Raw genomic sequence first — 57671 nt, 5'->3', positions numbered from 1 at the left:
AGTGAAGCCCGCAAGGTATCGGCGTATTGGTCAAATTCTCGCCCTAGATCACTCCAGTCTAGGAGCGGTAAGTCGGCAAGCGATCGCCCCCGCAGGTGATGGTTTAAGAAGTTGGACAAAATCTGCAACTCCCGCTCCACCAGATCAGGATCGCTTGAGCGATTGGCTTGGTCTTGCTCAGCATTGACTTGCGGCAGCTCCATCAAAACCGATTGAGTTTCATAGGCATCTGTGACCACAATCAGCATCACTTGCCTCGGCTCAATCTGCACAATTTGTAAATGGCGCAGGCGAGCCATCGTCGTCTGAGGCATGGTAATCAAGGTCACATAGCCGCTAAGAGCTGCCAGGATCTGAGCTGCCCCCCGCAGCAATGCTTCAAAGCTCCAGCTATCCAAATTCAGGCGATCGCTCAGCAGTTGATCTACTCGTTGCGCTAGAGTTTCAGACGGAGTAATCAATTGATCGACATAAATGCGGTAGCCAGAATCTGAAGGCACTCGCCCTGCGGAAGTATGAGGTTGATACAACAATCCAGCTTTTTCCAGGTAACCCATCGCATTCCGGATGGTGGCTGGGCTCACACTCAGGTTGTACTCTTCTACCAAAGCTTTTGAACCCACTGGCTCCGCAGTTGCAATATAGTGGCGTACGGTGGCCCAAAGAACCCTTTGCTGTCGCTCGGTGAGATTCACTTGTACAGACATGAGATTGGTAGCTGAATTTAACTGAGCTTTATTAAAGATTGAAAGAAGATAAATGATTGTGAGGTCTATAAACTGAAAAGGTGCATTACTGACTCACTTTACTTATCCTGATTGAGGGGAATAGAACCAGTAATTGAACTCTCGATAAGAGTAGCGATCTGACTCTCACCAACCTGAATGCACCCCCGATTTAGAGGTAACTGGGATGCAACCAAGATAGCAGATGCCTTATGGTCTCTTTTGGGTTGCTTCGCCAGGAGTAACAAAAGTAACCATCTGCCTGAAGATCCCCAAAGTACTTAGTAGCTGCGATCCCTTTAAGCTTCTATTCAGTGACTATAGTCTATTAGTCTGCAATTCGGAATCTTAGGTTCCTTGGCAGGTAGTTGCGGGGTCATAGCTAGCACAAGTAATGAGGAGCAACAACGACTAATAACGAGGAATAGAAGGATCAACTACGACTGAATAAGCTTCGATCCCACCCTCAACATTTTTGATATTGGTGAAGCCCTGGCTGGCTAGCCACTGACACATTTGGGCTGACCGCATGCCGTGGTGACAGAGCACGATGGTTTCTGTGTGAGGGTCAAAGCGGGTTTGGATTTGCTCAGACCAGTTAGCATACTCACTCAGGGGCAAGTTCTCAAAGCCTGTAATGCTGGCGATCGCGACTTCTTGCGGCTCTCGTACATCCACTAATTGCAAGCCTTCTGAAGCTGCCAAACGGTTTGCCAGTTCCTCAACACTGATTGGAGTAAAAGCGAAATTGGTGGATTGGTTCGTCATGACGTTGCCTACTTGCTGTGATAGTCAGCTTAGAGATCTCCAAACTGATTTTATCTAGGTTTCAATCCCTCTCATCTGTTTATTCCCATCGCTCCCACCCAGGTGCCAATTTCGGTTTGGCCCCTAATGGGTAGAGCAGAGAAATTCCAAGCGACAGAAAGCTTGTCCCGCTTTTAGCAAGCAAGGTTCAGTGCCACGATTTGTCAACTTCACCATCACTTCAGGGGGTTCTAGCTCTCCAGATTCAGAGGTTGATGGTGGTGCTTCAAACCAACTGGCAGTGAGTTGATGTTGAGTGCGCAGAGATGCGACTAACTGAACTTGCACAGCAGAAGTTAGGCCTTTCAACTGAAAACCCAATCGGCAAACGATGGATTGTCCTGGATCTAAGGTCAGGCGATCGCAGCGTTTGATCAGTCCCCCCTGACCTGCTACATCGGGTGTTTGTACCAGAAAATTGCGAGTCAGCCAACAGGCAACCACTGCTGTAGCCAAATTGCCTGTAGCTGAAGTAGGAACCAAGGCAGGGATGACCCGAAGCACCGGAAAACGCATTAAATGTGGCAGTTTGACCAAATCAATGGCGGGAGTTCTGGCTGTGGGTACAGAATGGGCAGCGATCGCGGCTGAAGTTTTACGGGTTGCCTCTCTGGCAGGTCTAGCAAAAGGATGGGCTGCAACCTGAGTTGTAGTGGCCTCGCTCAGAATCGCGGGTTCACCTACTACTCGCCTTCTGGGAGTAACAACTTGAGCTGGTGACTCACCTTCTTCAAACACATCAATAATCACTAAGTTGTTGGTTTCCGCCGACTCAGCCACTTGAGGTTTGGCTAAGGTAGGACGAACCAAGCGAGGCGTCACATTAGACAGCTCACGCTCCAAATCCTCCGAGAAGGAGGTAATCATTGTTCCAGTTACTTCTTTGGCAACTTTTTCAGCGGCCCCATTAAAGGGAGATAGTTTACGGCTGGGTGCTGATCGATGCACAGAGGGGTGATTGAGCCTTGGATCCTGGCGTCGCCGTTCTTTCAGATATTGCTGGACAATAGTTTGGCGATTGCGCATATAGTCCGCCCAAAAGCCAGGTTGGATCTCATCCATCGTTTGAGCAAGAGACCAGATCTCCAACGTCATCATGTTGTAGAACGTCTGGTCAGCGCTTTGGAGCTCTTTAATCCAGCTGGCAACGTCGCGGCTCGAAGTGAGCGGGCTGCTGTCTAAAGTACTAACAGAACTCAACCCCATCATTGGCGATCGCCTCTAATACTTCGGATTATCCTACCCAACTATCCCAGCATAAAAAGACACAGGCATATTTGTTTTACCAAGCCTTTACATAATTTTTTTAGATTGTCTAATGTCAGGCTGTAGTTAAGAGGTGACATTAATCAACTTCATATGGCTCGTTTGGGGTCGAGCTGTTGGCTTACGATACAAAGCACTATGAGGTAAAACCCGCAGCACCTCGGTAATTGTTGTCACTCCTGTCGTTACCTTCTCGATCGCAGCCCCACGGAAGGAAGCAAAGTTAATTTCGCTTAAATGCCGATGCAACTGGGTCATCGTTCCTTCATAGATAATTTGGCGCACCGTATCATCCACATCTAATAATTCGATAATCGCTTCTCGGCCCATATAACCGGAGTTAAAGCATTTTGGGCAGCCTCGACCCTTCCGCCACAACTCTGGGGAGGCTTCATCGAGCTTTAAGCCGAGCACTTTTAAGTCTGCTTCTGTAGGGGTATAAGGTTCAGCACAGTGAGGACAGATTCGGCGTACCAAGCGCTGAGCGACAATGCCGAGCAAAGCATCACTGATCAAGCCTGGGTCAGGACCAATATCTTTTAAGCGGGGGATGGCACTGGCTGCGTCATTGGTGTGCAGCGTTGTCAGGACTAGGTGACCCGTCAAAGCCGCGCGAATTCCTGTCTCTGCCGTTTCACTATCCCGAATTTCTCCTAGCATAATGATGTCTGGGTCTTGGCGCAGAATTGCTCGCAGCCCAGCCGCAAAAGTCATGCCTGCGGGTTCATGCACCTGAGTTTGGGTAATGCGTGGCAACACATATTCAACGGGATCTTCGACCGTGATCACATTGACAAATTCTGTGGCTACCACTTGCAAACTGGTGTAGAGCGTACTCGTCTTGCCTGAACCCGTAGGCCCCGTAAAAATCACCATCCCTTGGGGTTGCTGTAGCCAGTTTTTGTAGATGGCCAAGGTTTTTTCAGTAAAACCCAGTTCGTCAATGCTGGAAAAGGGATTTTGGCGAGGTAGCAGACGAATAACGGCTTTTTCGCCACCAATACAAGGCAGAGTGCTGACTCGCATGTCTAAGCCCAAGTCAGAGTCTTGACCAGAGGCATACTTTTCCCCCATCCTGGCATCCTGAGGGCGACGACTTTCTGCAATGTCCATATCTGCCATGACTTTCAGCGCCACGATCGCCCGACGACTGATTTCTAAGGGCAAGGTGGTAATATCGCGCAGAATGCCATCAATGCGATAGCGCACTCGTAGCCCTTCCGGTGTGGGTTCTAGGTGAATGTCACTCGCCCGGTTGCGTAAGGCTCCAGAAATGATGGTACGAATCCGACTGATTTGGTCTACTGCTTTGGAAAGGTAGAGTTCGGTAACTTCTCCAATATTTTCTTGATCCTGTTCTCCGGTGAGGGGATTCACCAGAGGCGTTGAGCTGATACGGTTGTTGTCTAGGTTTTGGCTATGAAACCAGTTGCGATAGCTTTTATCAGAAATTGGAATGATTTTGATTTCGGTGAAGGTGCGATCGCTGAGCTTTCTAATTTCATCTAGCGGTAGGGCGATCGGACTACCTAAGAAATAGCAGTTACGCCATAACAACAGCGGAATCACGGGTGGTAAAGTCCCGCGATCGGGAAATTCGCGCAAAAAGCGATAGCTCACTTCTCGATCGAGTAATTCCAGCCTAACGACACCCTGAGCATCCACTAGTAGCTGTAGCGCTGCTTCGCAAGTGATTTCACGGTTCTTTAGCTGTTGCCAAGCGGACAGGGAAGCAAAAGGGGTCTGCATATTTTTTGTATGTTAAGCAGTTAAGAAAGGACGCGTCAAAGCAGCCAGCGATCGCTCATTCACTCTAGCGAATCAGCTTAGCCCAGTCGGTCAGCACTGAGGTGTTATCCCTGCAACAGGAGAAATAATTTATACAGACAACCTACTTAGCTCAAGGTTCTGATGTAGGCGGCGTTGATTCTGCGTCCGAGTGAGCATGCTTATGCTGAAGAAATTGTTTAAGTGCTGTTTGACGGTGACTCATGAAGCGGGTCCAGAATCCTGGCAATAACCCATCCATCGTTTTTGCAATTGACCACACTTCCATCGCCATCAGGTTGTAGAACGAGCGATCGGATTTTTGTAACAGATTTAGCCACTGCTCAAAATCCATTTGAGCCATTAATTCTGGGCTATCTTCCTGTGGCTCTTGCGGTGCGTCAAACTGCTGAAAATCAGGCTCTGACATGGCGATCGCCTCTGAATCATGCTCAACTTTGGCAAAGACTTTGACACCTAGGTGCCCTAGACTGATTCCTACCCTAGCAAGCATTTTCAGGAAAACAGCCGTCGCCAGATCAGTCTTTGGTCTCAGAATGCCCAGATTTGTGGCTTGATAGATAATGATCCTGGAATAATGATCCTGGATTGTTTTTCGCTCAATAGCCCTCAAGCAGCGTCTAAATTCACCATGAAGCTCCGCTCATTTTTCTCGGTTCTGGTCGCCAGTGTTCTGGTGCTGCTCTTGGTCGGTGCCAGCGGCTTTTACTGGCTCACAGCTCGCAGTCCCCTTACGCTCTTGCGAGGTGGATCTACAGATGGTCCCGCAGCAGCCATGTTTGTGCCCAAACAAGCTCCAGCCGTGGTGTCTTTGTTGGTGAATCCAGAACGCTTGGAGGCATTTCGCCAAGTCGTCGCCGCTCCGGGTAACCGCCGTCAGTCTAGAGCTGAAATTGAGCAACTAAAGCAAAGTTTGCTCGCGAATACGGGTCTTGATTACAAGCAAGACGTGGAGCCTTGGCTAGGAGATGAAATCACTCTCGCCTTAACTTCGCTTGATGTTGATCGAGATCAAAAAACCGGGCAACAACCGGGCTACCTGTTGGCGATCGCCACTCAAAATCCAGAACGTAGTCGCGAATTCTTACAGTTGTTTTGGCAGAAACGGGCAACAACTGGCACAGAGCTAGTGTTTGAGCAGTACAAAGGCGTCAAGCTGATTTACGGCCAATCCGAAACAGCGGTGCAGCCCCAAAAGTCAGAAACTAAGCGTAAAAAAAATAAGCAGCAAGAACCTGATTCAGTGCTCACGGCTCAGCCTGCAACCACTCTAGCAACGGCTGTGGTGGGCGATCGCTTTGTATTATTTGCGAATCAACCTAAGGTGTTGCGAGATGCGATCAATAACGTGCAAGCGGCTGAACTGGGTTTAGGAAGTTCTCAAGCCTATCAGCAAGCGTTGCAGAGCTTCAAGCAGCGGCAAATCGGCTTAGTGTTTCTCAATTTGCCTCAGTTGGCGGCTTGGTCAAGCCAGGGATTGGCGGCAGATGCGAGTACTGAAGCGAAAAATTTGTATGAAAGTGTCGCCCTCGGTCTAGGATTAAGCCGCCAAGGGCTCTTGGCTGAAACCGCTTTCTTGGCTGCACCAGGTCAAACCTTACCTGCCGCTACTCCTGCACTATCTAAGCCAACAGGAGCTTTGGCCTATATTCCTGCTAGCAGCCCCATCGTCGCAGCAGGCACTGACTTACAGCAGTTATGGACGCAAATTTCTAGTGGCGTATCGGGTTACGAAACGCTGGCTCAACTAATCAATCAGCCGCTCAACAATCTACGGAACGCTTGGCAGCTTGACCTCCCCCAAGACATTTTTAGTTGGGTGCAAGGAGAATATGCTTTGGCCTTACTGCCACGTCCAGAGCAACAACCCGACTGGGTTTTTGTCACTCAAAGAACTGAAGCCGCAACAACCGCGATCGCCAACCTAGATACCTTAGCCAAGGACAGAGGCTTCAGCGTCGGCCCCCTCACCTTAGCCGATCGCCCAGTTTCCGCTTGGACTAAGTTAGACTCCACCCCTCTCAAAACCACTGGGAGAGAGAATGGCAAAACTACTGGTAAAACTATTGGCATCCCAGTCGTGAACGTAGTTGCAGCTGAGGTGGAAGGCGTTCATGCCACCGTGGAAAACTACGAGATTTTCGCAACTTCTGTGGAGGCGATGGAACAAGCGCTGCAAGCTACCAAAACTTCTCTAATCGACAACCCTAGCTTTAAAGCGGCGATCGCAGCCCTCCCTAAAGACAACGATGGCTACCTGTACCTAGATTGGGCGAATAGTCGCTCGATTCTAGAACAACAGCTTCCTTTCTTGCGTCTCGTGGAGCTAGCGAGTCAGCCGTTCTGGAACCAGTTGCGATCGCTTACCGTTACCAGCCTAGGAGGAGAATCTGGAGTGCGACGGAGTGAAGTCTTCCTCAACTTGAGTGCGACTGACCAAGCTTAAGGTTTAGCTTAGATGCTGAGGATGCCATTGGCCTTGGGGATTGCTACGATCAAAGCAGGAGATAACTCTCCCCGCTACCTGAAGAAAGCGGACTTTACTCCTTCGGGAGGTTTGCATGGTCAAGTTTGTATTGCGATCGCTGGTAGGCATCCTCATATTTGTGATTGATACGTCCTACCGCGATCGCTCTTACCAGCGCTTCTACGTCCTAGAGACTGTTGCGCGTGTCCCCTACTTCTCTTACCTTTCGGTCCTACACCTTTACGAAACGCTTGGTTGGTGGCGCAAAGCCGATTGGCTCAAGGTGCATTTCGCAGAAGCCTGGAATGAACTCCACCACTTGCTGATTATGGAATCCTTGGGTGGCAACCGCTGGTGGATCGATCGCTTTTTTGCTCAGCACACCGCTCTAATGTACTACTGGGTGATGGTTGGCTTGTATATGGTCTCGCCGCGCTCAGCCTACTACATGATGGAGCAGATTGAAGGGCATGCCTTCCACACCTATGACCAGTTTGTAGAAACTCATCAAGCCGAATTGCAAGCTCAACCTGCTCCTGCCATTGCGATCGCCTACTACCGCGATGGCGACCTCTACATGTTTGATGAGTTCCAAACCTGTACGAAGCCAGAGTCTCGACGACCCTCGGTAGATAACCTCTACGATGTTTTCGTCAATATCCGCGACGACGAAGCCGAACATGTCAAGACAATGGTGGCTTGCCAACAGCCTGATGCCCAGAGCGCTTTAAGAAGTCCTCACACGCTAGTAGCCGAGCAGTTAGCTCTAGAAGTGGAACTGGTGCTACCAACTACCACTCCTACATCGGTTGCCGCTGTTGAAAGTTAAGATGCCCTCTCCCTAACCCTCTTCCTCAGGGAGAGGGAACTGGATGCTTATTTTGGTTTCGCCTTAGGCTTGGCTGGGCTTGGGGGCTTGAAGTAAACCTTATACATCTCGTGAGCGATCGGTACCGCAGATACGGCACCAAATCCGCCATTTTCTACCACAACTGCGATCGCAATTTGCGGATCTTTCACGGGGCCGTAACCCACATACACCGCATTATCTTCCTGTCCCGGCACTTCTGCGGTGCCAGTCTTTCCAGCAGTCGGGGGAATTGAGCCGTCGCTGAGCTGCTTCGCGGTTCCCTGTTGTACCACGGCAATTAAGCCATTGTGAACTGTGGCAATAGTACCGGGAGACATCCCCACTTTTTCAGGCTGAGTGGCTGGAGTGTTTGTTTGAGAAGCGAGCATGTGGGGCTTGACTCGCAATCCTCCATTGGCGATCGCTGAATACATCACCGCCATTTCCACGGGTGTTGCTTGGACTAAACCTTGCCCGATCGACATGCTCACCGTGTCGCCCGCGTACCAAGGCTCACCATAGAGCTTTTCTTTTTGGGCTGGAGTCGGAGCTGCGCCATAGCCTGCCTTCTCGAAACCCAACACCTCAGTTTCACCAATTCCCAAGCGGTGCGACCATTTAGAAATTTGCTCTGGCCCTGCCGCTAAGCCCATTTGGTAGAAAAAGGTATTACTGCTAACGGCGAAGGCATCTCGGAAGCCAATCACCCCATAGCCGCTGCCATGCTCATGGAATTGAAAGCCACCCACTGTAATGTAAGACGAAGTCGCTAAAGTGGAATCTGGCGAAAATTTACCCGATTCTAGACCCGCCACTGCTGTGACTAACTTAAACGTGCTACCCGGTGGGTACCCCTGAAAAGCGCGATTCAGAAATGGTTTATCTTCCCCTTGCAACCGTTCCCACTCCTTAGAAGCAACTCTCCGGGTGAAAATATTGGGATCAAAGGTAGGACCACTTGCCAGCGCTAAAACTGCCCCGGTTTTTACATTCAGTGCTACCACAGCACCCCGCCGCTTATTCAACGCCTTCTCTGCCGCTTTCTGCAACTCTAAATCCAGCGTTAACTTGACAGATGAGCCTGCCTGAGTCGGAGAATTGCCGAGCAAACGTAGTTCCTTCCCGCCTGCATCTACCTCAATCAAGCGCCCTCCCCAGACACCCTGCAACTGAGGTTGCAACAACCGCTCTAGTCCCATTTGTCCCACGATCATGCCCATTGGGTAGTCAGGGTTCGCCTTCAGGTCATCTGCGGTTGCCTCACCGATATATCCCAGCACATGAGCAGCTAAGTCACCATTTGGATAATTGCGGGCTGATTCTGGTCGAATTTCCAAGCCTGGTAAATCCCCAATTTGCTCTGCCAGCCTAGTGAAAGCGTCAGGGCTAAGGTTTTGGCTAATCCGAACGGGCATAGTTGAGTGATAGCCCACATCTTTCAATTTTTTTAGAATCTCAGTGGGTGGCACGTTCAAAATGGGTCCTAGCTGGGTCGCCCATTGTTGCCACTGAGCCTGGGTTTGGTATCTGGGCCAGAGGTATACAGCCCGCGAAACTCGGTTGGCCGCCAGCAGTTTGCCTTTGCGGTCTAGAAGATTGCCTCGGTCAGCAGGAATAGGGATTAAACGAATACGATTTTGTTCGGCCAGCTGGCGATTTTGCTGTCCTTGGATTAACTGAAGTTGGGCCACGCGAAACATACATCCTGAGATCAAGGATGTCATCACAAGGGTTAACACAATGCCGCGACTGGTTCGCTCTTGGATGTTGTTAACAAAGCGGGTTGCAGAGGATGAAGAAAAGGAGAGTCCGGTAGCCATCTTGCCTGAACTAAAGCGGTGGGTTGGGGGAGCTGATCAAAGACTGTTCGAGACTGCAACAAGTGACACAGGTCGGTTTGAGAGAGACAGCTAAAACTGATCCTGCTCCTGTTAACTTCCTAAATTCAGACCGCCTCATCCGGAATTTTGCTGACAAATCTAGAAAACTCAGGATATGTTCTGATCCACGGCTGAATCTCAGCAGTATTCTGCCTGCTAGGATAAGCTGAAAACATGGAATGAGAAGAAATTCGGGCTTGAGGTGTAGATAGGCCACAAGAATTTTGATTATCTTGAAGTCTACGTGGGAATACTAAAGATTACGAAGTCTATCTCACTGGGTAGGCTCCTCTTAAGTTGTACGAAAATTGCTAAACCGTAGTTGCATATTTGGATTTGGTTATGAGTCCTGTACTTAAAGTGGTTCAGCCTGTAGGCATTCTTGATGGCACTCAAGTCAATCATCTCCGGCAGGAAATCAATGATGCTGTAACAGCGGGTACCGATATTGTCTTGATTGACTTAGAAAATGTTACGTTTATGGACAGCTCTGGCTTAGGAGCTTTAGTGATCGCCCTAAAAACTATTCGGACTGCTGGGGGGAAACTGTTTCTTTGCTCGATTAATGACCAAGTTAAGATGCTGTTTCAATTAACTAGCATGGATCGAGTGTTCGAAGTTTTTCCCAGCCGAGCTGAGTTTAATCAGGCAGTTTTATTACCTAATTAGACAAGCTGCTCAATGCTTGTGGGCATTGCTGCGGTCAGCCAAAGTTGACTTGTAATAGCGATAAATCATCATCAAATGTTTCTTTAGTGCTGATTGCCCGCACTGATCCCAGCACTGAAGCTAGGTCGTCGTTATGGGCTTGATTCAAGTCGGTGAGTAAGCTGACGAAACCATCTAAGGTCCAAGTTTCGCCATCGGGTTGATTAATTTCGTAAATGCCATCGCTGAAGATGTAGAGAGTACTACCTGCTTCAATTTCACAGCGATCGCTGACATAGTGAGCGTCAGAAAACATCCCGATGGGTAAGCCTGGAGTTTTTAATTGTTGAGCTGGGGTAGTTGGGCTAGAGCCACCTGCAAGCAAAATTGCTGGAGGATGGCCTGCGCTTGCGTACACTAACTGCCGCTTTGCTTGGTTATAGACGCCGTACCAAATGGTGAAATATCGTTCATTGTGTCCACTCATTTGAAAAGTGTCGTTCAAGCCGCTGAGCACTCTATCAGGCAAATAGAAGTTAACTCCAGGTAAGGATTGCGATCGCAGCAAATTTAGCACGGAGATTGACGGCAAGGCGGACCCTAGGCCATGCCCGGATACATCTAGCAGATAAATTGCTAGATAGTCAGGGTCTAGCCAAAAATAGTCAAAACAGTCTCCTCCAAGCTGCCTAGAAGGGATAAAGCAGCTATTGATTGTGGGAGAGTCAGGTAGAGGAGGTGGTAACAGCGATCGCACATAATCTGCGGCTTCGGCTAACTCAGCTTCTAAAAGCTGCTTTTGTGTTTGTAAGTCTTGAGTAAGTTGATGCAAGCGTAGTCCTGCTCTGACTCGTGCTTTCAACTCATTCATTTCAATCGGCTTTGACAAAAAGTCATCTGCCCCGGAGTCCAGCCCTCTAACGCGATCCTCAACGTCTCCGCGAGAAGTCAACAAAATAAAAAAAGTTGTGGACAAATCTGGGTTTGCCTTCACCTGACGGCATACTTCTAACCCATCTCGTCCCGGCATCATCCAATCGCAAATGATTAGAGCAGGACGGAGTTGCTGGGCCAACTCGGTTCCTTCATTGCCATTCCGCGCCAAAGCTACGTCATAGCCTTGGTTTTGTAGATTTCTCGTCAAAACCAATCGAATTACGGGATCATCATCTATGACTAAAATTCGAGGCATGGCGTATGAAATGATCAATCTTGTCAAGAATGGCAGCAGACGCAGTTACTAGCAGCCATTAGTCATAAAGCCTAGTAGGGCAAGATCATAGCCTGACACTAAGTCTTTCAATATTAGGACAATATGCTCTACGCCATCATAAACCCATTATCTACTTATTAATGGCCTATCAGTTCTTGGAGGTCTCAAAGTGCAACAAAAAAATCATTTACGTGTTAATACAGATCTCAATGAACTAGTACAAGTTCTTTCTTGGTTTGAAAAATTTAATCAACCACAGATTCCTAGGGAAGTTTGGTTACAATGCCAAACAGCTTTAGCGGAAGGGTTGACTAATGCTATTCGACACGCTCATAAGGATCAGCCTGTAGAAACCCCAATTGATATTGAAGTAGAAACCTCTACTGATACTCTGCAAATCCGCATTTGGGATCAAGGTCAACCTTTTGATCTCAATAGCAGGTTGGAGAAAACTACGAATACAGTTGACTTTACGGCTTCTAGTGGTCGTGGTCTACAGATTTTGAAATCAGTCGCCGATCACATCAGCTATAGCGTTACAGAAGACAATCGTAACTGCTTATTGATTGTGAAACATTACGCAGCTACGAAACCTTGAGTTTTTTGACAACACTAGAGAGCTGAAACATTAGCGAGAAGCGCTTGAAGTAATCTTTAGCTTCAGTAATTTAATTAAATATCAAGCAGCAAAATTACGACACTAACCAAGCTTATAGCATTATCTATATCACTGATTTTCTTGAGTAAATTTCTCTATTTGAGTCAAAGCTTGTTCAATTTCTGCTAGAAGCTGGGTTGAATCTTCCGACTTCTGCTGACGTGCTTGTTGTTCTATTTGGGCAGCTGCAACCTGCATTGTTTTTGCGCCTACATTTGCGCTAGCACCTTTAATGTGGTGAGCTGCTTGCTCAATTTCCCAGAAATTACTTTCTGCGATCGCTGTTTTGATCGCCTTTAAATGTATTTGAGTATCTTCAACAAAAATAGTGAGTAACTCCAGCTCAAATTCATAACTATTGTCAGACATTTGATGGAGATGATCCCAATCTATAGGGGGGGTGCATTTATCTAGTTCTGGTAAAAATTCTGAAGAACTAGCGCCTGATTGATCTATCTGCACAGTGCCCTGATGTTTGGCCGCAAGGATTTTTTGGCTCCACTCTTCTAGTTTGAGGGCTAGCTCATCCTTGCGAACAGGTTTATTTAGAACATCATTAACTCCTGCGGCTAAACACCTAGATTGCTCTTGCGGGGTGTAATCAGCAGTCATCGCTAGTATCACGATGGGGGTGCGATCGCCTATTGCAGCGTCCAGTTCTAAGCGACGAATTGCGGCTGTTAAGGCATAACCATCCATTCCTGGCATCTCACAGTTGGTGAGGACGATGTCATAATTCGCCCCAGAGATCTGTTGCAGCGCCTCTTGTCCATTGGTACTCACATCAGCTGTGTAGCCCAAGCTTTTGAGCTGATACAAAGTTACTTTCTGATTAACTGGATTGTCCTCAACCAGTAAGATTTTTAAGCCAGAGTCATTATTCATATTATTTCTTGCTGAGAATATTTCTAGGAAGTTTTAGTTTACTAAAGCCCTTTAAACTTTTCTGAGATGTGACTTATCTGTTATGAATCTACAGACTTAGCCGCAGTTCGGAGCCTCCTCCTCTACTAACCCAGCGAGCCTCTGTAGCCTAAGGTTATGGCTCTGTAGGGTGTAGGGTGTCGTTTTGAAAGGCTCTGTTTAAATCAGAATGCCCGCTTAGTGACTCAGAGCCATATCCACCCAGCAAGATTTGAGGGTCAGGCCACCTGATAATCTTAGTTACAATTAATACATCTGGCTACCGAAAAACTACTTTGAGCCTAGATGGCTTCTGCTTAGTCTCCTAGAAACCAGGCTGCTAAAGCTATGAGGAGCATGAAACCAAGCCAAGTGGGGATGTGTAGTAGGCTTAAAGTCTGTAGCGGCAGCAACACCAAAGCTTCAGACAGCGTGAAGCCAGCAAAAACTAAAATCACAATAATAAGTACAAGCATAGATTTTTCAATAAAAGGGCACTTGAGTAATCAATGCTTCGTCAATACTTACGTAGCTTCAACTAGCTACATCTTGAAGTTGATACGAGTTGATGAGAGGGTGTTCCGAGAATGTTGATGCCAACTAGATTCAAACTTACAACGCTCGGCTGCTTGCTGGGGTTGACAACCGCAACAGTAGCTCCTGCCTTAGCTGAGTCAGCCAATTTTGATACCTTAAACCTGTCTCCTGGATTTTCCCGTGCGAATGGAACTGTGAGAGGATTTACAGGCGGTTCTTACTCTTTGTCTTCTATTGCAAATCGCGATCGCGGCGGCAGTCGCTGTCTAGGGTTTGGCGATACTCAGCCCGACCACATTATGGTGTTGCAAAAGGATTTTTCTCAACTCCAGCTTAAGGTGGATACCCAAGGTAAAGACACCACCTTAGTAGTCAAGGGGCCAAACAACAATATTTTGTGTGGTGATGACACAGGTTCTAGTAAGGATGCCAGCATTAACGCCAGCAAGTGGCCTGCGGGGACTTATGAAGTTTGGGTTGGTACGTTTGATGCTAATGCCCGCTGGAAGTATACGCTCACGGCACAACAATAGCTAAGGAGTTAAGGCCAGCGCTGACGTGGGTTAGAACGGCTTAGGTTTCGGGCGTTGTGTAGCTAAGGCCACTGAGAACGTTAAGATAGTGAGTGGCCTGTCTTGCCAATGAGGGTGTCCACTCGTGATAGCTACCCTAATCACTGACTTCCGCATTATTTTTGAGCGTGACCCAGCAGCTCGTAACTGGTTGGAAGTTCTATTTTGCTACCCAGGTCTGCAAGCATTACTTTTCCATCGGCCAGCTCATTGGCTCTACAAACTTGGGATTCCTTTCATTCCCCGGCTGATTTCTCACCTGGCTCGTTTCTTTACAGGAATTGAGATTCATCCAGGCGCCAGGATTGGTAAGGGTGTTTTTATCGACCACGGCATGGGAGTTGTGGTGGGTGAAACGGCGATCGTGGGAGATTATGCTTTGATTTACCAAGGGGTGACCCTAGGCGGTACAGGTAAGGAAAGTGGTAAACGGCACCCAACTCTAGGCGAAAATGTGGTTGTGGGCGCGGGCGCTAAAGTTTTAGGCAATATCGAAATCGGTAGCAATGTCCGAATTGGGGCAGGTTCTGTGGTGCTGCGGGATGTGCCCTCAGATTGCACTGTAGTTGGGGTTCCGGGTCGGATTGTCTACCGCGCTGGTGAGCGTGTCGGTCCTCTAGAGCATGGTCGCTTGCCAGACTCTGAAGCTGAGGTCATTCGGGCTTTGGTCGATCGCATTGAAGTGATGGAGCAACAACTGCAACTACTCCAAGGTCGGCAAGCTTTGACTAATAGCTATTATCAGGATGCGACGGAGCCAGATTACGCGATCGCTGCCCCAGTTTGCCACGCCGTGCCTGCTGACCCAGAGTACCCAAATCCAGGAACAGAAGCTGAAGGGACTCAGGTTGTACCCAGTTGCCGATTACGTGACAAGGTAATTGAGCAGTTTTTAGATGGCAGTGGAATTTAGCTGTTTTCTAAGGATTGATGCTCTGAGCAGACCAATCTTGGTTTTGATCTCGTTGATAGAGGCAACGGCTTTGCGGATCTCCGCGCAAGTCTAGGTGGTCTACCTGCTCTGGTTCTAGCAGGAGTAAACAGAAGTGCGGCAGAGGTTCTGTCGCATCGGGAGGCTGTGATGCAAAAGCGGCAGCCTCTTGTTTTGGCTCTCCTGGTGTGGGCCAAGTAAATTGTAGACGAGCGGCATCTGAAAGTTCTTGCCAAGCTGTTTTGCGAGCTTGTTGCAGCTCTATGTCTGGATGCTCGGCCCGGACCAAAGTGAGGACACCAGCAAGGCGAAATTGCTCTCTGGTCTTGACAAAATACCAGCAGGCTTCTCCTTTGGGGTTCTGCTCAATTTGGCCTACTTTCTCGCTGCGAGCGTCGGTGACAAACTTTAGTTGGTTTGTGGGATCAAGAAAGCCTCGGAACACAACTGTTCGGTTTGCAGGCTGTCCGTTGAGTTGTACTGTCGCTAGTTGCAAAAAACGAGCCTCAGGCTGGCTACGGTTGCAATGTAAAGCATGAGCAAGGGGCGATCGCCAAGGCGCAAGGGACATTACAAACTTTCTAACGCGACTTCAGGATTTTAAGTATTACAGAGATTTGAGTCTGCGTATCGAGGCTGCAAGTGCCCTAATGACTTTGCTGCTTCTGGTTGACGGCTTCTCTAAAGTCTAATCTAGTAGCACTGGTAATTTGGCTCCATTGCCAAGGGATAGGGCGTTTCACCCTCTTGCCTCGATTTTTGACTTTTGCTTAAACAAGCATAGCGAATGATGCTACGCTCTAAATCTGTGGTGCTCAAAGCTCCACCAATAGTGCAAAAACGACAATTTTCTAGTTTTGACCACTATATCTAAACAGCGCTCAGCGGGACTTTATCTATGGTTCGAGATCTAGAACGGGTACGCCCAACTAGTCAATTTCCGGAAACAGCACCCACGGCTAATCCAGTTTTCTTTAGGACCTATAGCCGTAGAACCGACGGTCGGCGTGAGACCTGGGAGCAAGTCTGCGATCGCACCATTCAAGGCATCGCCAAACTGGGTAAGCTCACCGATGCGGAAGTAGATTTGCTGCGGCGGATGCAGTACCAGATTAAGAGCTTGCCATCCGGTCGTTGGTTATGGATTGGGGGCACCGACTGGATCGAAAAATCAGAAAACTTTTCCGGCGCTTACAACTGCACTAGCACTAACGTCATCGACTGGCGAGCCTTTGGCTTGATGATGGACCTGGCCATGCAAGGATGCGGAACTGGGGCGATCTTAGAACCCAAATACATCGATCGCCTCCCTGCCATTCGTAACCGCTTGAATGTCACCGTTTCAGGTGAAATTGGCACTACCCCTGCGGATCAGCGTCGCGGCACCACAGATGTCCAGATTGAAGGCAACCAAGTTCAGATCAATGTCGGTGACAGCCGCCAGGGTTGGGTCAAGTCCTATCAGTCTTTACTCGAACTCTCCAGCAGCGATCGCTTTTCTGGTGAAGTTCAAGTAGTTGTGAATCTCAGCGATGTCCGTCCGGCGGGTGAAACGCTAAAAGGTTTTGGTGGTGTTGCCAACCCAATCAAGTTGCCCGAACTCTACGATCGCTGCGCTACCATCCTGAATCGCGCTGTGGGCCGCCAGTTAAACTCCGTAGAATGCTGCCTCCTCATTGATGCTGCTGCTGTGACGATTGTGGCGGGTAATATTAGACGCTGCCTCCCAGAAGATGCGCTGGTTCATACTTCTCAAGGTTTGGTGCCAATCAAAGATGTCCAGATTGGCGATTTAGTCCAAACCCCCCTTGGTTTCCGTAAAGTCGTAAATAAATTCGACCAAGGATTCCAGGATGTTTATGAGATTGAAACCAACGCAACCTATCCACGGGCAACCCTCAATCATCGTCAAGCTGTTCTCGCTACTGCTAGCGGAGACATTACTTGGAAGCATGTAGCAGCTTTGGCAGAGGGCGATCGCCTTATGCACAATAACCAAGTGCTGCCTGGTACAGTTACGCATTTACCTCCAGATTTCACTGCAATTAGACCAAGCCAGAGCAGAACTGCTAAAGCTCTAACCATTCCTGCACTGACTCCTGAAGTGGCTTGGCTGATTGGCTTCACTCACGGTGATGGCTATGTAGCCCTAGGGCGTAACAAGCATGGCAAGCCCTACGGTCGAGTTGAATGGGCAACCAATGGTTTAGACACTCAACTAGTGTCACAAATCCAGGCCAAGTTGCAAGCTGCCTTAGCTCGCTTTGGTCTAACTGCCGAGTTAGGTTCAGTTAAAGGTGAAAACACTGTCAAATTTGTTTGCTCCTCGATTCGGTTAGCTGAATACTTCTATCAACACATCAAGCGTCCTAATACGGCATTAGAAATTCCCAGCTTCATTCTTCAAGGCTCCGTTGATATTCGGGCCGCTTACTTGGCTGGTTTGGTCGATAGTGATGGAGCTGTTAACAATCGTCCACCCCACCTCGTCACTACCGTTTATCGTTCGTTCGCTAGACAAGTAAGTGCTGTTCTCTCCAGCCTAGGGATTGCTGGCAGAATCACAATCACACAGCCCCAAAATCAAGGTTGGCAGGCAAAATACAATCTGACCATTCCAGCTCTAAAGCAACGCTACAACGCTTTAATCGCTCCGCACTCTGCCAAGGGTGAACTGCGGCAAGGCTTGAAAATGTATGGCTTTACTGTACCTGGTGCCTTGATGCGAGAAGCCTATACCTACAGCGAAATGCGATCGATGGGTTTTCAGGGAACTCGCACCGTCGATTCCAACTATGAGCGTTTCATGGTTGAGTCTGACGTTTCGCTCGATATTCCTGTCACTGTTAAGGGAATTGGCAGCTACGACCATGTTCAAACCTATGACATTGAAGTAGAAGAAGCCCATTGTTTCTACTGTGATGGCTACTTAACTCACAACAGCGCCGGGATGCGTCAAGGCTCTAGTGAAGATCAAGCTTTTGCTGTGGCTAAAGATAACTTGTGGCAGCAAGATGCTGAAGGCAATTGGCGAATTGACCCCGAACGGGATGCTTTGCGGATGGCAAACCACACGAGAGTGTTTCACCGCCAACCCTCTGAGCAAGAGTGTGTTGAGGCGGTTCGCAAGCAGTTCTACTCTGGAGAAGGCGCAATTCAATATGCACCGGAAGCGATCGCTCGTGCCAACTGTGACTTGCTCAATACTCCAGAGAAGCGAGAAAAGTTTTTGAAGCTCTATGAGGAATCAAAAGAATTCGCCAAGTCTTACTTGAAAACGCTCTTAATTGAGAGCAAGAGCGCAGACAAATAACAGTTTCAATAGGAGATATTTCATGTCAATCAATATGGATGCGATCGAACTTGAGCTAGAACACAGGATGTCCTGTTACGGGCTCAACCCGTGTGGTAGATAATTTTGCCTCACGTTAAAAACCCCGCAAAATCGGAGAACGCTGAGAGGCCAACTCCGAGGTAAGTAAAGGAATCAAAAAGCCTTTGCCACCGTACAGCGTAGAGAGTGAACCTAGAGTTTTAGTAGTAAAAAATTACACCAATAAAGCTCTAGAATATAATCTCTCCAAGAGTGCGAGGCTACATATGGTAAGCACCTTTTATGGCTAATCCGGTTTCTACAAAGGTTACTGTTTGAGATCCAGCTTGGAATATATCTATGCCAGATACTTAGACTATATGAACATTAGCTGGACTTACGAAAATCAGACATACACTCTCTCCAATGGAGTGAGATATAAACCAGATTTCTTACTTGAAACTGGGGAGTATGTTGAAATCAAAGGAACGTTCAACTTTGCTTCTGATTTGCCAAAAGTTCAGCAGTTTCAGTCTGAGTACAACGCAAAAGTTACTATTCTCCAAGAAAAGGATCTGCGGCAGCTAATCAAGCCTCTACCCTTTGTATTTGAGCATTTAAAGCAGGAATGGAAATCTCAGGCTAAAGTGCGGGGCATGAATAGCTTCGGTTCTAGAAACCCTATGTATGGTATTTCTCAATCCGCTGCTACCAAAGCTAAAATCAGCGCTAAAGCGAAAGCGAGATTTCAAGACCCTGTTTTTAGAGACAAGTTCATCAATAGCGAAAAACGAAAGAATCACCACAAATTACGTCAAGGTCGCAAAATTGGGCCTTTAGTTGAGAGAGTTTCTCTAACTTGTCTTTTTTGTGAAACTACCTTCGTGGTGATGCCTGGAATGGCTAAGCGAGCAAATAAAAAATTTTGCTCCTATCGCTGTTCTGTTAGTGCTCAACATGGTAAAACTGCTACTACTGATGTAGAAGTCAAGCAAACAGTGCTGGCGTTTGCCAAAATCCATGCAGATGAACTTTTCTCGGTCAAGCTAAACAAACTAAAATTGCTGTTTCAGCCTTTGTATAGTGCGATCGCTCAAAAGTACGGTATTCACGATATTCGTACTATTTGTCAGATGGTAGTAGGCTATCCCTGTAGCCGAAAAGAATTACTATTTCATCTCAGAGCATATGTAGAAAATGTACGCGGAACTACTACGAATCAAGAAGTAGTAGAACTAGGGGATAAAAAGCCTCTAGGATAACAAAAAATTTGGAAATTATCGGCTCAGATTTTCACTGCAATTTAGCGGAGGTACATCTTAATCAACTAGATCCTCACAATCCGCAGGAACAAGAAGAGGCTTTCACTGCTGGAGCACTTTCTGTTGCGGCGCTGTTGAACCATCAGTTTGTGGAAGAACGCTATCAATGGTCGCGGGAAGTTGACCCGATTGTTGGGGTTTCTTTCACAGGGCTGTTTGACTTCTTCGTCAGAGCCTTTGGCGTGGATTGGTTGCACTGGTGGGAAGCTGGTCGGCCCGATACAGTGGCTGGCTTAGAGTTCAAGCAGAAGGAGCAAGCCTATCTGTCGCGTTGGAAAGAAATTGTGCATCGGGTGGTGTGGGAATACTGCGATCGCCACGGCATCAAGCGTCCCAATCGCTGCACTACTGTCCAGCCTTCCGGCACGAAGTCACTCCTGACAGGGGCATCTCCCGGTTGGCACCCACCTAAAGCCCAACGTTACATTCGTCGGATCACGTTCCGTAAGAATGACCCCGTGGCCCTAGCTTGCATTGAGTACGGCTATAGTGTCGTGCCCTCGCAATCCGATAAAGACGAAAATGGCAACCTACTCAACGATCCTTTTGACCCACGGGTAACAGAGTGGTTGGTCGAAATCCCAGTCGAGGTGCCTTGGGCCAACTTGCCAGGAGCGGATCAAATCGCGATCGAGAAGTTCTCCGCAGAAGCGCAGTTTGACTTCTACATGCAGGTGCAGAAGCACTATACCGCTCATAACACCAGTGCCACGGTGGAGCTGCGAGAAGATGAAGTGGAGCCCTTGGCCCAACGGATTTATCAGGCGATCGCGAATCAAGAAGGCTACATTAGTGCGGCTCTCTTGGCTCGGTTTGATGCACCCTTCCCCCGTTTACCCTTCGAAAAGATCGATCAAGAAACTTACGAACAGTTGCAGCAAGGGGTACAGGCACGACGTAGAACTGATAACTTCTATACGGCCTTAAGCCGCTACGACTCTGGAGAAGCTACCGTTGAAGGCCCAGCGGGTTGCGATAGCGACAAATGCATGATGCCTGAGACAAAAAACTAGAGGAGCGTTACGCTAAGAGTGTTATTGCTGCTGTTAGTTTTGACAGAGCAAAAATCACTTTTTAATCTAGTTCTGCAAAAGGTTTAGTGTTAGGAGTACTTCCATGTTTGTTGATGAACTCACACCCATTTTCAAAGAATTAACTCGACAGCCAATGGCATTTCTAGGAGGATTGGTTTCTGGCGTTTTTCGGCTAAACCTGGCTGATGATCCAGTAAAGAGCTGGCTAGATCAACAAGCGGGTACTTCAACGCCTACTACGTTCAATCACAGCACCTCAAACGGTCGAAATAACGGTCCTCAATCCATTTCGATCGATTAGATTCATCAAGATTCTACAAAAAGAGAGTTAGATCTGAGTCTGGCTCTCTTTTTGTTATCTGAAGTCGAGATTAAAAGTCTGCTAAGTACTCTGCCGAGTCAATAAGCTCCATAGGAAAAGGGCAATAACTGCGCCTAAAACGGCTAGAAAGATGCCCCCTAAGGTGAGACTCGTAGCAACAAGTTGGAAAGTCCCTGTTTGTAAAAAGGCACCTAGACTGCCGCCGATCAGAGCGCCAATAATTCCTAAGAACATCGTGCCGACAATACCGCCACCTTGGCGACCTGGGTAAATGGCTTTCGCGATCGCCCCTACAAGTAACCCTAAAATGATCCAAGCAATAATATTCATAAGCTAAGAGCTTCCTGAAAATATTATTTTTATAGCAGTACCGATAAAGGTTAAGACGGGGTGCAGGGGTGAAACCCCTGGCTGGGGGCGAAGCCCCCACACACCCTTTGCCCTAAACTTGATGCGTAGCACTATACTAAATTAATTGAATTAACTAACACATTAGCGACTGCGATTTTGAGGGGCATCCGTCAGCAGATGTAATTTCGATTAGTGAAATTAGCGACTAAAAAGGAGTAGATACTAACACCTACTCCTAAGTCTTTTCGGAACGCCAATTTTTCTCTGATTGAGCTAGCTTAAACGTTAGGGATAAAAGCTTAGTTGTGGCAATCCTAAGGTTTCATTCCAGCCCATCATCAAGTTCAGGCATTGGACTGCTTGGCCTGCTTGACCTTTCATCAAGTTGTCGATCGCAGACATCACAATAATGCGATCGGTGCGTGAGTCTACCTCAACACCGATGTAGCAGAGGTTAGTACCACTGGCCCACTTGGTTTGTGGATATACACCGCTTGGCAGTATTTTTACCCAAGGCGAGGAGCGGTAAAAAGCCATGTAAATTGTGAGTAAATCCTCACGGACTAGACCCGGATCTCGCAGAGTTGCGTATACGGTAGACAAAATACCGCGAACCATCGGAATGAGGTGGGGCGTAAACTGCACCAACACTTCATGACCTGCCAAGTCACTACAGATCTCTTCAATTTCTGGGGTGTGGCGATGGCGTGCGACTCCATAGGCAGCGAGAGAGTTATCCGCTTCTGCTAAAAGGAGATTCGTTTTGGCTTGCCGCCCCCCACCAGAAGTGCCTGACTTGCCATCGATCACAGCAGTTTCAGGGACAATCAACCCTTGCTTCAATAAAGGAGAAAGTGCCAATAAGCTAGCCGTGGGATAACAACCTGGACAACCTACCAGTTGCGCCTCGGCAATGCGATCGCGATACAGTTCAGGCAATCCATACACCGCCGTTTCTGCGATCGCTTGGTCAGTGCGGTTTTTCCCGTACCAAATCTCGTAAGTTTCTAAATTGGAAAATCGGTAATCTGCGGATAGATCTAAGACCTTGCACCCTTTTTCCAACAATATGGGTGCCATTTGACAGGCTAGGCCATTTGGCAAAGACAAGAAGACAACTTGACAGCGTTTTGCAATCTGATCGAGATCAATCGGTTCGATGACTAAGTCAACTCGATGGTTGAGATGGGGGTAAAGCTCAGCAAACGCCTGCCCAGCACTGCTCTCTCCACCCAAATAAACAAGTTCAACTCCTGGATGATCAATCAGAAGCCGCACTAGCTGTACGCCGCCATAACCCGACGCGCCAATAATCCCAACGGGCACGCGTCCCACATCACCCATGATATTTGGCCTTTCTGAGGTTCAACAGTAAACGCTTAACTTTTGCTGCATTGTAGTACCTAAAGCGTCAAGTTGGTGTGCACAATTGCTGTGATTTTTTCAAGGAATTAGCGCTCCTGATCAGCCCAATCCCCTTTCGCTAATATTGAAGCTCTAGTATTAGAAATTACTGCTTTAACAAGTCGATTCTGGCGGCTTACCTAAGCTATTTGCACCACTCTGCCGCGCTAAACGGATTACAATCGAAACATAAGTAGGCTTCAAAAAACTTTACGGTGTCGTTACTTTGAGTTTCTCTGTGAAATCGCCTCAAACCGCCTCAACCCAACCTTCCAAGTTTGATGCTATTGATGCTGCTCTGGCTGACCTCAAGGCAGGTCGCGCCATTGTCGTGGTCGATGATGAAAACCGGGAAAATGAGGGAGATGTCATTTGTGCAGCTCAATTTGCTACACCTGACATGATCAACTTCATGGCGGTAGAAGCGCGAGGGTTGATTTGCTTGGCTATGACGGGCGATCGCCTTGATGAGCTGGACTTGCCCCTGATGGTTACGAACAACACCGATAGTAACCAGACCGCTTTTACGGTCAGCATTGATGCGTCGCCCCAGTTAGGCGTTAGCACTGGAATTTCGGCGGAGGATCGCGCTCGGACGATTCAAGTTGCTATCAACCCAGCCACTCATCCCGAAGATTTACGCCGCCCCGGACATATCTTTCCCATCCGAGCACGTGAGGGTGGAGTACTGAAGCGCGCAGGCCATACCGAAGCAGCAGTTGACTTGGCTCGTTTGGCAGGGCTGTACCCTTCCGGCGTGATCTGCGAGATTCAAAATCCTGATGGCTCAATGGCTCGGTTGCCAGAACTAATTGAATACGCCCGCACCCATCAGCTCAAAATTGTCAGCATTGCCGACCTGATTAGTTATCGCTTGCAGCATGAGCGCTTTGTAGGTCGAGAAACCATCGCAGAACTGCCGACAGAATTTGGCAACTTCCAGATCTACGCTTACCGCAACGCCCTCGACAATTCGGAGCATGTGGCGATCGTTAAAGGTGACCCTAGCCAGTTCGGTGACAAAACGGTGATGGTGCGGATGCACTCGGAATGCTTGACGGGAGATGCTCTGGGCTCCCTCCGTTGTGATTGCCGTATGCAACTCCAAGCCGCCCTGAAAATGATTGAGAACGTGGGCCAAGGAGTCGTGGTTTATCTGCGGCAAGAAGGCCGAGGTATTGGCTTAATTAATAAGTTAAAGGCTTACTCCTTACAAGATTTAGGGCTAGATACCGTCGAAGCCAACGAGCGATTGGGCTTTCCCGCTGACCTGCGAAATTATGGCGTAGGAGCGCAAATCCTGAATGACTTGGGCGTGAAGAAGATTTGTCTTGTGACCAATAACCCACGCAAGATTGCGGGCTTGAAGGGTTATGGCTTAGAAGTAGCCGATCGCGTCCCCCTCTTAATCGAAGCGACTCCCTACAACTCTACCTATCTCGAAACCAAAGCCACCAAGCTAGGCCACATGCTATTGCAGACTTACTTGATGACGGTGGCGATTCATTGGCAAGATCAGCCCAAATCTGCCACTGAGCGTTACGAGCGCTTAGAAAAATTGCGGCATTTGGTAGATGCCCATGACTTGTTGTTGCAGGAAGAAGCGCGTCCCGTCGCGATCGCCCTCTTTGGCAAACCTTCGCTCACGGTACATGTAGGTTTCGACCAAGCCAACGTGGCCACTGCCGATTGGTATCATCAACCCAGCCACCCCTACGTCCAAGCGATCGCCAGAATTCTGGATGATCTGGCTAGTTGGCCGCAAATTCAAAAACTTGAGTTTCTGATTTCTCCCGGCTCTGACCCGTTTAAGAGCTTGCAAGTTCAGCTAGATCGCCACACGTTTGCTTTGAGCCAACTGCCTTCAGCGGTCTGTGAGCATCTAGAAACTCAAATCATTTACAGTTTCTCGACAGACACTACTGCCGCCATTGTTTAAAGATTTTGTTGCTTGAAGATTCTGTTGTTTGAAGATTCCGCTGCTTAAATAGGAGATTAAATTCAGTGCATAGTTCGCTCAGCACCACTGGCACCTCAGCGATCCACGTTATTGGGGGAGGCTTGGCAGGGACAGAGGCGGCTTGGCAGATTGCTCAAGCTGGGATTCCCGTCGTTTTGCATGAGATGCGACCGGAGCGCTTAAGCCCAGCCCACCACAGCGAGCATTTGGCCGAGCTGGTCTGTAGCAACTCTTTTGGTGCCCAATCCAGCGATCGCGCTGCGGGTCTCCTGCACGAAGAATTGCGCCGTTTGGGTTCCATCATCATTGGTAAAGCCGATGAGCATGCAGTCCCAGCAGGTGGGGCTTTGGCAGTCGATCGCGGCCAGTTCAGCCAAAACCTGACGGAAACTCTGTCTAGTCACCCACTGATCGAACTGCGTCGAGGAGAAATTCACGAACTTCCGGCTGAAGGCATAGCGGTCCTCACTACTGGCCCATTAACCAGTCCCGATCTGGCAGAAGCGTTGCGGCACTTCACGGGGTTGGAGTACATGAACTTCTTTGATGCGGCCAGCCCCATTGTGACTGGAGAATCGATCAACTTTGACATCGCCTTTCGCGCCTCTCGTTACGATCGCGGGGAGGCTGCTTATCTGAACTGCCCCATGAATCGGGAACAGTATCTCCACTTCCGGCAGGAGTTATGCCAAGCCGAGCAAGCCGAACTCAAAGACTTCGATCGCGAAACCGCCAAGTTCTTTGAAGGCTGTCTGCCGATTGAAGAAATGGGCAAACGCGGGGAAGACACCATGCGCTATGGCCCCCTCAAGCCTGTGGGCTTATTCGACTCTCGCAAAGGCGACTTCCGCGCCCCAGAGAACCAAAGTCATCGACCTTACGCGGTGGTACAACTGCGCCAAGAAGACAAGGCAGGACAGCTTTGGAATCTGGTGGGCTTCCAAACCAATTTGCGTTGGGGTGAGCAGAAGCGAGTCTTTCGCTTGATTCCAGGGCTGGAAAATGCTGAATTTGTCCGCATGGGCGTGATGCACCGCAATACATTTATCAACGCCCCAGAGCTGCTATCGTCCACTTTGCAGTTCAAGCAACGGCAAACTCTACTCGCCGCAGGTCAGCTAGTCGGCACAGAAGGCTATACTGCTGCTGCTGCTGGCGGTTGGTTAGCGGGAACCAATGCCGCTCGCTTGGCTCGGGGTCTAGATCCGATTGCTTTACCTGCTACCACTATGATGGGTGCGTTGTTCGAGTTTATTAGCTCTGCTTCGCCTAAGCATTTCCAACCGATACCGCCCAATTTTGGCATTCTGCCTGAACTAGAAAAGCGCATCCGCAACAAGCAAGAAAGGTATGGCTGCTATCGCGATCGCGCCCTAGCTGATTTATCTAATTGGGGCACGCAACACCAAATTTCTCTCAACCAGTCAGAATGTTTGGCTAGCGTCTGAATTCTAGGAAATGAGCACTAGACATGGAGCGCGATCGCCAGATTTAGGCAGGAAGTCAGCTAAAAAGTGACGCGACTAACCTGAAAATCTGCTACTAGTAGTAGGTCGGTTTTCCTACCTAATCTTGCTCTGCTTGCCCTAACTTGTGTGACGTTGATTCAGCCCCTCAACCTTAATAGTCTTCGGGCTTGGCTAAATTTGGCCAAGTGGTTTAAGTGCGCTTTGGTTTTTAGCGTAGTTTGTAGTTTTTGGCTGAGTGGCCTAGCTGCCCCCACCTATGCAACACCAGTAGCACCGATTCAAGTCGCCCAAACGGTGGCTCAAGCTGACGGGGCGCTGGAAACTTTACAGGAGCAGCAAAAAGCCGTTGAAAAACAGCGATCGGAGATTCAGAAAGAGCGCGATCGCATCCAAAAGCAGGAAAAAGCTGCCAAGAATCGGATTGGTACTCTCCGCCAAAACTTGCAAGTGACCGATGTACAAATCAAAGATAATCAATATCGATTGCAGTTAGCCAAAAAGCAGCTCAAAGAATTGCAAGCGGATTTGGCGATCGCTGAACGCACCTATCAGAAAAGCCAATCGGCGACAGTGGCTCGCTTACGGTTCCTCCAGCGACAGCAGGGGAGCCAAGGTTGGGCGGTGCTATTGCAAAGCCAAAACTTGAATGATTTTTTGGATCGTCGCTACCGATTGAGAAAGGTTTATCAAGCCGATCGCAATGGTTTAGCTCAGCTAACTGCGGAGTCACGAGATCTCGTAGCTCAAAAACAACAAGTGGAACAGCAAAAAAATCAAATTGCTCTCCTCGCCCAACAACTGTTAGTGCAGCAATCAGAGTTGCAAGCTCAATCTCGCTCAGAGCAAGAGTTAGTGGAGCGCCTCCGTTCTGATCAATCGGCTTTAGAGGCCGCAGAAGCTCAACTAGCGCAAGATTCCGAGAACTTAACTCAACTGATTTTGCAGCGGGTGGCTGAGCGAAGAGCCAAAGAAGCAGCCGCAGGTCAAGGCAGCATTGTGATCCGGGGTACAGGTCTCATGAGCGTTCCCTCAGATGGCCCGATCACCAGTGGCTTTGGCTGGCGGACGCATCCGATTTTAGGCTACGAACGGTTTCACTCTGGAACTGATTTTGGGGCTGACTACGGCAGTACGATTCGGGCCGCTAATGCAGGGATTGTGATCTATGCAGGCTGGTATGGCGGTTATGGCAACGCGATCGTCATCGACCACGGCAACGACATCACAACGCTTTACGGGCATGCCAGCGAGCTTTATGTAGCTGAAGGACAAGTAATACAGCGCGGACAGGCGATCGCAGCAGTCGGCTCCACGGGGCTCTCGACTGGTCCACACCTGCATTTTGAAGTTCGCCAAGCTGGAGAACCTGTAGATCCTATGAACTATTTTTGACACCTGAGTGACTGCGCCAAAGGACCAACCCGAAAGACCAACCCTAAAAGACCAAAAGAAAAGAGCCTACCGTGAAGCAGGCTCTTTATTACTCTCTCTTACTTGAAGCTTTTTAGGTAAAACTTTGTTGCCGATTGTTTTAAAACCGAAATCTTGGTCTCAGGTTTAAACAATAGAAATCTAGAGGTCGCCCCTTCTCGCTGCCAGCACGAAAATGACAGCAGGACCAGCAAGCATAATCAGCGCTACGAAGGTAAGTTGCGCGATCGCCTCGAAGTTGATGTTGCCAGCGAGACCAGACAGAAAATCCATTTCTCCTCCCGAATAACCCAATGAATTGTACCTTGGGTTGGAATGCCTGAGGCTAATTTTACCTGTCAACACCCAGTTTTTTAAGGAAGTTTACAAAACTCTAAATACTCCCAGGTAAGGCAAAATCAGCCTGCCATCCGCTTGCCTAAAAAACCGTTAAGCTCATTCAGTGGGCATATAGTTTTAGCTTGGTAGTGATTTTGATTGGACACCTATTCAAAATCGCCAATACCCCCATTAGACCAGTTTCTAGAGACTTTGTAGATTATGCCGACTTGGCGTTGTGTCAAATATTGTGGGGCTTGTTGTCATCTTGACCCTAGCGATCGCCCTGATTTGGACCAGTATTTATCGGGAGACGAGCTAGCCCTTTATCTCAACATGGTGGGAGAGGATGGTTGGTGCATTCACTTCGACCACAACAGCCGTGAATGCAGCATTTATGACACTCGCCCTCGCTTCTGTCGGGTGCAAGCCGATGTGTTTCAAGATTTATACGATGTTGAGCCAGAAGAACTCAACGACTTTGCTATTGATTGCTGTGAGCAACAAATTGAAGCGGTGTATGGCGATCGCAGTATAGAGATGCTGAAATTTGAGCGCGAGATTGGCGTGATTCATTGATCTTTCGGGTAACCCTGCGCATAATAATGAAAAGAAAATGAAAATGAGTTGGCGCGTTACCTGTGCAATTATCCTCCCGCCCTACCAGCCTATCTGTCCCAGTTTTTCCTGCTACCCAGTCCTTGATGCAGCAACTGAGTGAGCCAGAACCTGTTCACACAACTCTAATTGAAAAAGTGGAATTGCCACAGCAGGCTAAGGCTCCGCGTATGTCTGAGGATCATCAGGAGCGTTGGCAAGGATTTGGAGTATTCTGCTCCACCTTCGTCACTATTTTTCTCGCAGAGTTAGGCGACAAGACGCAGGTAACGACGTTATTGATGAGTGCCGAGTCTCAGTCGCCCTGGATTGTGTTTACGGGAGCGGCATTGGCCTTGATTACAACGAGCCTACTAGGTGTGATTGTAGGGCGTTGGTTGGCAAATCGGCTCTCACCCAAAACGTTAGAAACGGCTGCGGGAGCGGCTCTGTTGGTGGTCTCTGTTTCCCTCCTATGGGATGTCGTGCATTTTTAGGATGTTAGCCCCGACAGATTAATTTCAAAGTTTAATTTCGAAGACATTTCGACCATTCGCGATCGCGGCCCTGCAATTTCTTAAAACCTTATGGATTGGCACCTGCTCGGACTGAGTTTCATTACTATTTTCTTGTCAGAATTAGGTGACAAGAGTCAAGTCGCCGCGATCGCTCTCAGCGGCAGCTCCAAGTCTCCACGGGCTGTATTTTTTGGGACGGCAGCAGCGTTGCTACTTGCTAGCTTAATAGGAGTCCTATTGGGCCATGGGGCTGCTCATCTCTTGCCAACTCGGCTGGTCAAGGCGATCGCGGCTTTAGGATTTGCGGTAATGGCAGTGCGGCTATTATGGCCTAGTGCTGATTTACTCCCCGATGCCGAAGAAACTCTAAACTAAGTGACTCCTAGGGCTGACAGGCACCTAAAGCAGAAGCTCCCGATCGGCTCAGGAGCTTTTTTGGCTAGAAATACAAAGTAAAGTTGCTCTGGGAGCAGGTCTTAGCGCAGATAGGACGCATTTAAACGCGATCGCGGTAGCAAAGATTTAACAACAGCCCACCGGAGACAAACTTTAGCAGTTCCAAAGCCCAATAGCTGCCGTGCAACTGGTTCATCCCCGCTGGGATGGCAATAGTAGTGTTAAACAAATCTAGTTCTAAACCTAGAGCGCTCATTTGAGGCGTGAGAGCATAGGTATACATGAGCGCGATCGCCCCCAGGATGCCAGCCAGCAGCACCCCTGCATAGCCTTTTCGACTGTAAACAGGTTGCATCTGACGCAGGACTAAAACCCCCGTCAACACCAAGGCGGCACAAAGTAATTCAATTCGGTTAAAAAGCCAGAAAATAGCGTATCCAGCAGCGGCAAATCCAGGTTGGTTCATCATGCCCGCTGCGTAGAGACTTGGCATAATCACCAAATCTAGAATAAGGCTACTGCTAAGCCAAAAAACTAACGTAAAAACTAAAACTGTCTGCCATCGAGGTCGCTGCATTACGGCATTGGGAGTGCTAAAACTATCTACGCTTGAATGCATAAGAATTCCTGGATGTACTTACCTTTAGCTTAGCGAATTTGGCCTCTTAGAAGTATGAAATAAATCGGAACTATCTCCTGTAAAAGTAGACTGATTGAACTATAGAGTTTCAGCTTATTTAAAGAAGTAGCCATGACGACAAGAACTGCTGAGTTTGCAACTCTCTAACTTCTACGAGGAGTCAATGTACTTGTCTGGTAAAGGGATACAAAACTAAATGAGTCTGGCAGCCTTCTGTCAGACTCTTTAAGAGTAGTCAATCAGGAAGTTTTTTTCAAAAGTGGACCAAAGCCTTCAACTTGCCAGATCTGCGAAAGGTTACAACACCTTCTTAATCACTGGAATAACCTATCACTCATCTACTACAGCTTGTGAGATAGACTCTTAAATACCGCTTAAGATACTTCAGGTGAAGCACTTAATTTTCTGCAACAGGCTTTACAAAAGATCAGCTGATTGTAAGGAAAGAAGAGCGAAAAACCAATCACAGATTGATGAGTTATGAGATTGGCGAACTGCTTATGGCTTACAAACACAGTTGCTTTTGTAAAGTCAGATCTAACATTGGAGAAAACATTCTGACTAGCGCAGGAGGCTAACCATTTCAGATCCTAGGAATTATCAATTGGATTGAAGAAGAGGAGCTGTTTGGTGCCTGAATTCACAATAGCATTAGGGTCTTAAAAGGGTGAGCTGTTTTGTGGAAATTCACGCCTGATTAAATTTAGAAACAACCCGTAAAAAAACTAAATATTGGCCCTCAGTTCTTGCTCTTGGCTCGTCGCGCACAGCAACTCTGATAACACCTGGTCTACAACTGAAGTAGAGAAGAGAAGAGAAGAGACAAAGCCAGCTATCTGGAAGTTGGTGGATCTGGGTAGGAGATGTGGTAATGGAGGCAATGAAAGGGATGACGGTTAGGTTAGGGATTTTGTTGTCAGCTGCTGTGGCAACTTGGGGCATGAACACGCCCTTTAGCCAGGCTGTAACCCTAGCAGATGGTACGGTTTACTTTGTGCAACCACCGCGCTTATTAAAGGCCACAACCACGCAAAGTGCTACCTATGTTTGGGGAGCCACTTATTATTTCACCTTAGATGTGCCAGAAACTGCGGGGGAACCTCTACAGAAGGTGACGATCGCGCAGCGAGAAGGGATTGATGCCCTGCGCTACGACCTGAAAGACACCCAAGCTTTTGTGGGTGAACCTAGAGGCAGGAGACAAGCGGTGGCCTTAAGTGAAGTAATAGGCGATCGCAAAACGCGGACAGTTTCAGTGACATTCGATCCGCCGATCGCTCCGGGGCAAACTGTGACGGTGGGGCTGCGTCCGGTCCGTAATCCCAACATTGGCGGGGTCTATTTGTTTGGTGTCACGGCCTTTCCCTCAGGCGAAAAGGCGCATGGGCAATTTTTAGGTTTTGGCCGACTGCACTTTTATGAAGCTCGTGATGCTGGGTTGTTCCGCGATCGCTGGTTTCACTAGACCTTGCTTAATGGACGGAGTTTATTTGAGATAGGTTCGCTTGCTAAGCTGAGCGAATTGAACCAAGCTGGCAGTTGTAATTTAATTTTGGCAGTGGTGCTCTCTCCCAAATTCGGGCTTAAAGAAACGGCAAGCTTTTTTCACCAATTCTCAGCTTTGTTGGATGCAGGGTTGCCTGTGCAGCAAAGCTTGAATTTGGCGGGTAAAGATTGCAGTGCTGCATTACAGCGCTCTCTACAGCAAGCTAGTGTCAATGTTGCTCAGGGGCAGGACTTGGCGACGGCAATGACCCTAAAGCCACCTGTCTGGAGCCCGTGGACTTTAGCTTTGATTCAGATGGCTGAGTACAGCGGTAGCTTAGCGGCAACTTGTCGCAAATTGGCGATCGCGGCTGAGCAACAGCAACGACGGGCCCGACTTTACCGCTCCGTGACCTTCATCAGTGTTGCGACTGTGATCAGTCTGCTGTTGCTGCTCGTAGTTCTACTGCAAGGTGGGCGTAACTTTTTAGGTCAACCTGGTTTTTGGGTCATGACTGGGCTGCTATTGGCGGTTGTTGGTGGCAGCGCTTATTGGTTCCGCACTCGGCCTTTGGAGCCGCTTCTGGCTACGGGTCTGTATCGATTCTTGGCTCAGTTACCTGTCCTCAAGCCGCTGCTGGAAGCTCAGAGCATGCTGTATTTTACCGAGCTAGAGCTGCCCTTGAGCTGTGGAGTGCCGCTGCTAAGCGCTTTAGAGTTAATTTGCGATCGCATCCCTAACCCAGAACTTGCTAAAACCTTGGCGATCGCGAGTCAACAAGTGGCACGAGGACAAACCCTCAGCCGTAGCCTACAAGGTAAGGTTCCAGCGATCGCGCTGCAAATGATTCGCACAGGTGAAGAAACTGGCAATTTAGACGAAATGCTGCAAAAACTAGCTGCTTACTACGAAGGGGAACTAGAGCTAAAGCTACGACAGCTTCAGGGAGTATTGCGGCCCTTGAGCTTATTGGCAGGTGGGGGGTTCGTGCTGATTTTGGGAATGCAAATGGTGCGATCGCTGCTTAATGCCTTACCGGGTTGACTAGCTGGCTTAAGCAACAAGTTTTTGAGCGATGAATTCCCATCCGCCAGATTTAAAGGACGAGCGAAAAATTTTCCACCGTGACTAAACCGTAAAATTACCCGTCGGGGGAGACGGTACGCTACATTAGCAGTTGGAAGAGACGACATCAGCAAAAGAATTTCTCAATCATGGTAGAACGTCCCATCAAGAAGTCTGAACGTCAGGTTGCAGACAATCCCAGTAGTGATGCAGCAGGGTTCCAAGGATCGGAAGCCTCCGATTCGGGTACTCGCAACTCTGAAGAACGACCTAGAAGTCGGCCTTCGCGCGACAAAGGTGACAGAAACGATAAAGGCAGCGACAGAGGCAGTGACAGAGGCGGCGACAGAGGCGGCGACAGAGGCAAAAGAAAAGGAAGAGGCAGAGATCAAGAGGACGATCGTGCCAGAACTCCGGTCAATCCTGCTTTGATGCGGGGGCCAAAACCTACTCAGCCTAAGCCGCCTGTGGTGCAACCAGAGCCAGAAGTAGAGGAAAATTCTACCGTTGAGGCAGATTCAGAAGTTGCAACTGAAAGTTAAGACTTGATTGATGGAGTTGAAGCCAGCTAGACCCACTTTCCAGGGTTAGCTGCCACCAGCAAGGCTGAATGTTTGAGAAGCTCAGGAGGGTTTGAATGAGTAAACCGTTAAACGCTGCTCTCTCAGAAGAGATTGCTCAGCGGCTTAGTCACAAAGCCAAAACCTCTTTCGACAATGCTTACGAAGCAGCCTTGCTGATTCCAGGGGTGACTTATGTGCAGGGGTTCCTCGTGCTTCCAGGTATACCCTATAAACCCATGGAGCACTGCTGGCTAGAAGTGGAGGATGCGATCGTTGATCCGGCGCTACCCCACTTAAATCGGGCTCCTGAAGAGATTTGGTACTTTCCCGCTCAGCGATTGAGCGTCAAGAAATTAAAAGCTGCGATCGAAGAAGCCAAAGAAGATTATCCAGAGGACGATCCGCTGCCTGTGTATGGAGCCGCCCCCTATGAGTATTACGGGGATGCGATGTTAGGGGGCAAAGACTATCTAGAGGCGTTTCAGGCAGCAGAGGCGAAGTGTTGGGAACTCAACCAGTCAGAGTTGGATCGCAATTAGCGAAGTAGCGATCGCCTCACCCTAACCAAACGTCGAGCCGTTCCAACCCCACATCGAGCCTCTAGCGTCGGCAAACTCAATGTAGGTGCGATTGGCAGGAATCCCCAAAGCTTGCTCAATTTGCTGAGAAAAATCCTGGCTCATGGCTTTGGTTTGTGTCGGTCCCATCGTACCTACGCTTTTGATCTCCACGTAGCATGTAGGGTCAGACGTACCTCCGAAAGTCATGGCGACCTCTGGCTCAAAAGCCGTCATCACATAAGATTCAGGCTTACCCGTATGTTTTGCTAGCCCAGCCGACAACTGCTTGAGTAAGCTGTCTACTTGAGACTTGTTTGGAGCAGAAATAGAAGTTTGAACCTTGATCAAAGGCATAGTGACAATATGAAAATTTTAAACTTCACTAGCTGATGAGCTGATTGTTTAGGCTAAGCCCAAGACTTAGCCCTCACAACCCCTTATCCTTAGCAATCAAAGCGTTAGCCACCGTATTGCCAGCCTGTGCTCTCTAGCAAGAGAGGCTCGCCTTCACGATGAGTACCTGCTGCAATCACTTCACCCACATAAACTGTGTGATCGCCATGCTCAACCGCACCCACCACTCGGCATTCCACATATCCCAAAGCTTCGGAAATGATTGGGCAACCCGTTTCTCCGAGGTAAAACTCGACATCATCAAACTTGTTACCCACTCGACGCTGCGGTTGAAAAAACTTTTGCGCCAAGTCCTTCTGTCCTGCTTCTAGGAAACTCAGAGCGAAGACACCAGTGCTCTTGATCATGGCGTGAGAGCGGGAGTCTTGTTTCACACAGTTGACGACGAGAGGGGGCTTAAAGGAAGCCTGCATAACCCAACTGGCAGTAAAGCCATTCACCTCTTCCCCTTCTTTGACTCCACAAATGTAGATTCCGTGGGGAATTTTACGCAGGATTGTCTTTTTCGCTTGTTCGTCTAGCAAGGGTCTATACCTGATTGGCACTACATCGCTCAGTGTATTACAGACTCATGGGAGGAAAACCACAGCCCAGTCCTAATCCGACTAGAATCCTACTGGCGGAAGAGATGATCGTGCTCTGGGTGGTACAGCCGCGATCGCGCTTGAGTCGCCGTTAGAGCAGGACTAATCACATAGAGCGTAGTCCGGATCAAATTCTCCTGTTGTGTCACCGATGCCATCTCACTCAGCGGCACCACCCGAATTTTTTCGTCAGGCCAGCCAACCCGAAAACATATCGCCACAGGCGTATCTGCGGCATAATGCTCCATCAACTTCGCCTGAGACGCTTCCACATGACGAGCGCTGAGGTAGAGACAAAGACTAGCCTTGTGTGCCGCCAAACCCGCTAACTCTTCCGCCTCTGGCACTTCAGTCCGACCGCTAATCCGAGTCAAGATAATCGTCTGTACCAATCCTGGCACCGTCAACTCAACTTGTAGCTTCGCCGCCGCTGCCTGAAACGCACTAATCCCAGGAATCACCTCAAACGGTACTTCTGCCTCCGCCAAAGCCTGCATCTGCTCATGCACCGCCCCATACAAACTGGGGTCACCCGAATGCAACCGCACCACCGACTTTTGCGATCGCACCCGCTCCACCATCAGCGGCAAAATCTCTTCCAGCGTCTTATTAGCCGTGCGAATTAGTTCTGCATCAGACCGTACCCCTTGCAAAATTTGCCGAGGTACCAAAGAATCCGCAAACAAAATCACATCTGCCTGAGCCAGTAGCTTCTGGGCTTTGATCGTGAGCAAATCTGGATCACCCGGACCAGCCCCAACAATATAGACAGCAGGCGCTAGACCAGAGCTACCCTGTGTTTCAGGAAGTTGACTGACAACAGAATTAGTATCAAGCGTAGTCATAAATTTCGATTGAGTCTTTAGTGCAGAGGAGTTAGCGTGGAGCCTCCCCATACATGAAGTTACTTCTGGAGGGGGTCTGGGGGACGCAGCCGTCCCTCAGCGGGGGGTTGGGGGCAAGCGCCCCCAAAGGCTCGGTTCTAGAGCATAACCGTAAAGACTTGATAAAGCGATCGCCCCAGAACTCAATCTATCCGGATCAGCAATACCACCGTGGGATTAAGGAATGGTAGATGCACCCTGATTTAGCCCTGGAAGCCATTTAGCTTCTGGGGTTTTTCTTGTTTGAATCCCAAATTCAAGGAAGATGATCCGATTCCTGGCGCAACTTACGATCGCTTTCCTGAACAGCCACCACATCAGGTAACGGACGATGCAATCGGTAGAGCCAAAATAAACCAATCAGCCCGATACTGATTTCCACCAAACTAATAATTTGAGCAATCCGCAGCGGGCCAATCATTAAGCTGTCTGTTCGCAGTCCCTCAATCCAGAAACGCCCCAAGCTGTAACTGACTAAATAAACCAAAAACAGCGTCCCCACCTTCAAAGCAGGTTTCCCTCGCAGCCCCCGGAAAAACAAGGTGATGAGAATTCCAAACACCATCAAATTCCACAGAGACTCATAGAGAAAAGTGGGATGAAAGTACGCCACATTCTCGTACCCTATAGGCCGCTGTTGAGGGGGAATAAACAGCTTCCACGGTAGATTAGTCGGTCGTCCAAACGCCTCTGAATTAAAGAAATTGCCCCACCGCCCGATCGCCTGTCCCAAAATCAAAGATGGTGCGACTAAATCTGCCAGTTGCCAAAACGAAACTCGTTTGATTCTGGCGAAAATTAAGCTAGCAACTAATCCACCCAAAATAGCGCCATGAATCGCAATGCCCCCTTTCCAAATGGCAATAATATCTTCCGGTCGTTGAGCATATTCCTGCCACTGAAACAGCACGTAATAAAGCCGAGCCGAGGGGATTGCAGCCACGACTAACCAAATAATCAGGTCGCCAATCAAATCTGGATCGACCTGGCGACGCTTGGCTAAGGCTTGGGACAAACTAACCCCAATCAGTACCGCAGAGGCAATTAAGAGGCCATACCAACGAATAGTGAGAGGTCCCAACTCAACTAATATGGGGCCTGGAGATTTGAACTCAAAGGCCATAAGCCCATAGCCGCTACTCCAGAGATGGGACAAAATTGGCAGATCCAAGGGCATGAGAATTTAGGATTCAGCTACAAACTTGATTTTATCTGCCTGAGTGCAGAATCCAAGTTGGGCTGCGATTCTCTAGTCCAAAATTTTGACTGCAAGAAGCATGAATTAAAAGCGCTGCTCAAGGCTATACAGGCCAATTGAGCTAGAATGAGAATCCTTGGGCCAACTGATTTAACGACATCGAAACGGGCCGATCGTAGCTGCGTGAGTCAGGGCTGAGAAACCAAAGTTCTACAATCAAAAGTTTGTCAAAATAGCAACTGCAATTATTGACAACACTAGTCGCTCCTGAAATTGAGAAAACGCATGGATAGAATTTACTCCGATCAACCTGTGGCACAGGCTATCACTGCTAGTCAATCAGGAACTGCGACTCCGATGCCAGCTGCGGTAGCTTCGTCTCCCCTCCTAGGTGCTTCGTTAGCAGAGCTAACAGAATGGGTGAAACAGCACCAACAGCCTGCTTATCGAGGGCAACAGTTACACCAGTGGATTTACCAAAAAGGGGTGCGATCGCTGGACGAAATTTCAGTCTTCTCCAAGCAATGGCGTTCCACGGTCGCTGATGTGCCCATAGGACGCTCAACGTTGCATTACCGAGCGGCTGCACCAGATGGTACCGTGAAATTTCTACTACGGCTGGCTGATGGTCAAATTATTGAAACCGTAGGCATTCCCACCGAAAAGCGTCTGACTGTTTGTGTGTCTTCTCAGGTCGGCTGTCCGATGGGTTGCGACTTCTGCGCTACAGGTAAAGGCGGCTTCCTCCGCAATCTGGAGCAGCACGAAATTGTCGATCAGGTTTTGACAGTTCAAGCAGACTTTCAACAGCGAGTTAGCAATATTGTCTTTATGGGCATGGGTGAGCCTTTGCTCAATGTAGACAATGTTTTGGGTGCGCTGCGATCGCTAAACGAGGATGTTGGCATTGGTAAACGTGCCATGACCATCTCGACCGTAGGGATTCCGGGTCGCATTCGGCGTTTAGCCGCTCACCAATTACAGACTACTTTAGCCGTGAGCCTGCATGCCTCTAACCAAGTAGTCAGGGAGCAACTGATTCCGAGCGCCAGACAGTATCCTTTGCAAGACTTGCTGGCTGAGTGCCGTGAGTATGTGCAGCTCACCGGGCGACGGGTTACGTTTGAATACATCTTGTTGGGTGGGTTAAATGACTGCCCAGAACATGCGGTGGAACTGGCGGAACATCTACGAGGTTTTCAGAGCCACGTTAACTTAATTCCTTATAACCCGATTAGTGAAGTAGATTATCAACGCCCTAGTCCACAGCGGATTCAGGCTTTTCTCAATGGCTTGAAACAGCATCATATTGCTGCGAGTGTGCGGCAATCGCGGGGTTTAGAAGCCGATGCTGCTTGTGGTCAATTGCGGGCAAAAAAAGTAGGAGCGATCGCTTAAAATCACTCCTACCGTAGTGCTGCGATTGTAGTGCGGCAATCGCGAGTGCAAATCTAATGACGGGCGTAGATGCCAGGGGCATAGGCTTCGATTACTTTGCCTGTGATTGTGCAGGTAATCATTAAATAATCACAAGTTTGGCATTGAGTTCGAGTCAAATGATCATCTGAAAGATGATAACGTTCGGCATGACTACCGCAATTAGGGCAACGAACAACTTGTAGGGTTTCTAGAACACGCATTTTAAACTCTCGCAGCTAGCTCAACAATTTAGGAGGAATGAAGAAGGTTCACAAACTGAGTTCGTGACTCTAACATTTTCGAAACAAAATGTATCGAAGCTTACTAAATTAATCAGGAATTAAAAGCGAAGAAGTCATCATCTCCTGACTCTTCTATTATGTTGGGATTTATGCGGATCAGCAATCAAGCTTTAGTTATATTTTAGATTTGAGATTTTGGGGATCGCCTACAGAGAGAGCGATCCCCAAAATGCTGCTATTAGCTGAAAGCGTTATTGATCTGAACCTACGCAATACGAATTTCTTTGATAATGACAGAATTTACTAAGTGAGTTTGAGAATTTCTTATGAGATTTTACTTATATTTATGAACTTTCTTAATGGCTTTCCTATGTATTAGATAATATTTTACCAAGGAAAAACACAGACTATTGTTACTAAAACTACAAAAACCTTCCAACTAGATTCCACCAAATTTCATTGGAAACTAATGGGATGCAGTTGGGGCATGGTTTTCCTAGAAAAAATAACTGCAAGAAACTGTAGAAGTAAACATAGGTTCTATAAGTCATCACAAATGTTTGACCTCTAAATCGCAAAACTTAGGGGCAGATTTAAAGGAGTGTATGAGCTTTAGGTTTATCTCAACCCCAAAGCGATCGCGTCAAATAAAGCTACTACTAATCATTAAAACTAAATTAAAAAAACGCATCTTTCCTAAGTAGGATTTAGGAAACCACAATTAAATGTGATTAACTTGGAGGCTGTTTACCTGGTTTGTAATAGACCACTAGAATTGGGGATGAAAGTAGTCATAGATTTTCTGAGCTAGCTGGGGGCCGATGCCAGGAACACGGGTAAGTTGCTCTGGCGTAGCTTCCCGGATGTAATCGACCGATCGAAAAGTAGCTAACAGTTCTTTTTGGCGATGGTGTCCCAACCCAGGAATATCCTCTAAGCAAGAGCGGCGCATGCGATCGCTACGTTGCTGACGATGAAAACTAACCGCAAACCGATGGGCCTCATCCCGAAGGCGACGTAGCAGTTGGACTCCTGGTTGCTCCGCTTCGGTAGTTAAAGGCAGAGATTCCCCTGGCAGAAAAATCTCTTCTCGTTTTTTTGCTAGACTCACCACGCGCAACTCCTCCAGCAAATTCAGCTCCCGCAGCACACTAACCACAGCCGAGAGTTGACCTTTGCCCCCATCGATCATCACTAGGTCAGGCCAGTCTGGATTGCCTACTCGTGGCAACTGCGGGTCAGCAGCATATTTACGAAACCGCCGACGAATCACTTCTGCCATGCTGGCAAAGTCATCCGAGTGCCCCGTGGTCACGGTAGGGTTTTTGATTTTGTAGTGCCGATAGTGTTGTTTGGCAGGTAAGCCATCCACAAATACGACCTGGGAAGCTACAGCGTCAGAACCTTGGATGTGAGAAATGTCATAGCCTTCGATCCGTCGGGGCATATCGGGGAGATCTAGCACTTCAGCGAGATCTAACATGGCTTGGGCATTGCGATCCGCAAAGCGTTGAGTTCGAGCTAACTCATACTCCGCGTTGCGCTCCACCATTTCAACCAGCTCGGCTTTGGTTTGACGTTGCGGCGCTACAATCGTGACCTTACGCCCTTTGCGATCGCTCAAGAACTCAGCCAACATGTCGCTTTCCGGCAGTTCGTGCTGCACCAAAATTTCTGCGGGGATCTCAACTGCATCTACCGTTTGGTAATGTTCTTCCAACACTCGTTCTAGAATCGCCCCTGGTTCTCCAGATTGAGCATCCGCGACAAAGCCTAATCGTCCTACTAAACGACCCGCCCGGATTTGAAATAGTTGAATGCAGGCGTGCTGCTCATCGGCGGCCAGCGCGATCGCATCACGAGAAATGGTGTCATCGGGGAGCGCTACTTTCTGGTCAGCCCCTAAAGACTTCAAGCCATTAATCTGGTCTCGGAGGCGAGCAGCTTGCTCGAAGTTCAAAGCTTCAGCTGCTTGATCCATTTGCGCCGTTAAGGTGTCAACTAGCTCCCCAGTGCGGCCTTGAAAGACCATCGCAACTTTCTGCACAGTTTTGCGATAGTCTTCGCCCGAAATCATTTGCTGGCAAACACCTGGGCAACGACCAATATCAAAATTGAGGCAAGGACGATCCTTAAACAGGGGTTGGGGTCGCTGCCGTAAGGGAAAGATCCGCTTCACGATATGCAAGGTGCTGCGGAGCAAATGAGTATCGACGTAGGGACCGTAAAACCGATCCTTCTCATTACCAAGTCGCCGCTTGCGAGTGATAAAGATGCGGGGATAGTCTTCTGACCAGGTAATGCAAAGGTAAGGATATTTTTTGTCATCTTTGAGCAGCACATTGAAATGTGGTTGGTGCTGCTTAATTAAGTTTGCTTCTAGCGCTAAGGCTTCAGCTTCTGTGTCTGTGACAATAAACTCGATTTCCGCAACCTGCCTCACCATCAACGCGATGCGAGGACTAAGCGACTGTAAATCCCGAAAATAAGAGCGCACCCGCGATCGCAGCTTTTTTGACTTGCCAATATAGAGAATGCGATCGCTCACATCCCGCATGTAGTAGACTCCAGGCTCCGCTGGAATCTCCTTTAAACGGATTTCGAGACGCTCAGGCTCTTTCAGCAGTGGCAGGACTTGAGAAGATAGGGTCACAGGCCGAATTAGAAAAATAAACGAACTGGGAACTATAGAGACATTCAAATCAGTAGGGACATCGCCCTCAAGAACTCTCGTAGTTGATTAGCGTTTCAATTCACCACTTCAAGACATGCACTCTCCAAGGTGAAGCTAATCTACATAGAGCTATTAACGCAGCTTGAGAGACCAGAGCTGCAAACCTGTGCAGATAGCGTCCTAGAACCTTGAGCCTTAAACTTCAATTCCTAAAGTTTCCGCCTCCGAGAAATATGGTTCCATATCTTTATTTTAGACCAGCTAGAAATCTTAAGCGAATCTGCTGATTCACTCTCCCCTCCGTAATCGCTATGATTGTGATTGTATTTATTGAAACCCTGTTACTTAAGTAGTAAGAATATGGAAATTGAAGAGTTTGAGTCACAAACTCGTAATGCAATTGATAAAATTCTAAATCAATTGCAAACGGCAACCCTGCTAATTGCAGAGTTGGAATCTCAAATTTCTGAAGCAGGAGCCTCAGTCCAAACTTTGAGTCACTTAGTTGAAACTTTTGTCATAGAACAAAGATCTAAGTAAATCCAGATTTAGCAGCAAAAGCTCATAGGGCCGAGTAGTGCAATTCCTCGGAAATCGCTTGTTTGAGTTGGTTAAGGTTGACAGGTTTGACTAAGTAGCGACGAGCCCCTAAACCTAAAGCTCGCCTTTGGTCAGCTTGAAAGGCAAATGCTGAAACGACAATCACAGGTACTCGGAATTCTTCTGGGCGCTGTTGCAGTTCTTCTAAAAGGGTATAGCCGTCAATATCTGGCAGCTTCAAGTCTAAGAGCACAATATGCGGTTGAAATTGAGCGATTGCCGTGAAAAAGCCAGCCCCTTCTGCCAAGCTGAGTACGTTGTAACCGCAGTAATGGAGATAGTCACTCAGTAACTGCCGATTAGACTCATTGTCCTCAATCAGCAAAATTTTGGGATTGCTTCGTCCTGAGTTTTCTGCACCACTGCTCATCTCGATTCTTCCTTCTCAATCAGGCGGACCTTGATATTGAAGCTGATTTTTAGTTGAAGGTTATCCAAGGATCTTAGTCAAATTAGTTACATCTTATTGTGCAGTTTATAGCATCTGCCCTCACTGATTAAAGCAAAGCTTTGTTAGAGGCAGTGTTTCACCGCTACTTCACAAGGTTTAACTTAGACTAAAGTATTTACTGAAATCGAAGCTTATTCGCGATAAAAGTTATTTAGAGAATTAAGCGGGTACTAATGGACAATTTCGCAAGCTAACCCTGTGAAATTAAGTGACTGCCCCACAAAATTAAAAAAGGGAGCGATCGCTCCCCCACTTTGATGCTAATTCAACTCATAGTTAGGCTGAGGTTCGGTGGCTTGATTTACGTCTAGCCATCAACATACCCCCAAGACCCAATAAACCAAGTGCTACCGAAGGCTCAGGAACTGACTCAGGAGTTGGCTTTGGTGGGAGTTCGCCTTGGAGCGTAACTTCATAGTTACCTGTATGGGAGTTAGTACCGTCTTGGGAAACTAGACCAGACTTGGTAGCACTATAGCTATACAAATACTTGCTATCTTGTCCGTTGTAGTTAACTTTGACTAGCTCACTGGCCTGAATCGTACCTGACAACCCTAATAGTGGGCCAGCATCGAAATGCCCTGCTAGACCAATTTGGATTAGTCCAGTTTGATCGTTTTGGTTAACGTAAGAAATGTTGGGGTCACTAAATCTTTGCAACCCTCCTGCTAGGAGAAAGGTACTAAATTTGGTTACATCGGGTGTGATTCCGTACTGGCTTAAAGTGGTGTTGAACCAGCTTGTCGCCAAGTTAGATGGATTGTAGAGTGAGGCGATCGCTGCGGATTTTTGGCCAGTAGGTGCCGCAGAACCTAGGACTGTGCGGAGGTTGGTAACACTACTGGCCCCCAGCCAATCTACGGCAGTTAAGCTACTGAGGCTAATATTTTTACCGTTGAGTTGGCCATCTAGAGTCTTGACTGCGCTGTAACCCAAGAAATTGTTAAAAGCGCCGAACCGTTGAACTAGAGTGGCTGCGGTGCTGGGGTAGAGAGAACTCGATTCACTATTAGAAAATAGCTCCACGTTGCCACTAGGAGCGCTGCTATTGCCATCTAGAGCGGCTTGTACGTTGTTAGCTGGGTCTACTACTGTCTGCCCATTGACGACTGTATAAGTGAGAAAAGATGCGTTGCCCCCTACTGTGGCATTGACGAGAGATGCGGCAGATGCAGGGGTACTCGCGATCGCACTGACAGTTGCGAACACGGAGGCTCCAACGAGTAGGCGTTTAATGCTCTTTACCATGTTGTGTGTCTCCACAAAAGATTTCTAGATAGTGTTCGAGCCCTGGAGCACCCAATTACAGGGCAGGTAGATCTGTGCGATCCAGAGCCAATAAAACCGATAAACTCAAAGGCAACCACTATTTCGTAGTTTTACTTGAGTATTTTTTGTTACTGAATCAACGCCTAGTCTAGAGAATCTGAGTACTCAAATAGGTAAAGTTCGCTGAGATTTTGTCCAAGCTTGGATAAAGAATTGCTTGTGGTTTTGGTAGTTTTTAATTTCTAACCCAGTAGGAATACAGAGGACCAGTAGCTTTCCTGAAGTCCATTGTTAGATTGATACCTTTGAATTTTTTCGGTCTGGACAACCAGGAGGGTGTAAACATCAAACTGCTTAGAATTTTTGACCTATTTAACCTATTGGTAGTACTTAGTAAGTAATCACGAACTGGTTAGAGGTGAGGGTTGGTTTGTTAGTTAAAGTTGCGATCGCCACGGCTGAGCCAGCACCCGTGCCATCTGCATCAAAGCTGAGAACTCCAGTACTGGTGTTGTAGACGAAGTTAGCGCTGGTACCCAATAAAGTAGAAGTAGGCGAAACAAGATTGATGAACACGCCTGTTGTGGCAGTGGTAGTGCTGAGAGGAATCCCTGCTCGCAAACCACCCCCAAATCCTGCTTCCGAGATATGGAACGTGTCGTCAGACGCAAAGTCGGTGATTGTGTCTCCGCCGTGGTTCGGTACTTTGTAGAGGAAAATATCGGCTCCCCCTCCGCCTGTAAGGCGATCGCTGCCTGCTTGACCTGCAATCACGTTAACCGTTGCATTTCCCGCAATTACATCGTTGTTGGCTGTGCCTGTATAAATGGGTAAGTAGGCATAGCGGCTAAACAGACCTGTTTGTTCGCTCGTGGTGTAAAACTCTGTATTACTCTCGCCAAAGGCGATCGCTTCTCCTTGGGTTTCGTTGGGCAAAGGGATTTCTATATTTGGTTGTCGCCCAAATAAGCTACTCCATGACTCGCCAGGAGTGCGCTGCCATAGAAAAGCGGTGTTGTATGTGCGTAGGATGAAGGTGGTGCGATCGCTGCTCAGAGCTGCACCTGTGACCAGGCGATCGCTTAAGGTTGTTCGTTGAGAAACGTCGAAGGTGCCTACTAAAGTGAGAGTTGAGTTAGTGGGATCTAAACTGCGACTGAAAATTTTGCTTTGCCCAGTGGTTGGGAATAAATCCTTGGTGATAATTAACAGCTCTTGTCTGTCTGAGTCAAAAATCATGGCCTCGCTATCAAACGAGCCGCTGGGATAGGCGATCGCCAAGGTTGCCGCCAAACTAACCGATTGGGCGCTAGAACTCGGTTCATTTACTACATAGATTCTCTGATTGGTGCGTGAACCTACACTTAAGTTTTGGTTGTTGCCGAAGTCGCCAATAAATAGATACCTACCTCCATTTGGAGCAGGTCCAGCGGTGATCTCCTCCCAGTCAACGTTAGTGGCTCCGGTAATATTGACTTGACCGATAGCTTTGCCTCTGTTGTCTACTGCATAGATAGCCGCCGTACCGCCCGAATCATTGTGGGTCCACCAAAAATCTCCCGCTCCTCGAACTAAACCCGAAGATTCGCCTAGGGTAGGAAATTTCCCGGTCGTATAACTGTAGTAGCCGTTAGTCGGTGTAATTGAAGATGGAGGATTAACAGTAATGGCAACTGTGCCTGTAGCCTTGCCACCGTAGCCATCTTCAACCGTGTAAGTGAAGGTATCTACTCCATTAAAATTGGCACTCGGCGTATAAGTTAGCGTGCCATCACTGTTCTTAATAACGGTGCCATTTGCGGCTGAGCTAAACCCAGTCAGAGACAATAGATCTTGATTTTTATCACTATCGTTTCTTAGCACATTGATAGTGGTAGCAGTGTTGGCAGTAGTCACAACAGCATCACTATTGGCAAGAGGAGCCGTATTGATACTGTCACGCCCTTCTAATCGGCCATAGTGGGAGAAGTGGTCAAATCCACTGATAAAAGCTCCGGTTGCAACTGCTCCAGCAACATCTGAGTTATGAGCTAAATAAAAACTTTCATTGAACAGAGAACTAGGATTACGCTTTTCAAACCGCCCATAGCGTAGAAAATGCTCGAATCCGCTACTGAAAGTGCCTTGAGTGACGGCTGCTGCAACATCCGTATAAGTTGCTAAATAGAAATTGTTGTCGAACAGAGAACCAGGATTGCGCTGCTCAAACTGACCAAAGTGTAAGAAGTGGTCCAAACCGCTGCTAAAGATTCCTTGAACTACTGCCGCAGCAACATCAGGATATTTTTGTAAATAAGATTGGTTGTCGAATAGAGGGCTAGGATTGCGTTGCTCCCGCTGTCCGAACTGCCTGAAATGGTCTAAGCCACTGGCAAACAATCCCTGAGCAACAGCGGCTGCGACATCTGTATAAGTTGCTAAGTAGAAGCTTTCGTTGAATAAGGTACTGATATCAATGCTCATAAACGTTAGCAAAGTCTTAAAAATACAAAAATTTCCTGTTCGTAACGACAGTGTAAGTATTACGTACGGAAAAAGGCATAAAGCTAGTATAGATTTTTACAGAGTATTGTAAGGGAAGTATAAAAGCTGGGCGATCGCTTGAGACGGTTAACCCAGCTTTCAGCAAATCAACGTAACCGGTTTTACAGGGCTAAAAGCGTGAAGCTTCAGGAAGCCTTGAGGAATTGAGCGATTCGCTCAACAGCGGTTTCTAAAATGCCTGGTTGATGAACTAAAGCAAAGCGGACGTAACCTTCACCCGATTTGCCAAAGCCAGCACCGGGAGAGGCGGCAACTCCGGTTGCCTCAACCATTTGAGTGCAAAACTCCATCGAATTTTGGCTCCAACGCTCAGGTAATTTGGCCCATACATACATCGTGGCGGTAGGCATGGGTACTTGCCAACCAATGCGATTGAGGGCCGTCACAAAAGCGTCGCGTCGCTGCCGAAAGGTTTCTAAAGTGACTTGAATACTTTCCTGAGGGCCTGTGAGAGCGGCGATCGCCCCATTCAAGATGCCTCGGTATTGGTTGAAGTCCACAGCAGCTTTCACCTGACGCAAAGCTCGAATCAGTTCGGCATTACCGATCGCATATCCAATCCGAAATCCACCCATGTTGTAGGACTTGGAAAGGGTAAAAAATTCGATAGATACGCTCTTGTTTGGGTCAGCTTGTAGTACAGAGGGTAAAGCTGTGCCATCAAACACTAAATCAGCGTAAGGAAAGTCATGTACTAAAACCAGGTTGTGCTGCTGGCAGAAGGCGACTGCTTCTTGAAAAAAGGATAGAGGCGCGATCGCAGCAGTGGGGTTGTGAGGATAGCTCAACACCATCATGCGGGACTGAGCCAAAACTGGAGCGGGAATATCTGCAAAAATAGGTAAGAAATTATTTTCAGCTAGCAGAGGCATGGGATAAATTTGCCCACTAGCTAAATAAACTCCTCCTGCATGAGAGGGATAACCCGGATCTAATAGGAGCGCAAAATCTCCGGGATCGAGCACTGCTAAAGGTAAATGAGCTGTGCCTTCTTGAGAGCCAACTAGAGGTAAAACTTCGGTTTCTGGGTTAACTGCCACACCAAACTTTTGTTGATACCAGGTAGCTGCGGCTTGGCGGAAAGCTTGAGTGCCATGAAACAGCAAATAACCGTGGGTACTGGTATCTGAGAGGGATTGAGCGATCGCCTCGACTACATGCTCAGCCGCAGGTAAATCAGAGGAGCCAAGCGACAAGTCAATCAAGTCTCGGCCTGCTGCTCTGGCTCTAGCTTTCGCCTGATCCATATCAGCAAACACATTCGATTGAAGGGGTGACAGACGCTTGGCAAATTGCATAATAACTTCGCTCTCAGCGATTGAAATCAATTCTGTTTGGCTAGCCATCTCAGGGATGACGGCTAGGAACCATAAGCTAGCTGCTGAGAGCTACTGATAACCCTACTTTGGCCTATTTGGGCAAGTGAGTTTCGAGCAAGTCAATCAGCTTTTGTTTCCCAATGGCTCCTTCAATTGAAGCCACGACTTCCCCATCTCTGAGAAGGATTAACGCGGGTACTCCCTGAACTTGATACTTCGCAACGGTTTCAGGATTGGGATCTATCTCCATTTTGACAACTTTGAGGCGATCGCTGTAATTAGTCGCTGCCCAATCCATCAAAGGAGCTGTGAGTCGGCAAGGGCCACACCAGGGAGCCCAAAAGTAAATGACCACAAGTTTGCTGGTTGGCTCAAGAGCGGTTGCTGCAAACTCAGCGTCTGAAATAGTAATTACACTGCCAGTCATGACGTTTTGGTTCTAATAATTACTTAATACTTTAAAACGAGGCCGACTGGTTGAGAATCAACTCGTAAATTCTTGGGAGCAAGTTAGAGTCTTTTTAGATCTCCTCTGGATTCTTCCCTTAAGCAGTAAGAGACTGCAACTCTGGCTCCCCTGTCTTATTTGTTCTTATTTGTTTGAAGTTTCACATTGTGTAGCCCCCTCAGTCCCCCAAATTTGGAGGAAGTAAGATTCCAAGCTCCCCCCAAAGTTGGGGGGTAGGGGGGCATGCAAGGAGTTTAGCAACACTATTTACAGAGTGTCTAACTGCTGTTTCAGCTTTTCCAATTCATCATCAACGGCTGGGTCTTGTGGTGTGGCTGTTGACTGACTAGATCCAGGCAGTGTGCCTATTGGAGCCTGGGAGCCAGCTATGGTTGCTTTCATCGCGGCAAGTTCATCCTCAACATCTCCGCCAGACTCTAACCGAGCAAACTGGCTTTCTAAGTCAGCCCCTGCTAACTCAGCGCTTGCCTGAGAGCGAGCCTCCATTTGCAGCACTTTTTCTTCCATGCGCTCAAAGGCACCCATTGCACTACCAGTGCTAAAATTGCCGACCACATTTTGCAGTTGCTCGTTAGCTTTGGCTGCGGCAGCACGGGCCTTCAGCATGTCTTTCTTGGTCTTTGCTTCCGAAATCTTGCTCTCTAAGCCAATCAAACTACGCTTCAAGGTATCAACTTGACCACTTTGTTGATCAAGCTGAGTTTTGAGAGTCGTAGCAGTTTCAGCGAAAGTTTTGCGACGCATCAGCGCTTCACGGGCTAAATTCTCATCACCCTTTTGTAGTGCTAATTGAGCGCGTTGTTGCCAGTTGTTGGATTCAGTTTGAGCCTGATTGTATTGTTGCTGACTGCGCTTTTGGCTGGCGATCGCACTGGCAACGGCTTGACGCAACTGCACTAAGTCTTCTTGCATGTCCAGAATCGACTGCTCCAGAATCTTTTCTGGATCTTCCGCCTTGCTGACCATGTCGTTGACGTTGGATCTGACTACTCGGCTAATGCGGTCGAATAATCCCATGACTCTATCTTTCCTTTTAGGGTGTGTGAGGTGAGCAACGCAGGCTGCTTACCTAAGCCTGCCTGGATTTCAAAGTTTTAGGGGGAATTAAATTGAGGCTATGTCAATAGTCTTAACATATACTAGCTAAATCCTTCCTCAAGCCAGAGCTAGAACGCTTCCTAGGGTTGGTGTGAATGATGAGAACTACACTGGCTAAAGGGTTGACTTCTGAAAGCAAAATATTTCTGCTTCCACTTTTGGAGCGATCGCACGCTTGGACTGGTTAAGTAAGTAACAGCCCCATTTTGGCACAAAGTCTAGCAGCTCGGAAAAGCCACAAGCGGTTCTCAAACATTAGTTACAAGCTAGCGAGCTAGAGGGCTGCCGTGGTGATGCACCAGATACCATTCCTGAGCCATGCACTCAAAGATGTTAGTTGCCATTGATTGAGCCTGAACTCTTTGGTTGCCAACTACTTGAAATAACTTTTCGAGCACCACGACATACGCGATCGCGCCGTTAACCTCGCTCCTAATCACCTCTACCTCAATTTCGAGATAGCTAGTGTTTTTGAAGATTTTCTCCCAAGAGCTGCCAATGGCCTCCCAACCTCGTAGAGCTAGTCGCCCTGGATGAATGCAGAGGCTCCCTGTGCCTTTAGACCACACTGCCTGCATTGCTGCCATATCTTTTCGTTCAAAAGCTCGGTAAAAAGCTTGATTGGCTGCCAATACTGCCCGATTGTCAGTCATACAATGCGACACCCTTGTAATTCCATATTCCTCTGCTCTGTATTACCTATTTCTGTGTTGTCCAGTTCTGCCTTAATGTCATGACTCCATTACTTAAGAGCTACTTTAACTGCTTGTTAGCTTCCATGAGCCTAGCCAGCAAGACGATTTCAAAGCGCTAGCGATCGCTGTAAGCAGCTTGTACAAACACTAGTAGCGAGTCTGATGCAAAGAGAGTGCCTGTCTAGGGACGCAAAAATCCACAAAGATCAAGAATTTAGTTAAATTGCAACGCAAACCGAAAACCTAACTAGAAACTAAGATTAGAATCAGGCAAAGCCATCTATTTCTTAACCCAGCTTAGTCTTGTGACTGTTAAACGATTTCTCCACCAAGCGACCCTAGCTCGTCGTTCTCATTTAACTGTTTTCATCCTTTCCGACGAAGCAGCTGCTTTTCAAGCTTATCGACATTTGCAATCTCACGGAATTTCTCCAGAGCATTTGGCGATCGTTGGTAAAGGGTATAGCAGTCCCGAACGCGTAGGACTTTTGAAGCCAATGCAGATCGCCACTCGTAAAGCCCAGGCTCTGGCAATTTTTGCTGGAACTCTCGGCTCTGCGATCGGATTTATCGGCACGCTATTCATCCATTTAGGTTTAGAGCTTTCCATCAACCTTAATCTACTACTCATAACCGTAGCGAGCGGTATCGTGAGTGGTTTTTGTGGTGCTGTGGTAGGAGCCTTACTCGGCTTACTGGGAGAAGGCAGCACATCTGGAATTTACCGCCACTACTTGAAGCAAGGGCGATATCTTTTGATGATGGAAGGATCTGAAAAATTGGTACGTCGGGGGCAGGAAATATTAAGCTACTACTCCACTTCCAAATCCTAATCAATCAAAGTTTAGGCTATTGAAGTAACTTCAGTATTCAAGCTGGATGAGTAATAGGAATTTTGAGTCCTCAGTAACTGTTTGACCGTTGTCAAAATAAATTCTAAACCAGCATCCTTAGCAATAAAAAAATCTGCCTCTGGGCAAAGTTGTCGGCCTAATTCCAAACTGTTTTTGCTGATGAATGCAGTGGCAAGAACCAAAATGGGTGGGTGGCTTAATCCCTGTTTAATTCGTTGAATAATTTCGCAGCCATCGATGTTTTCTTGATATTGGGTCGGTGGAATTGAGAAATCCACAATCACCAGATCGTATTGAGAAACTTTAGGAATTAGCTCACTAATAGAGTGAAAAGCGGAAACTTCAAAACTACCTCTAAGGAATCGTTGAACTGAAAAACACCAGTGCTCATCGTCATCTAGTATGGCAATTTTGTTCATTTAAACGGTCTAGTCTAATGAGTTTGTAAAAGAGTTTTCCTTAGCATCGGGTTCAAGACTACGTAATGTCAACCATCTGTAGCTTTTGTTTAAAGTTAGATCTGCGTCTCACTACCTACAACTTCGGCTTGGTAATCTCCTGATTTACCTCCCGTTTTACTCAATAAACGAATTGATTCAATTTGGATCGATTTTTCCAAAGCTTTAGCCATGTCGTAGAGGGTCAAGGCTGTGACGGAGACAGCGGTTAAGGCTTCCATTTCTACCCCCGTTTCAGCTTTGGTTTTCACTTCTGCCCGAATTTGATAACCGGGTAGCTGAGGGTCAGGCGTAAGCCAAACTTCGACTTTATGTAGTGGTAGAGGATGGCAGAGCGGAATCAATTGGGCCGTTTGCTTAGCGGCCATAATCCCGGCCAGTCGGGCTGTGCTCACTACATCCCCCTTAGGCGCATTACCCTCTTGGATTGCTGCCAGCGTGTCTGGACGCATGCGGACTTGGCCTACCGCGATCGCTTGGCGAACTGTGGTCTTTTTAGTGGAAACATCTACCATCTGAGCCTGTCCTGCTGAGTCCAAATGGCTCAATGGCTGGCTAGCGGCTGAATTTGGGCTTTCAGGAAAAAATTGTTGTGTCATTTGAGTGACTTGTGTTACTATAAATTCTTGTCGGGGGCTTGTAGCTCAGTGGACTAGAGCACGTGGCTACGGACCACGGTGTCGGGGGTTCGAATCCCTCCTAGCCCGTCAAAAAAGGGTAGGCTTAGTTGCCTGCCCTTTAATTTTTTTGGTGCGTTTGCTCAACTGCATAAAGATCGTGACCTCGACCTGAAGCGAATTTGAATGAGTAGGCCAGGTTTTTGCTAGATTGAGTGGCGAAAACGAGTAAACCTGCAAACGCGAGAATAGCACAAAAGCCGAATAAGCTCCGGTACCCGACTTGTTCGGCTACAGAACCGAAAATGGGGCCAGCGATTGCAATCCCGACATCAAAGCCGCTCACACAGAGCGCTAAAACTTTAGCTCGCTCTTGTGGATAAGATCGATCTGCCATCAGCGCCACCATCATCGGAATGAGTGTGCCTGCACCAGCACCCTCTATAAAACCCGCAACTAAGAAAACCTGAGCGCTATTTGCAGTCCATAGCAACAGCATGGACAGTGAGTAAAAGACAAGGCTCATACTGATGAATAGTCCGCGTCCATAGCGATCGGAAGCTCGACCTGTCACGAGACGAATCCCAAAGCTGGCGATCGCAGCGGCTGTATAAAAAAATCCAGCATTTAGATCAACTTTAGCCTCAGCAATATACAGCGGCACAAAAGTACTTAGCGTCCCAAATGCTAGACCAATCAGCAGCATCACTAAAGCTGGGATGCGAATTCGGGGGCTGAGTAATAAACGCCAAAACTGATTGGATGAATGACTGGAGATAGAATGTCCATCAACGAGGGGGCGATTGGGTTCGCGGACTTGCACTGCGCTGAGTAGCCCAATCAAACCCAATAGAGCCGATAAGAGAAATAAAGGGATATACCCTACCGCTGCTTGGATCAACCCACCTATAGCAGGTCCGATCGCTACACCGATTGGGTTAACCAAGCTCATATAGCCCACCAACTCACCACGGTTTTTCCCTGGCGAAAGATCGACGCTTAAAGCGCTATAGGCAGTCCCAAAAGCCGCAATGCTGACGCCATGAAAGGCTCGAACTGCAATCAGCAATGGGATGGAAGAGACGAACAAATAGCCGAGGGGAGCGATCGCAACAACCGTCATGCCAATCAACAACACAATCTTGCGACTGCGGTTATCGGCTAAATTTCCGAGCCAAGCGCGAGACAACAGCAAGCCAATGGCAAAGGCTCCCATCACAATGCCAATTTGTTGGCTAGTACCACCGATCTCTTGCACGTAGAGTGGCAGTGTTGGCAGCAAAGAAGCCAAACTACACCAAAATAGGAGTCCGGTGGCAAACAAAACTAATAAGTTGCGGCGAGGCTCAGGTGCTAAATCTGTAAAAGCTTTCAAAATATAGTTCCTTCTACCAATCCGTAGTTGCCCACGCTGGGAATAGAGCAATAGTCCCTTTCCCATGATGTAGAAATTTGTTACATTTTGTCATCTAGACTACAGATTGATTTATAGAAATTTGCCCCTGAGCGATCGCCTTGCAAGAAGCTAAACAGAGGCCAAATAGAGGCTAAACAAAAGAAAAATCAGAGCGTTATGCCCTGATTAATACAAATGTATGGAGTTTTTAGATAAAGACAAAATTATGCGGCTTGGCGAGAAATGATCTTTTCAATAGTAGCCTGGGTCTGTTGGAGCAACTGTTCTCGGCTATCGGATGCCTGGATCAGTGGCGGGATCAAGTTGCGAGCCTGTAACGTCATGTGAAGCTGGAGATGAGCTACATACTCGCTAAAGTCTTCGCGAGAGGAATAATTGATTGACTGATGTAAATGCGACTCCAAAGCGTTCTCCTTCCCTAACTCTGCGCCATCAATCGACATCAAAAAAGTTATCATGCCGTTAAGCTGATCTTTGAACTCTGCAATGAAGTGTAACGCTTTTCACAGTTATTTATTGAGTTGTATTGATCGAGTTGGAAACATTGACTAACCCATACATCCTGACCGTAACCCTACCGCTTGGGCAACTTGATGTCAGTTCTCAGCCAGCGGCCTACTTGGAAGTGGGCAGTGGTCCGACGCTGCTGCTGTTACATGGGTTTCTAGGTACAGGAGCTTGTTGGTTGCCTCTGATGGAGAAGTTGCGATCGCGCTATCGCTGCATCAGTTTAGATCTACTGGGTTTTGGAGAATCGGGTAAGCCTGCCATTCGCTACGACATTGCGACAGAGATCGCTTTTGTCCGACAGGTGGTGGAAGCGCTGAGCTTAGGTTCCTGTTACATCATGGGGCATTCGTTCGGCGGCTGGGTGGCAGCGGCTTACGCCTTGCAGTATCCCGATGCAGTGAACGGTCTGGTTCTGGCAGCAGCAGCTGGAATTCGAGACGATAGCTTCTGTGGTCGCTACGATCATTTGCGTCCGCTGTTATGGCCTGTGCCAGTGGTTGACTGGGGCCTACGTTTAGTTAAACCGCTGGCAGGGTTAGTGGGTCAGCAAGCGGCGATCGCGCAACTCAGCTGGTTTCGTCAGGAGCTGAAAGCTCAACCTGCGGCTCGTTCCTTTCTCTTAGATAGACTGCGACCCGAAGATGCGATTGATACAGTGGAGCAACAGATTCATCAGTTGCAAGTGCCCACGTTAGTCATTACAGGCGATCGCGACGAAACCATCCCGTTGTGGCATAGCCAAACCTATGCGACAGAAATTCCAAAAGCCCAGCTGTCGATTATTCCAGAGGCTGACCACGCTTTGCCCCAAAAATACTTCAATGAAATGGCAGAGTTAGTATTGCAGTTTTTTGCTAACCCAACTGATGCCATTTCTTCGAGTCCCTCCACGTGTTCTGGTTTGAGTGACTGACATAAAGTGATGCGATCGCTAATCTATTGCGCTTCGCAATAACCATTGAGGTCACTGACGAACCTACTTTCTTCCTGAGCTGTCTTTAACGCTATTTGAGTCGCAGACTGAGCCTTGGCTTGAATCTCCTTAGCTTGTGCCGCTCCAGCCCCTGTGGGTTGGGTCTGACGCAGACTGGCGACCGCATTGGCAATCTCTCGAGAAGATTGGGCCAAAGTTTGGTAAATTCTGGCAAAGTTAGTTTGAAATTCTTGCAACTTTGCATCCTGAACCTGTACCCCCTTGATCTCTTTGCTGAGTCCATCGAGATTGGTAGCTAGCTGATTCATCGCAGCAGGGTCATTGCCATTTATGCCCGAACTCGCGAGAGATTGTCCTTTATTAATAACGTCAATTAACTTGTTGCACTGGACAACTTTACTTTCCCCACAACTAGTCGCCAAGAGGGCCATTGCAGTAGTGCCTAAAACCATAACTGCAAACCTAAAAAAACGGCGCATTCACACTCTCCTCACAAGTCTAGTCTGCCAAACCTAGCAATCAATAATCAGGCAATTGAAAGCTGCCTGAGATGATGCACCGTAGTCTTAAGACAACCCTAGATCTCTGTCAGTGTCAAGTTACACCGTCACGAAGCGATCGCAAATAGCTAGCAAAAATAAGGGCACAACAACTGCGCCCCTAATCCAACTAAAGAATCTCTGCCAAGTCGCTTCACTAGTTTCCTAGCAACACCTGTTAAACCCTTTAAAAGGCAAAGGTTGTCCGAATCGTACCGATAACAATGTCATCGTTGGCACTATTATGATCAGGCGCAGTTAGCCAGATGATGCCTGGAGTGATGGAAATATTGTCATTAACTTGATACTGGTAAAAGGCTTCTAGATGAAGTGAAATATCTCGATCTTCCCCAAATGAGCCTGTAATTCCAGCGGGTAAGTTAGCAGCTAGAGCTAGAGCCACCGGGGTCGTTCTGATATCTGCATTAACCACTTTAGGCTCCATCCCAACAATAATCCCTGCTAAATTGCCTTCCTTCCCTAAGTCGGGGAAAGCAAGGGTAACAGCCCAGTTAACGGTTTCAAAATCGCCCCGTTCAAATAGTCCACCGACAGAACTGAGCGTGCGATTGAAAGTGTATCCTGCCCAACCACCCAGAACAAATTTCTGACTCAGTTGCCAAGAAAGTTCAACGCCAAAGGAGTTGCTAATAATGGGAATAGTGGTCGTTAAACCTTCTAAATTGTCGTTAGTGCCAAGAGATGATTCGTCAAACAGACCGCTGAGGAAAGCTTGAGGGTTAGCGAGGTTACTGCCAGTTCCAGTTTCCCGATTGTAAGCATGAACGAAAGTCAAGCCTATATTTAGGCGATCGCTAGGTTTGAATAGAAGCTGCGCCAACGTGCCATAGGCACCATCAAATAAACCACTCTTTTCGCTTGGTTCTGCGGCATCACTTGCCAAGTAACCCAAACTTAATTCCAAAGCATCGCCAAACTCATGTCTAATGCCTAAGCCTGCTCCTTCAACTAAGTAGTAAATGGGGTGGCGTGTTCCAAAGGCAGACAACGCTCCCGTCGCACCATCACCATCCAAAAAGTTCACGGTACTTGCAAAGTCATCAGCCGCTCCAGAGTTAGCAGCCAGCACAACTTCAGTGTTCTCTCCTAGGGGGAAGCTATACAACAAGGCATCAAGACCAACATCGTTGTCAGATTCTCCTGCAAATGCTAAATCTCCCTCTGGCGTTAATGTTTTACTCGATAAAGCCTCCAGACCCTCAGCTTGCAGTCGAGTTCTAAGTAAATCGCGTCCTGTAAAGCTTGTTTCTAGATTTAACCGCGTGCGGTGGCCCAGCGCTGTGCTTCTATCCACTTCCTGCCCCAACGCATTATCACCCGCAGCAATCCCTGCGACGGCAAAAACTGCTTCTCCCTCCAGCTTAGTGGTCGTCGAAAATTGGTTAGCTTCCAGCTCAGCAGTTCGAGCCTCTAAAGCATCCACTCGACCTCTTAAAGTAGCCAGTTCCGCAGAGAATTCTTCTTGAAGTCGCTGCAACGTCGCCAAGTCTTCTTTGCTAACTAGGTCAGCGGTACCTGCTGCAATCAATTCGTTGACTCGATCTAAGCAAGCATTCATCCCTGCGGCAAACTCATAGCGCGTTAAAGCTCGATTGCCCCGATAGGTTCCATCAGGATAGCCAGCAATACAGCCATAGCGCTCCACTAAGGATTGCAGTGCCTGAAAAGCCCAATCAGTAGGTTGAACATCAGACAACTGAGAGACAGAGGTTACTTGCTCAAGAGAACTTTCTTCAACCAATTCAGCTACATCCGTTGATGGTTGGACGAGTTGAGTAACTGAATGAGTAACTGAAATATCTCCACTAGTCTGCATACTTGCCAGAACTTCGCTCGCGATCGCAGAAGCCTCAACCGCCGTCACAACCCCGAAAACCAACGGAGAGATTAGTAAAGAACGACAGAAAGAAATTGCAGTCATTAGTATTATGCTCCTCACACCTGATTGTGATTCGTTAGCTCACACCTTTAGCAGTCCAGTAAGTTGCTGCCAACGACTCCTAATTAGCTAAAATGAACCTTTTTCTACGCAGGCACAATCCCCCACCTCGGCATAACACGATAGGGTCCAGCTTCACGCAGCCTTCGATTCACTGACATGATTTGGATATGTCAGTGAGAATGATAATCAAAATTATGACTTAAATCTCTATCGAGAAGCAAACTATGCCAGCAATGGGTTCATGGGGTCTAGCTCACCATGAACCCATGAACTCTCAAAGCACTCTACTTGTTTTCTGGGCGAGATTAAGATACCTGAAAAGCTACAATTCCTCTCCCCCGCAAGCTTTCCTGGTTTTTAGGGAGGAAATTTGATTTTGGGGGTTGACAAGTTGTTCTAGTTCTCGTTATATTGGCTAAGCGGTCGAGGGAAACGGGACGCGAAAGCGCACCGAATCAGTCGGCCCCCGCACCTAGAAAAAAGAATAGTTTGAAAGCCAAGATAGCACCCAATCCTCGTCAAAGT

56 protein-coding genes, 1 tRNA gene and 2 pseudogenes (1 of these 59 running past the window's edge) are annotated in these 57671 nt (G+C 47.9%); 26 read left to right on the top strand and 33 right to left on the bottom strand.

The window, feature by feature from the left end; translation table 11 throughout:
* From hrcA to KME12_10125, 5 genes are all read right to left on the bottom strand, one after another.
* Nucleotides 1–707, bottom strand: partial view of a heat-inducible transcriptional repressor HrcA gene (hrcA, locus tag KME12_10145; GenBank protein MBW4488137.1) — the 5' portion only. It extends 388 nt beyond the left edge of the window; the window shows 707 of its 1095 coding nt (coding positions 1–707); the start codon lies at nt 705–707; its stop codon lies off the left edge, out of view.
* 429 nt (nt 708–1136) lie between these two features.
* Nucleotides 1137–1493 (bottom strand): rhodanese-related sulfurtransferase, encoded by a 357-nt coding sequence (locus KME12_10140; protein MBW4488136.1) that lies wholly within the window; start codon nt 1491–1493, stop codon nt 1137–1139.
* Between the two features lie 123 nt (nt 1494–1616).
* Entirely contained in the window at nt 1617–2741 is a 1125-nt protein-coding gene (locus KME12_10135) for a hypothetical protein (protein MBW4488135.1), read from the bottom strand.
* A 123-nt stretch (nt 2742–2864) separates the two neighbouring features.
* Nucleotides 2865–4547 (bottom strand): GspE/PulE family protein, encoded by a 1683-nt coding sequence (locus tag KME12_10130; GenBank protein ID MBW4488134.1) that lies wholly within the window; start codon nt 4545–4547, stop codon nt 2865–2867.
* 151 nt (nt 4548–4698) lie between these two features.
* Nucleotides 4699–5079 (bottom strand): hypothetical protein, encoded by a 381-nt coding sequence (locus KME12_10125; GenBank protein MBW4488133.1) that lies wholly within the window; start codon nt 5077–5079, stop codon nt 4699–4701.
* A 138-nt stretch (nt 5080–5217) separates the two neighbouring features.
* Between KME12_10125 and KME12_10120 the strand changes: the two genes are divergently transcribed.
* Together KME12_10120 and KME12_10115 are read left to right on the top strand one after the other, a co-directional pair.
* Nucleotides 5218–7032: a DUF3352 domain-containing protein gene (locus KME12_10120; GenBank protein ID MBW4488132.1), complete on the top strand. Its 1815-nt coding sequence runs from the start codon at nt 5218–5220 to the stop codon at nt 7030–7032.
* 115 nt (nt 7033–7147) lie between these two features.
* Nucleotides 7148–7882, top strand: a complete 735-nt coding sequence (locus KME12_10115) for a plastoquinol terminal oxidase (protein ID MBW4488131.1) — start codon at nt 7148–7150, stop codon at nt 7880–7882.
* A 47-nt stretch (nt 7883–7929) separates the two neighbouring features.
* Here the strand turns inward: KME12_10115 and mrdA are convergent, their stop codons facing one another.
* A complete protein-coding gene (gene mrdA, locus KME12_10110) occupies nt 7930–9723 on the bottom strand; it encodes a penicillin-binding protein 2 (protein ID MBW4488130.1) in 1794 nt (597 codons plus the stop codon).
* Nucleotides 9724–10125: 402 nt separating this feature from the next.
* Here mrdA and KME12_10105 point away from each other — a divergent pair, with 402 nt between their 5' ends.
* Nucleotides 10126–10452 (top strand): STAS domain-containing protein, encoded by a 327-nt coding sequence (locus KME12_10105; GenBank protein MBW4488129.1) that lies wholly within the window; start codon nt 10126–10128, stop codon nt 10450–10452.
* A 34-nt stretch (nt 10453–10486) separates the two neighbouring features.
* On the opposite strand, the gene KME12_10100 is transcribed toward KME12_10105, so the two are convergent.
* The gene (locus KME12_10100) at nt 10487–11623 is read right to left on the bottom strand and encodes a SpoIIE family protein phosphatase (GenBank protein ID MBW4488128.1); all 1137 of its coding nucleotides are present in this window, start codon (nt 11621–11623) and stop codon (nt 10487–10489) included.
* A gap of 157 nt (nt 11624–11780) precedes the next feature.
* On the opposite strand from KME12_10100, the gene KME12_10095 reads away from it, so the two are divergent.
* On the top strand, nt 11781–12242 hold the full coding sequence (locus tag KME12_10095; GenBank protein ID MBW4488127.1) for an anti-sigma regulatory factor: 462 nt from the start codon (nt 11781–11783) through the stop codon (nt 12240–12242).
* Nucleotides 12243–12371: 129 nt separating this feature from the next.
* Here KME12_10095 and KME12_10090 read toward each other — a convergent pair whose 3' ends face one another.
* Nucleotides 12372–13187, bottom strand: coding sequence for a response regulator (locus KME12_10090; GenBank protein ID MBW4488126.1), 816 nt, complete (start codon nt 13185–13187; stop codon nt 12372–12374).
* A gap of 335 nt (nt 13188–13522) precedes the next feature.
* Nucleotides 13523–13681, bottom strand: a complete 159-nt coding sequence (locus KME12_10085; GenBank protein ID MBW4488125.1) for a hypothetical protein — start codon at nt 13679–13681, stop codon at nt 13523–13525.
* A gap of 117 nt (nt 13682–13798) precedes the next feature.
* Here KME12_10085 and KME12_10080 point away from each other — a divergent pair, with 117 nt between their 5' ends.
* Entirely contained in the window at nt 13799–14275 is a 477-nt protein-coding gene (locus KME12_10080) for a hypothetical protein (protein ID MBW4488124.1), read from the top strand.
* A 124-nt stretch (nt 14276–14399) separates the two neighbouring features.
* Nucleotides 14400–15227, top strand: a complete 828-nt coding sequence (gene cysE / locus KME12_10075) for a serine O-acetyltransferase (GenBank protein MBW4488123.1) — start codon at nt 14400–14402, stop codon at nt 15225–15227.
* A gap of 7 nt (nt 15228–15234) precedes the next feature.
* Here cysE and KME12_10070 read toward each other — a convergent pair whose 3' ends face one another.
* Nucleotides 15235–15816, bottom strand: a complete 582-nt coding sequence (locus KME12_10070; protein MBW4488122.1) for a pyridoxamine 5'-phosphate oxidase family protein — start codon at nt 15814–15816, stop codon at nt 15235–15237.
* 327 nt (nt 15817–16143) lie between these two features.
* Here KME12_10070 and KME12_10065 point away from each other — a divergent pair.
* The 4 genes and pseudogenes from KME12_10065 to KME12_10050 all read left to right on the top strand — a co-directional run bounded on the left by KME12_10065 (nt 16144) and on the right by KME12_10050 (nt 21215).
* Nucleotides 16144–18432: pseudogene (locus tag KME12_10065) on the top strand (ribonucleoside-triphosphate reductase).
* 473 nt (nt 18433–18905) lie between these two features.
* Entirely contained in the window at nt 18906–19820 is a 915-nt protein-coding gene (locus tag KME12_10060) for a hypothetical protein (protein ID MBW4488121.1), read from the top strand.
* A gap of 11 nt (nt 19821–19831) precedes the next feature.
* Nucleotides 19832–20893: pseudogene (gene nrdJ, locus KME12_10055) on the top strand (ribonucleoside-triphosphate reductase, adenosylcobalamin-dependent).
* Nucleotides 20894–20996: 103 nt separating this feature from the next.
* Nucleotides 20997–21215 (top strand): hypothetical protein, encoded by a 219-nt coding sequence (locus tag KME12_10050; protein ID MBW4488120.1) that lies wholly within the window; start codon nt 20997–20999, stop codon nt 21213–21215.
* Between the two features lie 81 nt (nt 21216–21296).
* Here the strand turns inward: KME12_10050 and KME12_10045 are convergent, their stop codons facing one another.
* Both KME12_10045 and argC read right to left on the bottom strand, forming a co-directional pair.
* Complete coding sequence (locus tag KME12_10045) at nt 21297–21566, bottom strand: GlsB/YeaQ/YmgE family stress response membrane protein (GenBank protein ID MBW4488119.1); 270 nt, start codon at nt 21564–21566, stop codon at nt 21297–21299.
* Between the two features lie 306 nt (nt 21567–21872).
* Nucleotides 21873–22931, bottom strand: coding sequence for an N-acetyl-gamma-glutamyl-phosphate reductase (gene argC, locus KME12_10040; protein MBW4488118.1), 1059 nt, complete (start codon nt 22929–22931; stop codon nt 21873–21875).
* A gap of 286 nt (nt 22932–23217) precedes the next feature.
* On the opposite strand from argC, the gene ribA reads away from it, so the two are divergent.
* The 3 genes from ribA to KME12_10025 all read left to right on the top strand — a co-directional run bounded on the left by ribA (nt 23218) and on the right by KME12_10025 (nt 27812).
* Nucleotides 23218–24930, top strand: a complete 1713-nt coding sequence (gene ribA, locus KME12_10035) for a bifunctional 3,4-dihydroxy-2-butanone-4-phosphate synthase RibB/GTP cyclohydrolase II RibA (GenBank protein ID MBW4488117.1) — start codon at nt 23218–23220, stop codon at nt 24928–24930.
* Nucleotides 24931–25031: 101 nt separating this feature from the next.
* Nucleotides 25032–26399 carry an FADH(2)-oxidizing methylenetetrahydrofolate--tRNA-(uracil(54)-C(5))-methyltransferase TrmFO gene (trmFO, locus tag KME12_10030; GenBank protein ID MBW4488116.1) on the top strand — a complete coding sequence of 456 codons (1368 nt, stop codon included), beginning with the start codon at nt 25032–25034 and terminating at the stop codon, nt 26397–26399.
* A gap of 252 nt (nt 26400–26651) precedes the next feature.
* Nucleotides 26652–27812, top strand: coding sequence for a peptidoglycan DD-metalloendopeptidase family protein (locus KME12_10025; protein ID MBW4488115.1), 1161 nt, complete (start codon nt 26652–26654; stop codon nt 27810–27812).
* A 180-nt stretch (nt 27813–27992) separates the two neighbouring features.
* Here the strand turns inward: KME12_10025 and KME12_10020 are convergent, their stop codons facing one another.
* Nucleotides 27993–28124, bottom strand: a complete 132-nt coding sequence (locus KME12_10020; protein MBW4488114.1) for a photosystem II reaction center protein Ycf12 — start codon at nt 28122–28124, stop codon at nt 27993–27995.
* A gap of 267 nt (nt 28125–28391) precedes the next feature.
* Between KME12_10020 and KME12_10015 the strand changes: the two genes are divergently transcribed.
* From KME12_10015 to KME12_10005, 3 genes are all read left to right on the top strand, one after another.
* The gene (locus KME12_10015) at nt 28392–28748 is read left to right on the top strand and encodes a YkgJ family cysteine cluster protein (protein MBW4488113.1); all 357 of its coding nucleotides are present in this window, start codon (nt 28392–28394) and stop codon (nt 28746–28748) included.
* Nucleotides 28749–28957: 209 nt separating this feature from the next.
* On the top strand, nt 28958–29263 hold the full coding sequence (locus KME12_10010; GenBank protein MBW4488112.1) for a TMEM165/GDT1 family protein: 306 nt from the start codon (nt 28958–28960) through the stop codon (nt 29261–29263).
* Nucleotides 29264–29353: 90 nt separating this feature from the next.
* Nucleotides 29354–29659, top strand: coding sequence for a TMEM165/GDT1 family protein (locus tag KME12_10005; protein MBW4488111.1), 306 nt, complete (start codon nt 29354–29356; stop codon nt 29657–29659).
* Between the two features lie 121 nt (nt 29660–29780).
* Here the strand turns inward: KME12_10005 and KME12_10000 are convergent, their stop codons facing one another.
* Nucleotides 29781–30257: a hypothetical protein gene (locus KME12_10000; GenBank protein ID MBW4488110.1), complete on the bottom strand. Its 477-nt coding sequence runs from the start codon at nt 30255–30257 to the stop codon at nt 29781–29783.
* Between the two features lie 952 nt (nt 30258–31209).
* Between KME12_10000 and KME12_09995 the strand changes: the two genes are divergently transcribed.
* The 4 genes from KME12_09995 to KME12_09980 all read left to right on the top strand — a co-directional run bounded on the left by KME12_09995 (nt 31210) and on the right by KME12_09980 (nt 33973).
* The gene (locus KME12_09995) at nt 31210–31785 is read left to right on the top strand and encodes a DUF2808 domain-containing protein (GenBank protein ID MBW4488109.1); all 576 of its coding nucleotides are present in this window, start codon (nt 31210–31212) and stop codon (nt 31783–31785) included.
* Between the two features lie 57 nt (nt 31786–31842).
* Nucleotides 31843–32850: a type II secretion system F family protein gene (locus tag KME12_09990; GenBank protein ID MBW4488108.1), complete on the top strand. Its 1008-nt coding sequence runs from the start codon at nt 31843–31845 to the stop codon at nt 32848–32850.
* Between the two features lie 170 nt (nt 32851–33020).
* Nucleotides 33021–33413, top strand: a complete 393-nt coding sequence (locus KME12_09985) for a hypothetical protein (protein MBW4488107.1) — start codon at nt 33021–33023, stop codon at nt 33411–33413.
* Nucleotides 33414–33508: 95 nt separating this feature from the next.
* Nucleotides 33509–33973, top strand: a complete 465-nt coding sequence (locus KME12_09980; protein ID MBW4488106.1) for a hypothetical protein — start codon at nt 33509–33511, stop codon at nt 33971–33973.
* Between the two features lie 21 nt (nt 33974–33994).
* On the opposite strand, the gene KME12_09975 is transcribed toward KME12_09980, so the two are convergent.
* The 3 genes from KME12_09975 to cobM all read right to left on the bottom strand — a co-directional run bounded on the left by KME12_09975 (nt 33995) and on the right by cobM (nt 35837).
* Nucleotides 33995–34348: a hypothetical protein gene (locus tag KME12_09975; GenBank protein ID MBW4488105.1), complete on the bottom strand. Its 354-nt coding sequence runs from the start codon at nt 34346–34348 to the stop codon at nt 33995–33997.
* 104 nt (nt 34349–34452) lie between these two features.
* Nucleotides 34453–34932 carry a flavin reductase family protein gene (locus KME12_09970; protein MBW4488104.1) on the bottom strand — a complete coding sequence of 160 codons (480 nt, stop codon included), beginning with the start codon at nt 34930–34932 and terminating at the stop codon, nt 34453–34455.
* A gap of 89 nt (nt 34933–35021) precedes the next feature.
* A complete protein-coding gene (gene cobM / locus KME12_09965) occupies nt 35022–35837 on the bottom strand; it encodes a precorrin-4 C(11)-methyltransferase (GenBank protein MBW4488103.1) in 816 nt (271 codons plus the stop codon).
* Between the two features lie 53 nt (nt 35838–35890).
* Between cobM and KME12_09960 the strand changes: the two genes are divergently transcribed.
* Nucleotides 35891–36067: a hypothetical protein gene (locus KME12_09960; GenBank protein ID MBW4488102.1), complete on the top strand. Its 177-nt coding sequence runs from the start codon at nt 35891–35893 to the stop codon at nt 36065–36067.
* Between the two features lie 65 nt (nt 36068–36132).
* Here the strand turns inward: KME12_09960 and lgt are convergent, their stop codons facing one another.
* The gene (gene lgt / locus KME12_09955) at nt 36133–37053 is read right to left on the bottom strand and encodes a prolipoprotein diacylglyceryl transferase (protein ID MBW4488101.1); all 921 of its coding nucleotides are present in this window, start codon (nt 37051–37053) and stop codon (nt 36133–36135) included.
* Between the two features lie 378 nt (nt 37054–37431).
* On the opposite strand from lgt, the gene rlmN reads away from it, so the two are divergent.
* Nucleotides 37432–38472, top strand: coding sequence for a 23S rRNA (adenine(2503)-C(2))-methyltransferase RlmN (rlmN, locus tag KME12_09950; protein ID MBW4488100.1), 1041 nt, complete (start codon nt 37432–37434; stop codon nt 38470–38472).
* Between the two features lie 53 nt (nt 38473–38525).
* Here rlmN and KME12_09945 read toward each other — a convergent pair whose 3' ends face one another.
* Both KME12_09945 and uvrC read right to left on the bottom strand, forming a co-directional pair.
* Nucleotides 38526–38714 carry a replication restart DNA helicase PriA gene (locus KME12_09945; GenBank protein MBW4488099.1) on the bottom strand — a complete coding sequence of 63 codons (189 nt, stop codon included), beginning with the start codon at nt 38712–38714 and terminating at the stop codon, nt 38526–38528.
* A 790-nt stretch (nt 38715–39504) separates the two neighbouring features.
* Nucleotides 39505–41388 (bottom strand): excinuclease ABC subunit UvrC, encoded by a 1884-nt coding sequence (uvrC, locus tag KME12_09940; protein MBW4488098.1) that lies wholly within the window; start codon nt 41386–41388, stop codon nt 39505–39507.
* A gap of 381 nt (nt 41389–41769) precedes the next feature.
* On the opposite strand from uvrC, the gene KME12_09935 reads away from it, so the two are divergent.
* Nucleotides 41770–41949, top strand: coding sequence for a hypothetical protein (locus KME12_09935; protein ID MBW4488097.1), 180 nt, complete (start codon nt 41770–41772; stop codon nt 41947–41949).
* A gap of 22 nt (nt 41950–41971) precedes the next feature.
* Here KME12_09935 and KME12_09930 read toward each other — a convergent pair whose 3' ends face one another.
* The 7 genes from KME12_09930 to KME12_09900 all read right to left on the bottom strand — a co-directional run bounded on the left by KME12_09930 (nt 41972) and on the right by KME12_09900 (nt 49812).
* The gene (locus KME12_09930; GenBank protein MBW4488096.1) at nt 41972–42379 is read right to left on the bottom strand and encodes a response regulator; all 408 of its coding nucleotides are present in this window, start codon (nt 42377–42379) and stop codon (nt 41972–41974) included.
* A 357-nt stretch (nt 42380–42736) separates the two neighbouring features.
* Complete coding sequence (locus KME12_09925) at nt 42737–43708, bottom strand: NF038130 family PEP-CTERM protein (GenBank protein MBW4488095.1); 972 nt, start codon at nt 43706–43708, stop codon at nt 42737–42739.
* Nucleotides 43709–44119: 411 nt separating this feature from the next.
* Entirely contained in the window at nt 44120–46192 is a 2073-nt protein-coding gene (locus KME12_09920; GenBank protein ID MBW4488094.1) for a cadherin-like domain-containing protein, read from the bottom strand.
* Between the two features lie 206 nt (nt 46193–46398).
* Complete coding sequence (locus KME12_09915) at nt 46399–47571, bottom strand: LL-diaminopimelate aminotransferase (protein ID MBW4488093.1); 1173 nt, start codon at nt 47569–47571, stop codon at nt 46399–46401.
* A 112-nt stretch (nt 47572–47683) separates the two neighbouring features.
* Nucleotides 47684–48019, bottom strand: coding sequence for a thioredoxin fold domain-containing protein (locus tag KME12_09910; protein ID MBW4488092.1), 336 nt, complete (start codon nt 48017–48019; stop codon nt 47684–47686).
* A gap of 288 nt (nt 48020–48307) precedes the next feature.
* A complete protein-coding gene (locus tag KME12_09905; GenBank protein MBW4488091.1) occupies nt 48308–49078 on the bottom strand; it encodes a PspA/IM30 family protein in 771 nt (256 codons plus the stop codon).
* A gap of 347 nt (nt 49079–49425) precedes the next feature.
* Nucleotides 49426–49812 carry a nuclear transport factor 2 family protein gene (locus KME12_09900; protein MBW4488090.1) on the bottom strand — a complete coding sequence of 129 codons (387 nt, stop codon included), beginning with the start codon at nt 49810–49812 and terminating at the stop codon, nt 49426–49428.
* A gap of 347 nt (nt 49813–50159) precedes the next feature.
* Between KME12_09900 and KME12_09895 the strand changes: the two genes are divergently transcribed.
* On the top strand, nt 50160–50687 hold the full coding sequence (locus tag KME12_09895; GenBank protein MBW4488089.1) for a hypothetical protein: 528 nt from the start codon (nt 50160–50162) through the stop codon (nt 50685–50687).
* A gap of 11 nt (nt 50688–50698) precedes the next feature.
* Here the strand turns inward: KME12_09895 and KME12_09890 are convergent, their stop codons facing one another.
* Together KME12_09890 and moaC are read right to left on the bottom strand one after the other, a co-directional pair.
* Nucleotides 50699–51127 carry a response regulator gene (locus tag KME12_09890; GenBank protein MBW4488088.1) on the bottom strand — a complete coding sequence of 143 codons (429 nt, stop codon included), beginning with the start codon at nt 51125–51127 and terminating at the stop codon, nt 50699–50701.
* 95 nt (nt 51128–51222) lie between these two features.
* Nucleotides 51223–51765: a cyclic pyranopterin monophosphate synthase MoaC gene (gene moaC, locus KME12_09885; protein MBW4488087.1), complete on the bottom strand. Its 543-nt coding sequence runs from the start codon at nt 51763–51765 to the stop codon at nt 51223–51225.
* A gap of 34 nt (nt 51766–51799) precedes the next feature.
* Between moaC and KME12_09880 the strand changes: the two genes are divergently transcribed.
* Nucleotides 51800–51873, top strand: a tRNA-Arg gene (locus KME12_09880).
* A gap of 31 nt (nt 51874–51904) precedes the next feature.
* On the opposite strand, the gene KME12_09875 is transcribed toward KME12_09880, so the two are convergent.
* Entirely contained in the window at nt 51905–53224 is a 1320-nt protein-coding gene (locus KME12_09875) for an MFS transporter (protein MBW4488086.1), read from the bottom strand.
* Nucleotides 53225–53403: 179 nt separating this feature from the next.
* Nucleotides 53404–53604, bottom strand: coding sequence for a hypothetical protein (locus KME12_09870; GenBank protein ID MBW4488085.1), 201 nt, complete (start codon nt 53602–53604; stop codon nt 53404–53406).
* A 155-nt stretch (nt 53605–53759) separates the two neighbouring features.
* On the opposite strand from KME12_09870, the gene KME12_09865 reads away from it, so the two are divergent.
* Nucleotides 53760–54623 carry an alpha/beta hydrolase gene (locus KME12_09865; protein ID MBW4488084.1) on the top strand — a complete coding sequence of 288 codons (864 nt, stop codon included), beginning with the start codon at nt 53760–53762 and terminating at the stop codon, nt 54621–54623.
* 23 nt (nt 54624–54646) lie between these two features.
* Here KME12_09865 and KME12_09860 read toward each other — a convergent pair whose 3' ends face one another.
* Nucleotides 54647–55123 carry a hypothetical protein gene (locus tag KME12_09860; protein ID MBW4488083.1) on the bottom strand — a complete coding sequence of 159 codons (477 nt, stop codon included), beginning with the start codon at nt 55121–55123 and terminating at the stop codon, nt 54647–54649.
* A gap of 247 nt (nt 55124–55370) precedes the next feature.
* Nucleotides 55371–57020 carry an iron uptake porin gene (locus KME12_09855; GenBank protein ID MBW4488082.1) on the bottom strand — a complete coding sequence of 550 codons (1650 nt, stop codon included), beginning with the start codon at nt 57018–57020 and terminating at the stop codon, nt 55371–55373.
* Between the last annotated feature and the right edge of the window lie 651 nt (nt 57021–57671).

Origin of the sequence: Trichocoleus desertorum ATA4-8-CV12, assembly GCA_019358975.1 — a bacterium.
In the GTDB taxonomy this organism is placed as follows: Bacteria; Cyanobacteriota; Cyanobacteriia; order FACHB-46; family FACHB-46; genus Trichocoleus; species Trichocoleus desertorum_A.
This window is presented reverse-complemented; position numbering and strand designations above follow the sequence as displayed.

Bases quoted from the DNA above. Each gene is read 5' to 3' on its own strand.
- KME12_09905 (MBW4488091.1), bottom strand. From the start codon at position 49,078: ATGGGATTATTCGACCGCATTAGCCGAGTAGTCAGATCCAACGTCAAC.
- moaC (MBW4488087.1), bottom strand. From the start codon at position 51,765: ATGACACAACAATTTTTTCCTGAAAGCCCAAATTCAGCCGCTAGCCAG.
- KME12_10130 (MBW4488134.1), bottom strand. From the start codon at position 4,547: ATGCAGACCCCTTTTGCTTCCCTGTCCGCTTGGCAACAGCTAAAGAAC.
- KME12_09910 (MBW4488092.1), bottom strand. From the start codon at position 48,019: ATGACTGGCAGTGTAATTACTATTTCAGACGCTGAGTTTGCAGCAACC.
- KME12_09975 (MBW4488105.1), bottom strand. From the start codon at position 34,348: ATGCCTTTGATCAAGGTTCAAACTTCTATTTCTGCTCCAAACAAGTCT.
- KME12_10050 (MBW4488120.1), top strand. From the start codon at position 20,997: ATGTTTGTTGATGAACTCACACCCATTTTCAAAGAATTAACTCGACAG.
- KME12_09985 (MBW4488107.1), top strand. From the start codon at position 33,021: ATGGTAGAACGTCCCATCAAGAAGTCTGAACGTCAGGTTGCAGACAAT.
- KME12_09875 (MBW4488086.1), bottom strand. From the start codon at position 53,224: ATGGGAAAGGGACTATTGCTCTATTCCCAGCGTGGGCAACTACGGATT.
- KME12_09930 (MBW4488096.1), bottom strand. From the start codon at position 42,379: ATGAGCAGTGGTGCAGAAAACTCAGGACGAAGCAATCCCAAAATTTTG.
- KME12_10115 (MBW4488131.1), top strand. From the start codon at position 7,148: ATGGTCAAGTTTGTATTGCGATCGCTGGTAGGCATCCTCATATTTGTG.
- rlmN (MBW4488100.1), top strand. From the start codon at position 37,432: ATGCCAGCTGCGGTAGCTTCGTCTCCCCTCCTAGGTGCTTCGTTAGCA.
- KME12_10005 (MBW4488111.1), top strand. From the start codon at position 29,354: ATGGATTGGCACCTGCTCGGACTGAGTTTCATTACTATTTTCTTGTCA.
- KME12_10105 (MBW4488129.1), top strand. From the start codon at position 10,126: ATGAGTCCTGTACTTAAAGTGGTTCAGCCTGTAGGCATTCTTGATGGC.
- KME12_10140 (MBW4488136.1), bottom strand. From the start codon at position 1,493: ATGACGAACCAATCCACCAATTTCGCTTTTACTCCAATCAGTGTTGAG.
- KME12_09860 (MBW4488083.1), bottom strand. From the start codon at position 55,123: ATGCGCCGTTTTTTTAGGTTTGCAGTTATGGTTTTAGGCACTACTGCA.
- cobM (MBW4488103.1), bottom strand. From the start codon at position 35,837: ATGACTACGCTTGATACTAATTCTGTTGTCAGTCAACTTCCTGAAACA.
- KME12_10045 (MBW4488119.1), bottom strand. From the start codon at position 21,566: ATGAATATTATTGCTTGGATCATTTTAGGGTTACTTGTAGGGGCGATC.
- KME12_09920 (MBW4488094.1), bottom strand. From the start codon at position 46,192: ATGAGCATTGATATCAGTACCTTATTCAACGAAAGCTTCTACTTAGCA.
- KME12_10015 (MBW4488113.1), top strand. From the start codon at position 28,392: ATGCCGACTTGGCGTTGTGTCAAATATTGTGGGGCTTGTTGTCATCTT.
- KME12_10020 (MBW4488114.1), bottom strand. From the start codon at position 28,124: ATGGATTTTCTGTCTGGTCTCGCTGGCAACATCAACTTCGAGGCGATC.
- KME12_10085 (MBW4488125.1), bottom strand. From the start codon at position 13,681: ATGCTTGTACTTATTATTGTGATTTTAGTTTTTGCTGGCTTCACGCTG.
- KME12_09890 (MBW4488088.1), bottom strand. From the start codon at position 51,127: ATGAACAAAATTGCCATACTAGATGACGATGAGCACTGGTGTTTTTCA.
- KME12_09945 (MBW4488099.1), bottom strand. From the start codon at position 38,714: ATGCGTGTTCTAGAAACCCTACAAGTTGTTCGTTGCCCTAATTGCGGT.
- KME12_09915 (MBW4488093.1), bottom strand. From the start codon at position 47,571: ATGCAATTTGCCAAGCGTCTGTCACCCCTTCAATCGAATGTGTTTGCT.
- KME12_09980 (MBW4488106.1), top strand. From the start codon at position 33,509: ATGAGTAAACCGTTAAACGCTGCTCTCTCAGAAGAGATTGCTCAGCGG.
- argC (MBW4488118.1), bottom strand. From the start codon at position 22,931: ATGGGTGATGTGGGACGCGTGCCCGTTGGGATTATTGGCGCGTCGGGT.
- KME12_10010 (MBW4488112.1), top strand. From the start codon at position 28,958: ATGTCTGAGGATCATCAGGAGCGTTGGCAAGGATTTGGAGTATTCTGC.
- KME12_10080 (MBW4488124.1), top strand. From the start codon at position 13,799: ATGCCAACTAGATTCAAACTTACAACGCTCGGCTGCTTGCTGGGGTTG.
- mrdA (MBW4488130.1), bottom strand. From the start codon at position 9,723: ATGGCTACCGGACTCTCCTTTTCTTCATCCTCTGCAACCCGCTTTGTT.
- KME12_10100 (MBW4488128.1), bottom strand. From the start codon at position 11,623: ATGCCTCGAATTTTAGTCATAGATGATGATCCCGTAATTCGATTGGTT.
- KME12_09960 (MBW4488102.1), top strand. From the start codon at position 35,891: ATGAAGTTACTTCTGGAGGGGGTCTGGGGGACGCAGCCGTCCCTCAGC.
- KME12_10135 (MBW4488135.1), bottom strand. From the start codon at position 2,741: ATGATGGGGTTGAGTTCTGTTAGTACTTTAGACAGCAGCCCGCTCACT.
- lgt (MBW4488101.1), bottom strand. From the start codon at position 37,053: ATGCCCTTGGATCTGCCAATTTTGTCCCATCTCTGGAGTAGCGGCTAT.
- KME12_09925 (MBW4488095.1), bottom strand. From the start codon at position 43,708: ATGGTAAAGAGCATTAAACGCCTACTCGTTGGAGCCTCCGTGTTCGCA.
- KME12_09995 (MBW4488109.1), top strand. From the start codon at position 31,210: ATGACGGTTAGGTTAGGGATTTTGTTGTCAGCTGCTGTGGCAACTTGG.
- KME12_10090 (MBW4488126.1), bottom strand. From the start codon at position 13,187: ATGAATAATGACTCTGGCTTAAAAATCTTACTGGTTGAGGACAATCCA.
- KME12_10070 (MBW4488122.1), bottom strand. From the start codon at position 15,816: ATGTCCCTTGCGCCTTGGCGATCGCCCCTTGCTCATGCTTTACATTGC.
- KME12_10125 (MBW4488133.1), bottom strand. From the start codon at position 5,079: ATGCTTGCTAGGGTAGGAATCAGTCTAGGGCACCTAGGTGTCAAAGTC.
- KME12_10000 (MBW4488110.1), bottom strand. From the start codon at position 30,257: ATGCAGCGACCTCGATGGCAGACAGTTTTAGTTTTTACGTTAGTTTTT.
- KME12_09935 (MBW4488097.1), top strand. From the start codon at position 41,770: ATGGAAATTGAAGAGTTTGAGTCACAAACTCGTAATGCAATTGATAAA.
- KME12_10120 (MBW4488132.1), top strand. From the start codon at position 5,218: ATGAAGCTCCGCTCATTTTTCTCGGTTCTGGTCGCCAGTGTTCTGGTG.
- KME12_09900 (MBW4488090.1), bottom strand. From the start codon at position 49,812: ATGACTGACAATCGGGCAGTATTGGCAGCCAATCAAGCTTTTTACCGA.
- KME12_09855 (MBW4488082.1), bottom strand. From the start codon at position 57,020: ATGCAGACTAGTGGAGATATTTCAGTTACTCATTCAGTTACTCAACTC.